The 42,936-nt window shown below is 61.3% G+C and carries 46 protein-coding genes and 1 riboswitch; of the genes, 27 read left to right on the forward strand and 19 right to left on the reverse strand.

The genetic code is table 11. From position 1 onward, the window contains the following. Positions 1-181 precede the first annotated feature (181 nt). From Q0J75_RS06590 to Q0J75_RS06640, 11 genes are all read right to left on the reverse strand, one after another. Entirely contained in the window at positions 182-466 is a 285-nt protein-coding gene (locus tag Q0J75_RS06590) for a hypothetical protein (protein WP_297198499.1), read from the reverse strand. Positions 467-559: 93 nt separating this feature from the next. After that, complete coding sequence (locus Q0J75_RS06595; RefSeq protein ID WP_297198502.1) at positions 560-2,317, reverse strand: NADH-dependent [FeFe] hydrogenase, group A6; 1,758 nt, start codon at positions 2,315-2,317, stop codon at positions 560-562. Positions 2,318-2,331: 14 nt separating this feature from the next. Further along, positions 2,332-4,134, reverse strand: coding sequence for an NADH-quinone oxidoreductase subunit NuoF (locus Q0J75_RS06600; RefSeq protein WP_297198505.1), 1,803 nt, complete (start codon positions 4,132-4,134; stop codon positions 2,332-2,334). Between the two features lie 14 nt (positions 4,135-4,148). After that, on the reverse strand, positions 4,149-4,517 hold the full coding sequence (locus tag Q0J75_RS06605; RefSeq protein WP_297198508.1) for a (2Fe-2S) ferredoxin domain-containing protein: 369 nt from the start codon (positions 4,515-4,517) through the stop codon (positions 4,149-4,151). Then, positions 4,514-5,071: an ATP-binding protein gene (locus tag Q0J75_RS06610; protein WP_297198511.1), complete on the reverse strand. Its 558-nt coding sequence runs from the start codon at positions 5,069-5,071 to the stop codon at positions 4,514-4,516. Before Q0J75_RS06610 ends, Q0J75_RS06605 begins: the two co-directional genes overlap by 4 nt. Positions 5,072-5,425: 354 nt before the next feature. Then, positions 5,426-5,920, reverse strand: a complete 495-nt coding sequence (nuoE, locus tag Q0J75_RS06615) for an NADH-quinone oxidoreductase subunit NuoE (protein WP_297198514.1) — start codon at positions 5,918-5,920, stop codon at positions 5,426-5,428. Between the two features lie 253 nt (positions 5,921-6,173). Then, positions 6,174-6,923: a PHP domain-containing protein gene (locus Q0J75_RS06620; protein ID WP_297198517.1), complete on the reverse strand. Its 750-nt coding sequence runs from the start codon at positions 6,921-6,923 to the stop codon at positions 6,174-6,176. 20 nt (positions 6,924-6,943) lie between these two features. Next, complete coding sequence (locus Q0J75_RS06625; RefSeq protein ID WP_297198519.1) at positions 6,944-7,282, reverse strand: DRTGG domain-containing protein; 339 nt, start codon at positions 7,280-7,282, stop codon at positions 6,944-6,946. Between the two features lie 83 nt (positions 7,283-7,365). Beyond that, positions 7,366-8,691, reverse strand: coding sequence for a [Fe-Fe] hydrogenase large subunit C-terminal domain-containing protein (locus Q0J75_RS06630; RefSeq protein WP_297198522.1), 1,326 nt, complete (start codon positions 8,689-8,691; stop codon positions 7,366-7,368). 35 nt (positions 8,692-8,726) lie between these two features. After that, positions 8,727-9,152: an ATP-binding protein gene (locus tag Q0J75_RS06635; protein ID WP_297198525.1), complete on the reverse strand. Its 426-nt coding sequence runs from the start codon at positions 9,150-9,152 to the stop codon at positions 8,727-8,729. Next, positions 9,139-9,495 carry a DRTGG domain-containing protein gene (locus tag Q0J75_RS06640; RefSeq protein ID WP_297198613.1) on the reverse strand — a complete coding sequence of 119 codons (357 nt, stop codon included), beginning with the start codon at positions 9,493-9,495 and terminating at the stop codon, positions 9,139-9,141. The genes Q0J75_RS06635 and Q0J75_RS06640 overlap by 14 nt, the downstream gene beginning before the upstream one ends. A 268-nt stretch (positions 9,496-9,763) precedes the next feature. Between Q0J75_RS06640 and serC the strand changes: the two genes are divergently transcribed. The 11 genes from serC to Q0J75_RS06695 all read left to right on the forward strand — a co-directional run bounded on the left by serC (position 9,764) and on the right by Q0J75_RS06695 (position 18,935). Beyond that, entirely contained in the window at positions 9,764-10,849 is a 1,086-nt protein-coding gene (gene serC, locus Q0J75_RS06645; protein ID WP_297198527.1) for a 3-phosphoserine/phosphohydroxythreonine transaminase, read from the forward strand. 17 nt (positions 10,850-10,866) lie between these two features. After that, positions 10,867-12,036 (forward strand): phosphoglycerate dehydrogenase, encoded by a 1,170-nt coding sequence (locus tag Q0J75_RS06650; protein WP_297198530.1) that lies wholly within the window; start codon positions 10,867-10,869, stop codon positions 12,034-12,036. Positions 12,037-12,067: 31 nt separating this feature from the next. Beyond that, a riboswitch (TPP riboswitch) is annotated at positions 12,068-12,174 on the forward strand. Positions 12,175-12,284: 110 nt separating this feature from the next. Next, a complete protein-coding gene (thiD, locus tag Q0J75_RS06655; protein WP_297198533.1) occupies positions 12,285-13,103 on the forward strand; it encodes a bifunctional hydroxymethylpyrimidine kinase/phosphomethylpyrimidine kinase in 819 nt (272 codons plus the stop codon). Next, positions 13,100-13,612 (forward strand): energy coupling factor transporter S component ThiW, encoded by a 513-nt coding sequence (gene thiW, locus Q0J75_RS06660; RefSeq protein ID WP_297198536.1) that lies wholly within the window; start codon positions 13,100-13,102, stop codon positions 13,610-13,612. Before thiD ends, thiW begins: the two co-directional genes overlap by 4 nt. 5 nt (positions 13,613-13,617) lie before the next feature. Beyond that, the gene (gene thiM, locus Q0J75_RS06665; protein WP_297198539.1) at positions 13,618-14,454 is read left to right on the forward strand and encodes a hydroxyethylthiazole kinase; all 837 of its coding nucleotides are present in this window, start codon (positions 13,618-13,620) and stop codon (positions 14,452-14,454) included. After that, positions 14,435-15,094: a thiamine phosphate synthase gene (gene thiE / locus Q0J75_RS06670; protein ID WP_297198542.1), complete on the forward strand. Its 660-nt coding sequence runs from the start codon at positions 14,435-14,437 to the stop codon at positions 15,092-15,094. The genes thiM and thiE overlap by 20 nt, the downstream gene beginning before the upstream one ends. After that, entirely contained in the window at positions 15,087-15,725 is a 639-nt protein-coding gene (locus tag Q0J75_RS06675) for an HAD family hydrolase (protein ID WP_297198545.1), read from the forward strand. The genes thiE and Q0J75_RS06675 overlap by 8 nt, the downstream gene beginning before the upstream one ends. Continuing rightward, positions 15,722-16,381: a thiaminase II gene (tenA, locus tag Q0J75_RS06680; protein WP_297198548.1), complete on the forward strand. Its 660-nt coding sequence runs from the start codon at positions 15,722-15,724 to the stop codon at positions 16,379-16,381. Before Q0J75_RS06675 ends, tenA begins: the two co-directional genes overlap by 4 nt. Then, positions 16,378-17,139, forward strand: coding sequence for an ABC transporter ATP-binding protein (locus tag Q0J75_RS06685; RefSeq protein ID WP_297198551.1), 762 nt, complete (start codon positions 16,378-16,380; stop codon positions 17,137-17,139). Before tenA ends, Q0J75_RS06685 begins: the two co-directional genes overlap by 4 nt. Before the next feature lie 53 nt (positions 17,140-17,192). Continuing rightward, positions 17,193-17,894, forward strand: coding sequence for an ABC transporter permease (locus tag Q0J75_RS06690; RefSeq protein ID WP_297198616.1), 702 nt, complete (start codon positions 17,193-17,195; stop codon positions 17,892-17,894). Between the two features lie 24 nt (positions 17,895-17,918). Then, entirely contained in the window at positions 17,919-18,935 is a 1,017-nt protein-coding gene (locus Q0J75_RS06695; protein ID WP_297198553.1) for an ABC transporter substrate-binding protein, read from the forward strand. A 62-nt stretch (positions 18,936-18,997) separates the two neighbouring features. On the opposite strand, the gene Q0J75_RS06700 is transcribed toward Q0J75_RS06695, so the two are convergent. From Q0J75_RS06700 to Q0J75_RS06710, 3 genes are all read right to left on the reverse strand, one after another. Beyond that, on the reverse strand, positions 18,998-20,254 hold the full coding sequence (locus Q0J75_RS06700) for a hypothetical protein (RefSeq protein WP_297198555.1): 1,257 nt from the start codon (positions 20,252-20,254) through the stop codon (positions 18,998-19,000). Further along, positions 20,251-20,805, reverse strand: a complete 555-nt coding sequence (locus Q0J75_RS06705) for a sigma-70 family RNA polymerase sigma factor (RefSeq protein WP_297198558.1) — start codon at positions 20,803-20,805, stop codon at positions 20,251-20,253. Before Q0J75_RS06705 ends, Q0J75_RS06700 begins: the two co-directional genes overlap by 4 nt. A 128-nt stretch (positions 20,806-20,933) precedes the next feature. After that, positions 20,934-22,346 (reverse strand): D-alanyl-D-alanine carboxypeptidase family protein, encoded by a 1,413-nt coding sequence (locus tag Q0J75_RS06710; protein ID WP_297198561.1) that lies wholly within the window; start codon positions 22,344-22,346, stop codon positions 20,934-20,936. A 99-nt stretch (positions 22,347-22,445) separates the two neighbouring features. Here Q0J75_RS06710 and Q0J75_RS06715 point away from each other — a divergent pair, with 99 nt between their 5' ends. From Q0J75_RS06715 to Q0J75_RS06750, 8 genes are all read left to right on the forward strand, one after another. Beyond that, positions 22,446-22,892, forward strand: a complete 447-nt coding sequence (locus Q0J75_RS06715; RefSeq protein WP_297198563.1) for a ComEA family DNA-binding protein — start codon at positions 22,446-22,448, stop codon at positions 22,890-22,892. 15 nt (positions 22,893-22,907) lie between these two features. Then, positions 22,908-23,594, forward strand: coding sequence for a response regulator transcription factor (locus tag Q0J75_RS06720; RefSeq protein ID WP_297198565.1), 687 nt, complete (start codon positions 22,908-22,910; stop codon positions 23,592-23,594). Then, positions 23,587-25,056 (forward strand): sensor histidine kinase, encoded by a 1,470-nt coding sequence (locus Q0J75_RS06725; RefSeq protein ID WP_297198567.1) that lies wholly within the window; start codon positions 23,587-23,589, stop codon positions 25,054-25,056. Before Q0J75_RS06720 ends, Q0J75_RS06725 begins: the two co-directional genes overlap by 8 nt. Then, complete coding sequence (locus Q0J75_RS06730) at positions 25,053-25,976, forward strand: GerMN domain-containing protein (protein WP_297198569.1); 924 nt, start codon at positions 25,053-25,055, stop codon at positions 25,974-25,976. Before Q0J75_RS06725 ends, Q0J75_RS06730 begins: the two co-directional genes overlap by 4 nt. Before the next feature lie 109 nt (positions 25,977-26,085). After that, positions 26,086-27,369 carry an O-acetylhomoserine aminocarboxypropyltransferase/cysteine synthase family protein gene (locus Q0J75_RS06735; protein WP_297198571.1) on the forward strand — a complete coding sequence of 428 codons (1,284 nt, stop codon included), beginning with the start codon at positions 26,086-26,088 and terminating at the stop codon, positions 27,367-27,369. A gap of 3 nt (positions 27,370-27,372) precedes the next feature. Beyond that, positions 27,373-27,930 carry a prolyl-tRNA synthetase associated domain-containing protein gene (locus Q0J75_RS06740; RefSeq protein ID WP_297198573.1) on the forward strand — a complete coding sequence of 186 codons (558 nt, stop codon included), beginning with the start codon at positions 27,373-27,375 and terminating at the stop codon, positions 27,928-27,930. A 12-nt stretch (positions 27,931-27,942) separates the two neighbouring features. Next, positions 27,943-28,983 (forward strand): alcohol dehydrogenase, encoded by a 1,041-nt coding sequence (locus Q0J75_RS06745; protein ID WP_297198575.1) that lies wholly within the window; start codon positions 27,943-27,945, stop codon positions 28,981-28,983. A gap of 162 nt (positions 28,984-29,145) precedes the next feature. Further along, a complete protein-coding gene (locus Q0J75_RS06750) occupies positions 29,146-30,951 on the forward strand; it encodes a substrate-binding domain-containing protein (protein ID WP_297198577.1) in 1,806 nt (601 codons plus the stop codon). A gap of 52 nt (positions 30,952-31,003) precedes the next feature. Here Q0J75_RS06750 and recR read toward each other — a convergent pair whose 3' ends face one another. From recR to ilvA, 3 genes are all read right to left on the reverse strand, one after another. Then, entirely contained in the window at positions 31,004-31,606 is a 603-nt protein-coding gene (recR, locus tag Q0J75_RS06755; protein ID WP_297198579.1) for a recombination mediator RecR, read from the reverse strand. 2 nt (positions 31,607-31,608) lie between these two features. Further along, the gene (gene rpe, locus Q0J75_RS06760; protein ID WP_297198581.1) at positions 31,609-32,256 is read right to left on the reverse strand and encodes a ribulose-phosphate 3-epimerase; all 648 of its coding nucleotides are present in this window, start codon (positions 32,254-32,256) and stop codon (positions 31,609-31,611) included. A 258-nt stretch (positions 32,257-32,514) separates the two neighbouring features. Continuing rightward, positions 32,515-33,735, reverse strand: a complete 1,221-nt coding sequence (gene ilvA, locus Q0J75_RS06765; protein WP_297198584.1) for a threonine ammonia-lyase — start codon at positions 33,733-33,735, stop codon at positions 32,515-32,517. A gap of 158 nt (positions 33,736-33,893) precedes the next feature. Here ilvA and Q0J75_RS06770 point away from each other — a divergent pair, with 158 nt between their 5' ends. From Q0J75_RS06770 to Q0J75_RS06780, 3 genes are all read left to right on the forward strand, one after another. After that, complete coding sequence (locus Q0J75_RS06770; RefSeq protein ID WP_297198587.1) at positions 33,894-35,048, forward strand: toxic anion resistance protein; 1,155 nt, start codon at positions 33,894-33,896, stop codon at positions 35,046-35,048. A gap of 258 nt (positions 35,049-35,306) precedes the next feature. Beyond that, positions 35,307-36,107 (forward strand): DUF975 family protein, encoded by an 801-nt coding sequence (locus Q0J75_RS06775; protein ID WP_297198590.1) that lies wholly within the window; start codon positions 35,307-35,309, stop codon positions 36,105-36,107. Positions 36,108-36,272: 165 nt separating this feature from the next. Beyond that, positions 36,273-36,608 (forward strand): hypothetical protein, encoded by a 336-nt coding sequence (locus Q0J75_RS06780; protein ID WP_297198593.1) that lies wholly within the window; start codon positions 36,273-36,275, stop codon positions 36,606-36,608. Positions 36,609-36,706: 98 nt separating this feature from the next. On the opposite strand, the gene Q0J75_RS06785 is transcribed toward Q0J75_RS06780, so the two are convergent. Next, a complete protein-coding gene (locus Q0J75_RS06785; RefSeq protein WP_297198596.1) occupies positions 36,707-36,961 on the reverse strand; it encodes an Ada metal-binding domain-containing protein in 255 nt (84 codons plus the stop codon). A 282-nt stretch (positions 36,962-37,243) separates the two neighbouring features. Between Q0J75_RS06785 and Q0J75_RS06790 the strand changes: the two genes are divergently transcribed. From Q0J75_RS06790 to Q0J75_RS06810, 5 genes are all read left to right on the forward strand, one after another. Beyond that, positions 37,244-37,540, forward strand: coding sequence for an STAS domain-containing protein (locus Q0J75_RS06790; protein WP_297198598.1), 297 nt, complete (start codon positions 37,244-37,246; stop codon positions 37,538-37,540). A 38-nt stretch (positions 37,541-37,578) separates the two neighbouring features. Then, the gene (locus Q0J75_RS06795) at positions 37,579-37,962 is read left to right on the forward strand and encodes a RidA family protein (RefSeq protein ID WP_297198601.1); all 384 of its coding nucleotides are present in this window, start codon (positions 37,579-37,581) and stop codon (positions 37,960-37,962) included. 166 nt (positions 37,963-38,128) lie between these two features. Beyond that, on the forward strand, positions 38,129-38,599 hold the full coding sequence (locus Q0J75_RS06800; RefSeq protein ID WP_297198604.1) for a MarR family winged helix-turn-helix transcriptional regulator: 471 nt from the start codon (positions 38,129-38,131) through the stop codon (positions 38,597-38,599). A gap of 12 nt (positions 38,600-38,611) precedes the next feature. Then, entirely contained in the window at positions 38,612-40,774 is a 2,163-nt protein-coding gene (locus tag Q0J75_RS06805; protein WP_297198607.1) for an ABC transporter ATP-binding protein, read from the forward strand. A gap of 35 nt (positions 40,775-40,809) precedes the next feature. Beyond that, positions 40,810-42,624 (forward strand): ABC transporter ATP-binding protein, encoded by a 1,815-nt coding sequence (locus Q0J75_RS06810; RefSeq protein ID WP_297198619.1) that lies wholly within the window; start codon positions 40,810-40,812, stop codon positions 42,622-42,624. A gap of 109 nt (positions 42,625-42,733) precedes the next feature. Here Q0J75_RS06810 and Q0J75_RS06815 read toward each other — a convergent pair. Continuing rightward, on the reverse strand, positions 42,734-42,936 hold a 203-nt coding region (locus Q0J75_RS06815; RefSeq protein ID WP_297198611.1), incomplete at its 5' end, for a DUF4368 domain-containing protein.

Genomic DNA, 42,936 nt, shown 5'->3' on the forward strand with positions numbered 1-42,936 from the left:
AACACGGAAGTTAAGCTCACCTGCGCCGAAAATACTTGTCTGGAGACGGACCGGGAAAATAGGTAATGCCAACACAAAAAGGACGAACTTTTTTAGAAGTTCGTCCTTTTTAGTTTTGCGTGGAAGATGCTGTTCCAAATAGCGGTACATGAAGTCGCCCCGAGATCGTCGGGGCGGCGGGTTACAGAAAGCAAATGGCTTTGATTATAGCGAACAGCAACACGCACCATACAATAATGATTGGAATTGAATAATACCATTTTTTAGGTTTTCCGTCTTCCCACAGCTCCTCCGCATTTCTTTTGCTTTTTATCCAGACTTCTTCTGGAATTAGTTTGATTGTTAATGCTACTAACGCAGGCAAAAGAATGATTTTTGCAATCAACGGAGTATCTTTCTCCTTTAATGCTATAAAAATGGCTGGGATATCGGATTTTAATTTTTTTGCTCGTTGTTTTATGTTCATTGACTAATTTCCTCTGTAAATTACAGTTAAGCTTTGCGCCCCACTTGCTACAACCAAGTGGGGCGCAGTTGTCATTCGGCAGGAAAGGAAGTCTTACACTCGGTAACGCTTCTGTTTGATATAGGAGCAGTGGAGGAGGGTGTGGGCCAAAGGACTGCCCGGCTCGCCCAAATAGTTGTGATACACGATCTGGACGACCGGATTTTTATGACTACGGCGGTACTCCATCTCCTCGTCCTGTTTATACAGCGCCGCCGCCCGTAGCCCCTTGATATCGGTGAAGTTGCGCACATCGGCATGCTGAATGGGTTGGCCGCCACCATTGATACAGCCGCCGGGGCAGGCCATGAACTCTACAAAATCGTAGTGCAGAGAGCCGTCCTTAATTCCGTCCAGCACCACCTTGACATTGTGCAGGCCGGAGGCGACGCACACCCGCACCGTGCGGCCGGGAAGCTCGTAGGTGGCCTCTTTGACACCCTCCATACCACGGACCTCATGGTATTCCAGAGGGGCCATACCATTGCCGGTGAGTTCCTCCACCACGGTACGCAGGGCAGCCTCCATCACGCCGCCGGAGGCGCCGAAAATGGTGGCGGCGCCGGTGGAGATGCCCAGCATCTCGTCAAACGCTCCATCAGGCAGGTGATCGAAGAGCAGGCCGGCCTGGGTAATCATGCGGCCCAGCTCCCGGGTGGTGAGGGATACGTCCACCGGCATACAACCGTTGGGCAGCCGCTGCTCTTCCCGGCGTACCTCGTACTTTTTGGCGGTACAGGGCATGATGGACACCACAAAAATGTCCTGGGGATCAATGCCCGCCTGCTCGGCGTAGAAGGTTTTGACCAGAGCGCCGAACATCTGCTGGGGAGAGCGGCAGGTGGATACATGGCGGATCATCTCGGGGGCGTGCTGCTCCATATAGCGGATCCAGCCGGGGGAGCAGGAGGTGATAAGGGGAAGCACACCATCGCCTTTCAGCCGGTGGAGGAACTCGGTGCCCTCCTCCATGATGGTGAAGTCGGCGGCGGTGTCCACATCAAACACCTTGTCAAAGCCCAGACGGCGCAGGGCAGTGACCATTTTACCCTCCACATTGGTACCGATGGGCATACCGAAGCACTCGCCCAGGGTGACCCGGATGGAGGGGGCGGGACCCACCACAACGTGCTTTTTGGGATCGGCCAGAGCGGCCAGAACCTGGGCGGTGTCATCCTTTTCAGAGAGCGCACCGGTGGGGCAGGCCACAATACACTGGCCGCAGGATACACAGTCCACCTCGGCCAGATCCCGGTCAAAGGCGCAGCCGATGTGGGTGTTGAAGCCCCGGTCGTTGGGACCAATGACCCCTACCTCCTGGGTAGCCCGGCACACGGCGGTGCAGCGGCGGCACAGGACGCACTTGGAGTTGTCCCGTACCAGATGGGGGGCGGAGTCCTCGATCTGAGGGGGCATGTTATCGTTGGCATAACGCACCGCATCAATGCCCAGGTCAGCGGCCAGCTGCCGCAGCTCACAGTGGCTGTTGCGGGGGCAGGTCAGGCAGTCCATCCGGTGGTTGGACAGGATGAGCTCCAGGGTGAGCTGGCGGGATTTGCGCACCCGCTCCGTGTTGGTGTATACCTCCATGCCCTCAGCCACGGGATACACGCAGGAGGCCACCAGACTCTTGGCTCCCTTGACCTCTACCACACAGATCCGGCAGGCGCCGATCTCATTGATATCCTTCAGGAAGCAGAGCGAAGGGATATTGAAGCCTGCGGAACGGGCTGCCTCCAGCACCGTGGTCCCGGCGGGAACGGTGACGGGAATATCGTTGATGTGCAGAGATACCATCTTTTTTTCTTCCATGTCCGTTCCCTCCCTTACTGCTTGCTGATGGCGCCAAAGCGGCAGTGCTCCATACAGGCGCCGCATTTGATGCACTTGGACTGGTTGATGATATGGGGAGCCCGCACCGCACCGGAAATCGCGCCGGTGGGACAGCCCTGGGCACAGCGGGTACAGCCCTTACACTTGGCCGGGTCTACCACATACTGGATCAGGGCCTTACATACCCCGGCAGGACAGCGCTTTTCGTAGATATGGGCCTCATACTCCGACCGGAAGTGCTTCAGGGTGGAGAGCACCGGGTTGGGAGCGGTCTGGCCCAGGCCGCACAGGGCGGACTGCTTGATGTGGTTGCACAGCTCCTCGATGGTGTCCAGGTCCTCCGGTTCGCCGTTGCCCTCGGTGATCTTGGTCAGCAGACCCAGCAGGCGCTTGGTACCGATCCGACAGGGGGCGCACTTGCCACAGGACTCGTCCACGATAAACTCCAGGTAGAACTTGGCGATATCCACCATGCAGTTGTCCTCGTCCATCACGATCAGGCCGCCGGAACCCATCATGGAGCCGATGGAGGCCAGGGACTCATAGTCAATGGGGGTGTCGATGAGGGAGGCGGGGATACAGCCGCCGGAGGGGCCGCCGGTCTGGGCGGCTTTAAATTGCTTGCCGCCGGGAACGCCGCCGCCAATGTCCTCCACCACCGTGCGCAGGGTGGTGCCCATGGGGACCTCTACCAGGCCGGTGTTGGTGATCTTGCCGCCCAGAGCAAAGACTTTGGTGCCCTTGCTCTTCTCGGTGCCGATGGCGGCGAAGGCCTCCGGGCCGTGATTAAAGATCCAGGTGATGTTGGCATAGGTCTCCACGTTGTTGAGGAGCGTGGGCCGGTCAAACAGACCCTTGACCGCAGGGAAGGGGGGACGGGTCTTGGGCTCGCCCCGGTAGCCCTCGATGGAGCGCATGAGGGCGGTCTCCTCGCCGCAGACAAAAGCGCCGGCGCCCAGCCGCAGCTCCAGGTCAAAGTCAAAGCCGGACTCAAAGATATTTTTGCCCAACAGGCCGTATTCCTTGGCCTGACCGATGGCGGTCTCCAGCCGCTTGACGGCGATGGGGTACTCTGCCCGGACGTAGATATAGCCCTGATGGGCACCCACGGCGTAGCCTGCAATGGTCATGGCCTCAATGATGGTGTGGGGGTCGCCCTCCAGCACAGACCGGTCCATGAAGGCGCCGGGGTCGCCCTCGTCGGCGTTACAGCAGACGTACTTGATGCCGTCAGAGCTTACCGCGTCGTGGGTGAACTGCCACTTCAGGCCGGTGGGGAAACCGGCGCCGCCCCGGCCCCGGAGACCGGAGGCCTTTACCACGTCGATGACCTTCTGGGGCGGGATCTGCTCAGTGAGGATCTTGCCCAGGGCGGCATAGCCGTCCACGCCGATGTACTCGTCGATGTTCTCCGGGTTGATGACGCCGCAGTTGCGCAGAGCGATGCGCTGCTGGTGCTTATAGAACTGGGTTTCGGTCAGAGAGGTGACCGCGCCCTCCTCGGCCACATTCCGGTTGAGCAGGCGTTTGACGATACGGCCCTTCACAATGTGCTCGGAGACGATCTCCTCCACATCGTCCACGGTAACATGGGTGTAGCAGGCCCCTTCCGGGTAGACCGTGACAATGGGACCCAGGGCACACAGGCCGAAACAGCCGGTGCGTACCACTCTGGCCTCCTTGTCCATACCTTGGGCCACCAGCTGCTTTTCAAATTCCGCAATGATCTGCTCACTGTTGGAAGAGGAGCAGCCGGTGCCGGTGCAGACCAGGATGTGGGAACGGATAAAACTCATCTCTTCACCCTCCCTTATTCCGCCGCGCCGATGGTGTACTCTTCCACCACCCGGCCGTTGACCAGATGCTCACTGACGATGGAGGCCACCTTTTCGGGCGTCATTTTCACATAGGTGACCTTCTCCTGGCCGGGCACATAGACCTCCACGATGGGCTCCAGACGGCACACGCCGATGCAGCCGGTCTGGGATACCGTCACATTCTTCAGATCCCGCTTGTTGACCTCCTCCAGCAAGGCGTTGAGGACCGGCCGGGCGCCGGCGGCAATGCCGCAGGTGGCCATGCCCACCACCACACGGATACGGTCGTCGCTGGCGTCCCGCAAATCGATCTGCTGGCGCATCTTGTCCCGGATGGCTTGCAGTTCCGCGAGAGTTTTCATGCTTTCATCCCCTTATGTTCTCGTAACAGCATTTCCTGTTCTTGTAAGTAATCTTTGAGCCAGAGGATAATCTCCGGCTCTGCCAGGGAGAGCTCCGGTCCCAGCTGGGCCCGGATTTCTTCGGTGGTCAGCTGGAAACAGGCCTCGTCCACAGTGTGGGTGTAGCGCAGCTCCAGCTGGGGGGCGCCCTGGATCAGCAGGGTGATGGTGTCCCCCATATCTCCCACCGGCGGACAGTCGATATGGGTAGGGTGGAACAGGGCGGTGACGGTAGTACCCACCCCTTCCGTGCTCTCAATGGTCAGGCTGCCGCCGGTCTGCTCCACCGCCATGCGCAGCAGCGGCAGACCCATCCCCATCTTGCGGGTGGTGCGGGTGGTGGTAAAGGGGTCGCTGACCCGGGCCAGCAGCTCAGGACTCATGCCCTTTCCGGTGTCCGCTAGGGTGAGGGTGATGGCCTCCGGTGTTTCCAACAGAGTCAGATCCAGCCGGGAGGCGTTGGCGGTAATGGAGTTTTGGGCAATGTCCAATGCGTAAAGGGCGATTTCTTTCATGGTGGTTCACCCCTGCTCCGCGGTTTAACGCTTTTTGTCACGCTATGCGCCCTCCGCAACGGCGTCCAAGCCCCTGCGACTGCACAAGCCGGCCTCCGGCCCCCAGTGGGGCCTGCGGTCCGTTTGTTTCGCTCCGGGTCTTAGCCGCCTGCTCCCGGGCGCTCCGCGCTTCTTAATTTGTCACGCTGCGGCGGCTGCTCCGCACGCCTTCGCGCTTCTTAACTTGTCACGCTGCGCACGCTTCGCGGTCGGGGATGCCTTCCCTCCGTCTCGGGCTGGTCTGCGGGTCGCCCTGCGGCCCTGCGCTCGCCCTCGCTCCGATCCAGGCACCCCTGCTCAGCGGCTTAACGCTTCTTATTTATACATATCCAGAATGGGCCCCACCTGGTCGGGGGTGAGGCGGCCATAGACGTCGTTGTTGATCATCATGACCGGAGCCAGACCGCAGGCGCCCACGCACCGGCAGGAGTCCAGGGAGAACTTGCCGTCGGCGGTGATGGAGCCGGGGACGATACCCAGCTTCTGCTGCACTGCGTTCAGAATGGCGGCCGCGCCCTTGACGTAACAGGCGGTGCCCAGGCAGACCGAAATCTGATACCGGCCCTTGGGGTTGAGGGTGAACTGGGCGTAAAAAGAGGCCACCCCGTACACCTCGGACAGGGGGATCTCCAGCCCTTCCGCCACGATGATCTGGACTTCCTCCGGCAGATAGCCGAAGATCTCCTGGGCGGCTTGGAGAACAGGCATGGTGGCCCCCGGCTGTCCCTTATGCTCGGCGATGACCTTCCGCAGGCGCTCTTCCTGCTCGGCAGTCCCACGATAGGGGACGACGGTCTTGCAGTTTGGCATGAGTGCGTCCTTCCTTTCTGAAATAATGAGTTTAGTTTTACTTTCTTAAGGCACTATTATAGCGAAAAAAAGCCATTTGTAAAGCGTTTCCATTGTTAAAAATATAAAACCAAACAGTTTAAATTAAAGTATTGCACAAAAATCATAGATGTAAAAAAGGGCCCTGTTGACACATCAGTACTTTTTCGCGGGATAAGAAAAGACGGATGGAACCAACAGGGCCAGTAGTTACTTTATGGAAAGTATAGCACATCTAATTTGGATTGTAAAGAAAGTTGTCTTGACCACTGTCCGGAGGGTGGCAGGCCAGCCTTTGGATCACAGCCTGGGGGGAACATTCCGGCAGGTCCAAGGTATGCTCCGCTCCCCAAACCTGGTCCAGGTAGTGAGCGTCAGAGTTGGTCAGCAGCTGGAGCCCTGCCAAATCAGGCCGCCGAGCCAATTCGGGGGGGCAGTGGTGGGACAGCTCGGCGGCGGTAAAGCCCAGGTCCGGGTCCCACAGGCCCAGTACCCCCAGTAGGGAAAAGGAGGGGCGGTCAATGTGAGAGGGGAAGGCGGCGCCTCCCCAGGCTGATACCAGACTTGGTACCTGAGCCAGGGGAATATCGGTGCTGCCCGCCAGGAAGGCGGATTCCTCCCCCAGAACACCGTCTTCATCATCCATCCGCAATTGCCGGCCAAAGCGGGTGGGATCGTTGCGAATGGGGGGGAGGTGCCGGGTGATTTCCCGGGAAAAGTCCTCCGCTTGTTCCGGATCGGGGAAGAGGCAGACCACATGGATTTCCTCCTGGGTACATAGCTCCATGCCCGACAGGACGGTGAGACCATGAAGCTGAGCGGCCCGGCAGAAGGAGGCACAGTTGCCGCAGGTGTTGTGGTCGGTGAGGGCCACGATCTGCAATCCGGCCAGAGCGCACATGGCGGCCAGATTGGCGGGGGTCATCTCATCGCTGCCGCAGGGCGATAAACAAGAATGGAGGTGCAAATCATAATAGAAATGCAAGGAGTAAAACCCCCTTTCCCTCACTGGGGGACGGACAGTACCTGCCCCAGCTGACAGGCGGCGGCGAAGGTGTCCGCCCCGATGCCCAGCAGATTGACCTCCTTCTCTTCCGCGCGTCGGAGCAGGTCGGCGTCTGGCTGGACCCCCTCGGTGAGGATCACACAGGCCACGTCGGCCATCAGGGCCACAGCGGCCACATTCTGATTGGACATGATGGTAAGCCAGGCGCTGTCCTGCCCCGCCCGGCCCATGACCCAGCTGAGCAGATCGCCCACATATCCGCCGGTCACCAGCCGCTCCGGCTGGGCCAGATGGAATACCTTCAGCTCCAGAGCGGAAATCAATTCCTGTACTGTCATGCTTATTACCTCCTCTGATTGCCCCTGATTGGTATGAAAAAAGGGCGCGCCGCAGAAGTTACGCTCTGCGGCGCGCCCAATGGCTACTGTTTGACCGGTTCGCTTTTGGGATGGCGGAAAGGCGGCGGCAGATAGTCGTCCGCCTCCTCCTTGCCGGCCATGGAGCGCATCCGCTCCCGCACCTTGAAGATACAGTCGTCCTCCGAGGCCCGGCCCAGGATCACATCCTCCGCGAAGGCGTGACAGGAGGGCGCACCGCAGGACCCGCAGTGCAGGCCGGGCAGATGAGACTCCAGCTCCTGAATCCGCAGCTGCTTGTTGAGGGCGGCTCCCAGGTCCTGATCCAGCACAAAGGTGGGTAAGTACTGCAGCTCCTTATCCCGGCGTACAATATCCCGATCCTTCCCCTCAAACTGGAACCGGTTGCGGGACACGGGCTGTCCTTTCATCAGGCTCTTCAGCCGCATCTTGGCCGCATAGGGATTTTCCACCGTGAAGCAGCCGCCCACACACCCCTGGGTGCAGGCGGACAGCTCCAGAAAGTCGGCCTCCGGCAGGCGGCCGTCCTCGATCTCCTCCAGCATACGGATCACATTGCCAACGCCGTCCACCGACACGCACCGATCCCCCAGCCGGGCGGCGCTCTCGCCGCCGCAGGAGGCCCAGCCCATGCCGATGATACCGGAGGAGGCCATGGGCTCCACGTTTTCCAGGTGCTTCATAGGGCTTAAAAGCCGCAGGTAGATGTCCCGGATGGCAAAGGCTCCATCCAGCACCGGATGGCTCAGGCCTTCGGAGACACGGGCGGCGGTGACCTTGGAGGAGCAGGGCACGATGGCGAACACGCCGATCTTCTCCGGGGGCAGGCCGGTTTCCTGTTCCGCCTCCCGGCGGGCCAGGATGGCCGCCAGCTCCATGGGGAGAATGGTACAGGCCACATGACCCATCAGCTTGGGAAAGCGCATCCGAATCAGCCGGAGCACCGTGGGACAGGAGGAGGAGATCTGAGGGGTCACTGAGGAAGCGCCGGAACGGATGCACTGCCGCTCAAAGTCGGAAAGCATCTCGGCGGCCTTGGATACCTCATAGACCTTGTGAAAGCCGATTTGTAAAAACGCGTTGAGGATAATATCTATGTTGTCCAGATTGTGGAACTGCCCGTAAAGGGCGGGCTCCGGCAGGGCAACGCAGTACTCATACCGGGTCAGCACGTCCAGCTCGTCGCCCACCGATTTGATGGCCTTGTGGGGACAGACCCGAATACAGGAACCGCAGTCGATACAGCGGTCGGGCAGAATGGTGGCCTTGCGGCCACGCACCCGGATGGCCTCGGTGGGACAGCACTTGATGCAGGAGGTACAGCCTCTGCACCGGCGGTTGTCCAGTACCACGGAATGCCTCATAGCCATGGGACTGCCTTACCTCCCTTCGCCAGAGACAGGATTCACTGCGGAATCTTGATCTTGATGGTGACGGTGGTGCCCTTGCCCACCTCGGTGTCGATGATCATCTCATCGGAGTAACGCTTCATGTTGGGCAGACCCATGCCTGCGCCAAAGCCCAGCTCCCGCGCGGTGGAGCCAGCGGTGGAGTAGCCCTCCTGCATGGCCTGCTCCACGTCGGGGATGCCCGGGCCGGTGTCGGCCATGCGGATGACGATCTGCTCAGGCTCCACTTCCACCTCGGCCTGTCCGCCGTCGGCGTGAATGACCATGTTGATTTCGCCCTCATACATACAGATGGAGGCCCTGCGGATCACATCCTGAGGCAGACCCAGCTTTTTCAGGGTGAGCTTCATCTTGCTGGAGGCTTCGCCGGCCTCAATCAGGTCGCCGCCCTCCACGGGGTATACAAGTCTAATCGTTTCCATCGCAATTCCCTCGCAATCCATTGTAGTAAAGCAGACCACAGGCCTCGTACATGCGCTTGGGGCAGGTCATGACCACGATATCCCGCTCGGCGGCCAGATCGAGAATGTCCTGTCCCGGTACCTTGCCCCGGACAAAGACGATACAGTTGATCTCCACCATGTCCGCTGTGCGCACTACCTGAGGGTTGACCAGTCCGGTGAGCAGCAGAGCCTGATTTTTGACATAAGCCAGTACATCGCTCATGAAATCACTGCCGCAGGCGGAGTCCACCTCCCAGTCCAGGTGGTCCTCCCCACATAGTACGGTGGCCTTCAGGATTTCCTTGATGTCGGAAAGCAGCATTGCCATCTCCCCTTCCGTGGAAAAACTAAACTCTCAGTTTATGGGCATTGTACCACAAAACCACGCGGAGTGCAAAGGGTTCGTTGAAATATTCACAAAGTTTTTCCCGCCGCAAATTTGGTTTTGGTCATTCCGGGCTATTGACATTCCGGGAAGGGGGCGGCTATAATATGCTTTATCAAGATAAAGCGGTCAAGTGTTTACCGAGCTGAACGTCCGCTGTCTTGGGTATTTGTATGAAAAATAGGAATCAAGGAGGCCATCTATCATGGGTAACGAGCGAGTCTACAATTTCTCCGCAGGCCCGTCCATGCTCCCCCTGGAAGTGCTGGAGCGTGCTGGAGCCGAGATCACCAACTATCAGGGTTCCGGCATGTCAGTTATGGAGATGAGCCACCGATCTAAGGTGTTCCAGAAGATTTTTGACGACACCCAGGCCAAGCTGCGCAAGCTGATGAACATGCCGGAGGGATACAAGATTCTGTTTCTCCAGGGCGGCGCCTCTTCCCAGTTCTCCATGGCGCCCCTGAACCTGATCGGCAAGACCGGAAAGGCCGACTACGCCGTCACCGGCAACTTCTCCAACATCGCCTATAAAGAGGCCCAGAAGTACGGCCAGATCAACCTGGCCGCCTCTTCCGCCGATAAGAACCACACCTACATCCCCGCCCAGGACCAGTTGAAGCTGGACCCTGAGGCCAGCTACTTCTACTACTGCGCCAACAACACCATCTACGGCACCGAGTGGCAGTATATCCCCGAGACCAACGGCGTGCCCATCGTGTGCGATATGTCCTCCGACATTCTCTCCCGCCCGGTGGACGTGAGCAAGTACGGCATCATCTTTGCCGGCGCCCAGAAGAACATGGCCCCCGCCGGTCTGACGGTGGTTATCATCAAGGAGGAGCTGGCCGGCCACGAGCTGCCCTATACCCCCCTGATGATGAACTATAAGACCATGATCGACAAGGATTCCATGTACAACACTCCGCCCTGCTGGTGCATCTATATGCTGGGTCTGGTGCTGGACTGGCTGGAGGAGCAGGGGGGCATCCCCGGCATGGAGGCCATCAAGCACGGCAAGGCCCAGATGCTGTACGACGTCATTGATTCCTCCAAGTTGTTTACCTGCGCCGTGGAGCCCGGTTCCCGGTCCGATATGAACGTGGTGTTCCGCACCGGCAGCGACGAGCTGGACGCCAAGTTTGTCAAGGAGAGCGTGGAGGCCGGTTTTACCAACCTGAAGGGCCACCGCTCCGTGGGCGGTATGCGCGCGTCCATCTACAACGCCATGCCCACCGAAGGCGTGGAAAAACTTTGCGACTTCATCAAGGCGTTTGACAAGAACAACTGACAGGAGGTAGCGTCGTCATGTTTCGCATCAAAACATTGAATAAAATTTCCCCCGCCGGACTTTCCGTCCTGGATCAGACCCGCTTCTCCGTCAGCGAGGACGTGGAGAACGAGGACGGCATTCTGGTCCGCTCCGCCGATATGCACGAGTATCCCTTCCCGGACTCCCTGCGGGCCATTGCCCGAGCGGGGGCGGGTACCAACAATATCCCCATCGACCGCTGTTCTGAGGCGGGCGTGGTGGTCTTCAATACCCCCGGCGCCAATGCCAACGCCGTAAAGGAGCTGGCGGTGTGCGGCCTGCTGCTGGCCTCCCGGAAGATCACCGCCGGGTCTGAGTGGATCAAAGCTCAGGCCGCCGACGGCGCCGACGTGGAGAAGGTGGTGGAGAAGGGCAAGAGCCAGTTTGTGGGCCCTGAGCTGTCCGGTAAGATGCTGGGCGTCATCGGTCTGGGGGCCATCGGCGTGCAGGTGGCCAACATCGCCACCAAGCTGGGTATGACCGTCTTTGGCTATGACCCCTTCCTCAGCGTGGATGCCGCCCTGTCCCTGTCCAGGCTGGTCCACCGGGCCATGGACCTGGAGACTATCTACAAAAACTGCGATTACATCACCCTCCATGTGCCCCAGACCCCCGAGACCCGGGGCATGATTAACGAGGACGCCTTTCACATGATGAAGGGCGGCGTGCGCATCCTCAACCTGGCCCGGGGCGGCCTGGTGAACGACGATGATATGCTGGCGGCGCTGGACTCCGGCAAGGTGGCCGCCTACGTCACCGACTTCCCCAACAACAAGATCCTTCAGGGCAAAAATGTCATTGCCATTCCCCACCTGGGAGCCTCCACCCCTGAGAGTGAGGAGAATTGCGCTGTCATGGCCGCCCAGGAGCTGAAGGACTACCTGGAAAACGGCAACATCAAAAACTCCGTCAACCTGCCCACCCTGGTGCAGGAGTGGAGCGGTGTGTCCCGGCTGTGCATCATCCACCGGAACGTCCCCGGCGCCATCGCCAACATTACCGGCCTGCTGTCTAAGGAAGGGGTCAACGTGGAGAACATGACCAACAAGTCCAAGAAGGACTACGCCTATACCGTGGTGGACATGGGCAGCCGTATCAGCGAGGCGGTGGTTGACGAGATCCGGGGCCTGGACGGCGTGTGCCGGGTGCGGGTGCTCAATCATTGAGGATTGACAAGCCTGTCAAAACAAGTTAAAATTGAGCGTGCAAGGGAGCTTCCGCGAGGAGGCTGAGAGGAGGGGAGAGTCCCTCGACCTGACCTGATTTGGGTAATGCCAACGTAGGGACGCAGCATATCTTCCGTGCGAAGCCTCCTTTTGGGGAGGCGTATCAAGACGTACAGAATCGCGGCAGGTCCCGTTGGGGCCTGCCGCTTTTTGCGCCCTGACCCATCAAGAGAAAGAAGGAATGGACCATGAAATGCGTATTGACCATCGCCGGCAGCGACTCCAGCGGCGGGGCCGGTATTCAGGCTGATCTGAAGACCATGACCTGCCTGGGGGTGTACGGCATGAGCGCCATCACCGCCCTTACCGCCCAGAACACTACCGGCGTTCGGGACGTGCTGGAGGCCACCCCGGAGTTTGTGGGAGAGCAGCTGGACTGTATTTTTGAGGACATCCGGCCCCAGGCCGTCAAGATCGGCATGGTGTCCTCTGCCCCCATCATCCGGGTGATTGGACAGAAGCTGCGGCAGTACGGGGCGGAAAACATTGTGGTGGACCCGGTGATGGTGTCCACCAGCGGCTCCGCCCTCATGCAGGACAGCGCCCTTACCGCCCTGATGGAGGAGCTTTTCCCCCTGGCCAGCGTCATCACCCCCAACATCCCCGAGGCCCAGCGGCTGTGCGGCTTTGCTATCGAGACAGAGGAGGATATGCTGCGGGCCGCCCCGGCCATCGGGGCCACCCTCAGCGGGGCGGTGCTGGTAAAAGGGGGGCACCTGAGCGCTGCCGCCGACGATCTGCTGTGGCAGAGGGGAGAGGAGCGTTGGTTCAAGGCGCCCCGGGTGGATAACCCCAACAACCACGGCTCGGGCTGTACCCTGTCCTCCGCCATCGCCTCCTTCCTGGCTTTGGGGGAGGATCTGCCCGGCGCAGTGGGGAAGGCCAAGCAGTATATCACCGCCGCCATGGAGGCCAGGCTGGACCTGGGCCGGGGCAGCGGTCCTCTGTGGCACAACTACGCCATCCCCCAGGGGGGCGCGGTGGAGATGGGGAGGGCAGAGCGGTGAGAGAGCGCACTGCCGCCAAGAAGCTGACCATTGCCAGCCTCCTCACCGCCGTGGCGGTGGTGGGCAGCCTCTTTTCCTTTCCGATTCTGGGCTCCCGATGCGCCCCGGTGCAGCATATGGTAAACCTTCTGTGCGCCGTCTTTCTGGGGCCGGGCTACGGGCTGGCTACCGCCTTTGCCGCCAGTTTTTTACGCAATCTGCTGGGCCTGGGCACTCCGCTGGCTTTCCCCGGCAGTATGGTGGGGGCCCTGGTGTGCGGCCTGACCTATGCCAAGACCCACAACCTGGGGGCCACCTGTGTGGGTGAAGTCTTTGGCACCGGCATTTTGGGGGGCCTGGCCGCCTGGCCCATCGCTACCCTGATTCTGGGTCAGACCGCGGCGGTGTATGCCTACATGGGTCCCTTCCTGGTGTCCACCGTGGGCGGCTCTATCATTGCCGGGGTGGTGCTCTTTGCCCTGAAACGCTCCGGCGGTCTGGGGGTCATGCAGACCCTGGTCAGGCGGTGAGGGCCATGGAGCGAAGCGAATTTGCCGCCCTGTTGGAGGCAGTGCGGGAGAAAGCCCCCCTGGTCCAGTGTATTACCAACATCGTCACCGTCAACGACTGCGCCAACATTCTGCTGGCGGCGGGGGCTTCCGCCACCATGGCCCACCATCCTCTGGAGGTGGCCGACGCGGTGGCGGGCGTTCAGGCCCTGGTGCTCAACCTGGGGGCGGTGGGGGACCGGGAGGCCATGTTCATCGCCGGAAAAGAGGCCAACAAGCTGGGAGTGCCGGTGGTCTTTGACCCGGTGGCCGCCGGGTTTACCGGCCTGCGGCGGGAGACCGCCCGCAGGCTGCTGGAAGAAGTGCACTTTGCCGTTATCCGGGGCAACGCCTCGGAGATCCGGGCCCTCACCGAGGACAAGGAGGGGGGCAGCGGAGTGGATGTGGCCGCCGCCGACGCCGTCACCGAGTCGGGCCTGCCCCAGGCGGCGGCTCTGGCCCGCACCCTGTCCAAGCGGACCGGGGCGGCGGTGACCCTCTCCGGGGCGGTGGATATCATCGCCCAGGGGGACCGGGTCCTCTTTCTCCGCAACGGCAGCCCCACCATGGCCCGCATTACCGGCAGCGGCTGTATGCTGTCCGCCCTCACCGGGGCCTTCTGCGGGGCAAGGCCGGACCAGCCCTTTGAGGCGGCGGCCGCCGCGGCGGTGTCCATCGCCCTGGCGGGCGAGCGGGCAGAAGGGCTGCGGCTGCAAAAGGGGACGGGCAACGCCACCTTCCGCATAGATCTGATCGACAGCGTGTTTAACCTGACGGGGGAGCAGCTGATACAAGGAGTGCGTTATGAAATTTACCGAGGATGACATTCGGCGGGGGATGACCCTATACGCCGTCACCGACCGCAGCTGGCTGGGGGAGCGCACCCTGGTCCAGGTGGTGGAGCAGGTGCTGCGGGGGGGAGCCACCTTTCTCCAGCTCCGGGAAAAGGAGCTGGACCGTGCCGCTTTTCTGGCGGAGGCCAGGGAGCTGAAGGGACTGACTGCCAAATATCGAGTACCATTTGTAATAAATGATGATATTGATATCGCTTTGGAATCGGATGCGGACGGGGTACACCTGGGCCAGACCGATCTGATGGGCCGAGACGCGCGGACCCTCATTGGCCCGGACAAGATCCTGGGCATCACCGCCAACACGGTGGAGCTGGCGGTGGCGGCGGAAAAAGCTGGGGCGGATTACATCGGCGCCGGGGCGGTGTTCGGCACCACCACCAAGCAAAACGCCAAGAACCTGAGCCTGGATATTCTGCGGGACATTTGCCAGGCGGTGACCATCCCGGTGGTGGCCATTGGGGGTATCAACGGGGACAACCTGCCCCGGCTGGCTGGAACGGGGGCGGCGGGGGCCGCCGTGGTGTCCGCTCTCTTTGCCCAGAAAGACCCGGAGGAAGCCGCCCGCCGTCTGCGGGCTTTGGCAGAGAAAATGGTGACTGCCCATGGATAAGCGGTTTTGTATTTTCGATATGGACGGCACCCTGGTGGACTCCATGCCCATCTGGAAATCCCTGAGCAGAGATTACCTGCAGGCCAGAGGACGCCACCCTACCCAGGCCCAGCTGGACGCCATGGGCCCCATGACCATGCTGGAGGGGGCCGCCTTTCTGATGGATACCTTTGGCGTGGAGGGCCCGCCTGAGCGGATCATTCAAGAGATGCACGCCGTCATGGAGGCCCACTACCGCACGGATATTCCCCTGAAGCCGGGCGTCAGAGCGTATTTGGAACGTTTGAGGGGAGAAGGGGCCAAGCTGTGCGTGGCCACCGCCACGGCGGAGCCTCTGGCCCAGGCCTGCCTGGAGCGGCTGGAGGTGGCCGGGTATTTTGACTTTATCCTTAGCTGTGAGACGGTGGGGGCGGGCAAGACCAAGCCCGACGTATATCTGGAGGCCGCCCGCCGCCTGGGGGCCAGCCCGACGGATACCGCCGTCTTTGAGGACGCCCTGTATGCCGCCCAGACCGCCAGAGAGGCGGGGTTTTATGTGGTGGGCATCCCGGAGGCAGCATATCAAGACGACTGGCCCGCTCTGGAGGAGTTGGCGGACGAGACCATATTGGATTGGAGGAAGGCTCTATGACGGTAAGCCGGCGGCTCTATGAGGCGGCAAAGCCCATCTGGCAGGCCTGCCATGACCACCCCTTTGTGCGGGGCATCGGGGACGGCAGCCTGGACCGGGACAAGTTCCGGTATTTTCTGCTGCAGGACTATCTCTACCTCTTTGACTACGCCAAGGTGTTTGCCTGGGGAGTGGTGAAGGCGGACGACCCAGAGCTGATGCGGTTTTTCTCCGCCAATGTGGACGCCATCCTGGGGGGCGAGATGAAGACCCACCGGGCCTATATGGCCCGCATGGGGATTACCGAGGAGCAGGTGTTCCAGGTCAAGCCCGCCCTGGCCAACCTGTCCTATACCCATTACATGCTGGCGGCTGCTGCGGCGGGCGGTCCGGCGGAGATTGTGGCCTCCATTCTGGCCTGCTCCTGGAGCTATGCCGAGATCGGTGCCCGGCTGGCCCAGGCGCCCGGCGCGGCGGACCACCCCTTCTATGGCGAATGGGTGAGGGGTTATGCCAGCCAGGAGTACCAGGATACCAACGACGCTCTGGTGGCCCGGCTGGACGCTCTGGCTGAGGGCTGTACGGAGGAGCAGTACCGGCGGCTGGAGGATATCTTCGTAGCATGCAGCCGGTATGAGCTGGGCTTCTGGGAGATGGCCTGGAGGTTGGAGCAGTGAGTGCCCTGGAGTTTCGCTCGGTGTCCTACCAGTACCCCTCGGAGGACTTTGACATTGTGGACAAGCTGTCCTTTCAGGTGGAGCCCGGCTCCTTCCACTGTATCTTGGGGGTGAGCGGCTGCGGCAAGAGCACCATTTTCCGCATGACCAACGGCCTGCTCCCGCCCAAGGGTGGGGAGATCCTGGTGGACGGGGCTCCCATCCAGGGACGAAAGCGGTACTGCGGCTATATGCCCCAAAAGGATCTGCTTTTCCCCTGGCGGACGGTGGGGGAGAATGTGGCCCTCCCATTGGAGATCGCCGGAGGGCTGTCCAAGGGCCAAAGGCGGAAGAAGGTGGAGGCGGCCCTGGCCGACGTGGGCCTGGAGGGCTGCTGTGACAAGCTGCCGGGGGAGCTGTCCGGCGGTATGCGGCAGCGGGCGGCCTTTGCCCGCACCATGCTGACGGGGAGCGACCTGCTGCTGCTGGACGAGCCCTTTTCCGCCCTGGATTTTCTCACCCGCATCTCCATGCAGGAGTGGCTGCTGGACCAGTGGCAGCGGCACAAAAAGACCATTTTGTTCATCACCCACGATGTGGAGGAGGCGGTGTTTCTCTCCTCCAGCGTGCTGGTGGTGGAGTCTACCCCCATCCGGGCCCTGACCGAGGTGCCGGTGCCCGCCGGATTTCCCCGGGACCGGTCCTGCCTGAAGGACCCGTCGTTGGTGGAGCTGAAGGAACAGCTTATTGCGTTGCTGAGAAAGCAGGTGAGCCTGTGAGAAGCGCCTGTAAAGCTAATTTACCTGCCCTCATTTTCCTGCTGGCTCTGGTGATGCTGTGGCAGGTGGGGGCCATGGGGATGAACGCCGCCTATATCCTGCCCACCCCGGTACAGATTTTCCAGCGGATGTGGGAGCTGCGGGGGCCTCTGTTCACTGTCCACCTGCCCGCCACTATGGGGGTGACTGCCATCGGCTTGGTCCTCTCCCTGGTGCTGGGGCTGGCCCTGGCGGTGGGGATGGACGCCAGCGATATGGTACGTAAGATGCTCTATCCCGTGGTGGTGGTGTCCCAGACCATCCCCACCACCGCCATTGCCCCCCTCTTTGTGCTGTGGTTTGGCTACGGTATCTGGAGCAAGGTGCTGGTGACGGTGCTCATCACCTTTTTCCCCATCACCATCACGGTGTACGACGGCCTGCGCTCGGCCAAGACCGAGATGGCCGAGCTGCTTCAGACCTACGGCGCCACCCGCCGGGAGATTTTTTGGAAGATCAAGGCCCCCTGCGCCTTGCCTTACTTTTTCTCAGCCATCAAAATGGCGGTGCCCATGAGCATCATCGGGGCGGCCATCGGGGAGTGGCTGGGGGCCCAGAGCGGCCTGGGCTACTTCTCCCGCCGCATGATGACCCAGCTGGACGGGGCGGGGGTGTTTGCCCCCATTGTGCTCCTCTCAGCGGTGGCCATGGTCGCCGTAGGAATTGTGGCCCTGCTGGAGCGGAAATTTGTCCGCTGGCGGGGCGAATCTTCCTGAATCAGACAGAAAGGAACGATGGATATGAAACGAATTGGAATCCTTGCCCTGGCCGGGGCCCTGCTGCTGGCCGGGTGCTCCGCTCCTGCCGCCAACGACAGCCAGGAGACCGGCAGCGGCGGCCAAGAGCTGCGGGAGATCAACGTGGTACTGGACTGGTACCCCAACGCCCTCCACGCCTTCCTCTATGACGCCATCGAGAAGGGCTATTTTGAGGAGGAGGGGCTGAAGGTCAACATCCAGTTCCCCTCCAACGCCAACGACGCCATCTCCCTGGTGGCCGCCGGTCAGGCGGAGATCGGCCTGTATTACCAGCAGGACGTAATCATCGCCCGGGCCGGTCAGGATGTGCCGGTAAAGTCCATCGGCGCGGTGGTCCAGGGGCCGCTGAACATCGTCCTTTCTCTGAAGGAAAAGGACATCACCTCTCCCGAGGACCTGGTGGGCAAGACCATCGGCTACGCCGGCACCGAGCTGTCCGAGGCCCTGATCCGCTCCATCATGGCCTATGTGGGGGCCGATTCCAGCGACGTGACCATGATCGACGTGGGCTTTGACCTGATGAGTTCCATGACCACCGGAAATGTGGACGCCACCATCGGCTGCCTGGTGAACCATGAGGTGCCCCAGCTGGAGGAGGAGGGGTTTGAAGTCAACTACTTCGACTTGGACGACTACGGCGTGCCCACCTACTACGAAGGGGTGTTTCTGGCCAACGACACCATGATCGCCGAGGAGCCGGAGGTACTGAAAGGTTTCCTGCGGGCCTGCCAGAAGGGCTTTGACGACATGCAGGCCGACCCGGATGGGGTGCTCCAGATTCTGCTGGACAACCAGAACGAGGAGAATTTCCCCCTGTCCCAGACGGTGGAGCAAAAGAGCATGGCCACCCTGCTGCCCATGATGGAGACGGCGGACGCCCCCTTCCTGTCCCAGACGGCGGAGTGCTGGCAGGAAAATGTGGACTGGCTGCTGAGCCAGGGGCTCATCGACGAGGCTCCCGCTCTGGACGAGCTGTATGTGGACCTGATGAACGGATAAAACCAAAGATGGAGCGCCCGGGACCCTGTACAGGGTCCCGGGCGCTCCATCTGTTTTTCATTTTACTGGCCGGACGCTGTGCCGGGGAGCGAGAAAGACCCGGCTTTGATGCACGCCTGGAAATAGGCATAGATTTGCTCCACCCGTGCCCAAACCTGGTCGTCATAGTAGATATCCGTCCGCTGACGGATCACGCTTTCCACATGCTGGCGCAGGTCGGTATAAAACAGATGAGTCACATCATAGCACACAAACTGTTCATCCTGATAGACCTTGTAGGGCTCCAGCTGCGCAAAGGTCAGCAGCTGTCCATGGATCAGAGTATAGTCCTGGGGGCTTTTCAGGTCGGCGGTTTCGTATGTCATCAGATAGAGCAGGGGAACCGGAGCGCCGCCGTCAGATTGGCCCTTGTACTGCGGAAGATGGGCGTTCAGGACCAGCGCCCGCTCCCCCTCCGCCCCGCCCACCGGGATGCCGTATGCGTCCAGGGTGGAGATATCAGCGCCGATCAACGAAAGCTGATATTCTGCCGGTACGCTCTCGTCAAAGGGAACGTCCGGGTCTGGCAGCTCTGGAAGCAGGGGAAGAGACGCCGGGGATACCAGCCGGTCCCCCAGCGGATAAAGCAGCGCCTGGCAATCGGCGTAATAGGCCTGAATTTTGTCCCGGCGGGCGTCGGGATCAGTAATATAAGTATCAAAATAGGGCTGGAGTTCCTCGGCTGTCCGGCTGGCCAAGGCAGCGTCGGCCTCAGATGGAGACAGAGGCTGGGGCTCCTCCTGAACGGATTTTGGCGATGGAGCAAATTCCACAGAACACATCCAGTCCTGCCCGAAGAGAAAGTTGTTGTTGGTCAGGACAAAATAGTAGTGATCGTTGGTAAGGGGCTGTTCCAGCAGGGACAGGTCATAGGCGCTGGAGAGGTCTACCGTCATGGTGCCGCTGGTATGGGCTTCAATGGTGGTCCCCTCAAAGAGGACCGTGTCCGAAAGGGGCTGGATTTCCTGACTGGTGGACCATTGCATCAGCTTCAGCTTGGGCTGGAAACACAGCACCTTGTCGGAGCGGTTTTCCACCTGGATGGATACCAGACCATTCCCCTGATAGGTGGCGCTCAGGCTCAGCTCGTCGCCGGACAGAGAGGAAAAGAGGCTGACGGCAAACGCGCTCAGGGTCAGGCAGCAGGTCAGGACCGCCGCCAGCAGGAGTACCCGACGGACGGTGGGGCGGGCAGAGGACCGGCGGGGAGGCTGGACCCCGGTCCGGTCTGTAAAAATGGTTCGGATGGCCTGAAGATGGCCTTTGTGAAAGAAACTCATGGATACGCCTCCTTGCAATGGGTCAGCAGGTCCCGCAGCTTCCGCTTGGCGCGGTACAGGCGGTTGTTGACCTGCTTGACGCTCAGACCCAGGGCCAGGGCGATCTCCCTGGGCTTCTGTCCGTACTCATATCGGCGGATGAGGATCTGGCGGTCGGGCTCCTCCAGCGTGGAGACGGCCTCCAGCAGCTCCTGACGGGCATCCCGGGCCAGCAGACCGTCCAGCAGGCCTGTCTGCTCTGCCCAGACGCCCTCCTCCAGCGGCACGGTGCTGTTTCTGGCCAAGGCCCGGCAGCGGTCGGTGGATTTGCTCCTTGCCACGATGGAGAGCCATGTTTTCAGAGAGCCCCGCCGGGGATCATATTTTTCCGGGTTCTCCCACAGGTAAATGAAGGTGTCCGCCACGCACTCCTCCATATCCTGCTCTGATCCCACGGTTTGCAAGACAGCCTCGGCAATACGCCAAAGCAGCTTGGAATACTTGGTGATGACTGCGTGGATGACCCGCTCGTCGCCGTTTTGAATGGCCTGGCTTACCGCTTCATCCTTCAAAAGCGTCACCTCTTTTCACTGGGTTTGACCGGTCATATATAGTACGTCTGAAACAGCAAAAACACTCGATACAATCTGTAAATCATGCAATAAAAATGTCCTGCTGCTATAGCAACAGGACATTTTTATTATCTTCTTCTGCGGCGTCCGCTGTAGCGGGAACTGCCGCCGCTGTAGGAGTAACCTCCTCTGCGGCCGCCCCGACGGCCCCCAAAGAGGACCCGGCGAAGGATAAGCGCCACAATGCCCACCAGCGCCGCAGCCAGCACGATCTTCACCCACAGCTGGGAGAAAAACTTCTGGATCCGGTCCACATAGTAGAGCAGTTGGTCTACCTCCACGTCAATGCTGGCAACCAGGGGAAGAGAGCCATATTCCTTGCCATTGAAGGAGGCGGTGATGGTGCCCAGTACCTGGCCCTTTTCCACCGGAGCCTCCACCGAGTCGGCGTTGCGGGTATACGTAAAGGTAAAGTCCTCAGTGGAAATGTCGTTGGGCAGCAGGGCGGAGATCTCTCCCTGGGGCTCCAGGGTCACATAATTGGTGTTCTTGCCCAAGGTGACCGCAATCTCCGGGATGTCCCGCTTGGTGGAGTCCAGAATGGTCTGGGTGGAAAAATTGTTGAAGCCCCACTCCAGCAGACGCTTGGACTCGCTGAAGTAAGTAAAGCCGTCGCTGCCGCTGGTGCCGGGCTCCCGCTCACAGCCCATGACCACCGAGATCAGGCTGCGGTCCTCCTTGGTGGCGGAGGCGGCCAGGCAGTAGCCCGCCTCCGGGGTGTGGCCGGTCTTGATGCCGGTGGCGTAGGAGTACAGGTAACCGGTTACATTCCAGTTGGAGATCAGCGCGTTGGTGGAGTGGACGGTGCGGGGTTCCGTGTGCAGGTTGGTGGCGGGCAGGTCATAGCTTTTGGAGGAGACGATGGCCCGGAAGGTCTCATGCTTCATGGCCTCCTGGCACATCAGGTAGATATCGTAGGCGCTGGTGTAGTGGTTGTCGTCGTGGTAGCCGTGGGTATTGGCAAAGTGGGTGTCGGACATGCCCAGCTCGGCGGCCCGCTGGTTCATCAGCTCCACAAAGGAGGCCACATCGCCGCTGACCGCCTCGGCCATAACGTTGCAGGCCTCGTTGGCGGAGGGGATGAGGGCGGCGTACAGCAGATCAATGACCCGAATCTGCTCCCCCTCCTTGATATCGGCGGTGGAGGCATTTTCCCCGATGCCGGTATGGATACTCGCCCCGGCGGTGATTACCTGGTCCAGGGTGAGCTTGCCCGCGTCCACCGCCTCCAGGGTGAGCAGGCAGGTCATGACCTTGGTGATGGAGGCGGGATACATCTTATCGTGGGCGTTCTTCTCATAGAGGACCTCATTGGTGTTGGGGTCCACCAGAACGGCGGCCTTGGCATCCACGTCCATTTCATCCAGAATGGCGCTGCCGCTGCCGGTACTGTCGCCGCTGCTGGCGGCGGCGAAGGTGGTGAGCAGTCCCGTTATCAGGACCAGGGAGAGAAACAGAGAAAGCAGTCTTGATTTTTTCATAGGAAACTCCATTTGTGTATGATATAATACGTACAGTGTTATCTCCCTCATTATAACAAACCCACGACCCAGACGCAACGGGAAGGCGGTTACAAAAAAATGAAGATTTCCAAATTGGAGCTGATTTCTCTGCTGCTGGCGGCCGCGTTCGCCGCCTTCGCGGCGGGCTGGTTCCTCCGGGGCGCGGCCAGTGCCCAGCCGGTGCGGGTGGAGACCGCTGATCTGCTGGCCCAGAGCACTGCCCTGGTGCTCTCCGCCCCGCCCCAGATGTCGGAGGGAACAGAACCTCAGACGCCGGAGCCCTCTGTCGCTCAGCCCACCCCCGCCGGGACCATTCCCACCGCCTCGGGGGGACTGGTGGACCTGAACACCGCTTCAGTGGAGGAGCTGATGACCCTGCCGGGCATTGGGGAAAAGCGGGCGGCCGACATCATCGCCGACCGGGAGGCCAACGGTCCCTTCCGCACCCCGGAGGATCTGACCAGGGTGAGCGGCATCGGCGAGGGCATTTTGGCGGGGTTGATCGACCTGGTAACGGTTTCGTGACAAAGGAGGATTATCTTGAAAATATTGGTAGTCGATGACGAAAAGGTGCTGGTCAAGGGCATCAAATTCAACCTGGAGAGCGAGGGCTATCAGGTGGAGGCGGGCTATGATGGGGAGGAGGCGGTGGAGCTGGCCCGGGGCGGCAGCTTCGATCTCATCATTCTGGACCTGATGATGCCCAAAATCGACGGGCTCCAGGCCTGTATGCGCATCCGGGAGTTCTCCAACGTGCCCATCATCATGCTCACCGCCCGCAGCGAGGACACCGACAAGATCATCGGCTTTGAGTGCGGGGCGGACGACTATATCACCAAGCCCTTTAATATTTTGGAGCTGAAAGCCCGGGTACGGGCCCTGCTCCGCCGGGCGGGCATGGCGGCCCAGCAGCGGGGGGGCGGGGGCAAGCTGACCATCGGCCATATCACGCTGGACCCGGACGCCCGGGCGGCCTGGAAGGACGGCAAGAGCGTGGATTTGACCGCCAAGGAATTTGACCTGATGGAGCTGCTCATGCGCAACCCGGGCCGGGTGTACAGCCGGGAAAATCTGCTCAACGTGGTGTGGGGCTACGAGTACGCCGGGGACTACCGAACGGTGGACGTCCACGTCCGCCGGTTAAGGGAAAAGCTGGAGCTGGACCCGGCCAACCCGGCCTATATCCTCACCAAATGGGGCGTGGGGTACTATTTGAAGAATGGATAAGAGACGGAAGGAGGAGGGGGCTCGGCGGGTACCCTTCTGGCGGTCCCTCCAGACCAAGTACGCCATGACCTATTTGGTCATTGTGGCGGCGGTGATGGTGCTCCTCAACACCTATCCCCTCCAGGTGTCCCAGATCCTGGCCTACCAGTCCAAGCAGAATTCCCTGCAAAACCAGGCTTCCGTGCTGGCCTCCACCCTGGCCACTGGGCCGGAGGCGCTGACCCAGGAGGGGGCCACCCGGACGGTAAGCCTGCTGCTGGGCAGCCTGGGGGTCACCCGGGTGGTGGTCACCGATCCCAACGGCATGGTGCTGTGCGACTTCCAGGAGGGCAGCCAGCGCACCGACACGGTGGGCCAGTTTGCCATGCTGTGGGAGATCGTCACCGCCCTGCGGGGCAACGATGTGTTCCGCTCGGAGTATGACAGCGGGGCTTTGTGCAGCCGGGCGGCGGTGCCCATCACCTACCGCTCCATGACCCAGGGGGCGGTCTATCTCTATGAGTACGATGCCGAGCAGGGGGCGCTGCTCCAGGGCATCCAGACCAACCTGCGTACCATCTCCATCGTTATCTGCCTGGTGACGGCGGCCATGGGCGTGGTGTTCTCCAAGGCCCTTACCCGGCGGATCGCCCAGCTGCTGGGAGGCATCCACACGGTGCGCCAGGGCGAGTACAGCCACCGGGTCACCGTTAGGGGCGGGGACGAGCTCAGCCGCCTGGCCGACGAGTTCAACGAGCTCACCGGCCGGCTCCAGACCACCGAGGAGGTGCGCCGCCGCTTTGTGTCCGACGCCTCCCACGAATTGAAAACCCCCCTGGCCTCCATCCGGCTGCTGACCGACTCCATCCTCCAGGCCGACCACATGGACGACGAGACCGCCCGAGAGTTTTTGACCGACATCGGGGACGAGGCGGAACGGCTCACCCGCATCACCGAAAAGCTGCTCACCCTCACCCGGCTGGACACCGCCCATGTACTCCATCCCGTTCCCGTGGACGTGGGGGCGGTGGTGGAGCGGGTGGAGCACATGCTCACCCCGCTGGCCCGGGCGGCGGAGGTCAGGCTGGAGCTCTCTCTCCAGCCCGGATGCGTCATCCTGGCCACCGAGGACGATCTGTACCAGGTCGCCTTTAACCTGATGGAAAATGCGGTGAAGTACAACCTGCCCGGCGGAACGGTGTACGTCACCTTGAAGCAGCTGGGGGTCCAGGTGCTCCTGCTGGTGGAGGACACCGGCGTGGGCATCCCGGAGGACGATCTGCCCAAGATTTTTGACCGGTTTTACCGGGTGGACAAGGCCCGCTCCCGGGCCGCCGGCGGTACCGGGCTGGGGCTGTCCATCGTGCGGGACACGGTGCGCCAGCACGGCGGCACCGTCACCGCCCGGCGGCGGGAGCCGGAGGGCACCTGCTTTGAGGTGCGGTTTCCGCTATGGGATGAGAAGGGAGGGGAGGCGCCATGAAAAGGAAAGGCACTGTACTGCTGCTGTGCGCCGCCCTGATGGCGGCGGTGGGATGTGCCGCCCGGCAGGATTCCGCCGGTAAGGGGGGCGGGACGGAGTATCTCGTTTACTACTCCGCCCTGTCTGACCAGCGGGGGGAGTCGGCGGTGGAAGGAGAACGCCACACCCTTCCCCAGGGCCAGGACCCGGTCCCCAGCCTGATGGAGGTACTGCTGGAGGGACCGGACTCCGCCCGGCTGACCTCCCCCTTTCCTGACGGCCTTCAGTTGCTGGACTGGCAGCTGGAGGAGGGGCGGCTCCACCTGGACCTGTCCGAGCAGTATTACAGCCTGTCCGGGGTGGATCTGACTTTGGCCGACGCCTGCCTGACCCTGACCTTCTGCCAGCTGGAGGAGGTGGAGTCGGTGTATGTGACGGTGGAGGGCCGGGAGCTGTCCTACCGGGCCGTCCAGCAGCTGTCCGCCGGGGATATCCTGCTCTCCGGCGGCGCCGACGAGCCCCTGGCCATGGGGGTGGAGTTGTGGTACCTGCGGCCGGACGGACAGGCTCTGGAGGTGGAGCGGCGGCAGATTGTCAAGACGGTGGACCAGACCCTGGTGCAGGCCGTACTGGCCGCCTGGGCCGAGGGGCCGGAGGACGGCCTGACGCCCTGCCTGCCGGAGGGCAGCCAGATCCGGGATGTGACCCTTCAGGACGGGGTGTGTACCGTGGACCTGTCTCCCGAGTATATCCAAGGCCTGCCCCAGGACGAGACGGCCGCCGCCCTTATGGTGTACGCCATGGTAAATACCCTGTGTGAGGTGGACGGGGTGGAGGCGGTCCAGCTTTACATTGAGGGGGAGCCCGCCCCCGCTGTGGGGGGGCTGCCTCTGGACCGGGCCCTCATCCCAGACCTGTCTCTGGCGGAGGGCAGCTATTGACAAGGAAACGTCTCTGGTGTAACATACCACATATTGTTCGGACTTTATAACGTTAACGCGATACAGGCAACCCCTGCAAACCCCACGCGAAGAAAGGAAGAATCAGCCCATGAGCCAGCACCGCATCGCAACCCAGTGTATCCACGCCGGTTATACTCCCGGCAACGGAGAGCCCCGCAACATTCCCATCATTCAGTCCACCACCTTCCGCTACGCCACCGGCGAGCAGATGGGGGCCCTCTTTGACCTGGAGGCCAGCGGCTATTTCTATACCCGGCTCCAAAACCCCACCAACGACCATGTGGCCGCCAAGATCTGCGCCCTGGAGGGGGGGAGCGCCGCCATGCTCACCTCTTCCGGTCAGGCGGCCTCCTTCTATGCCATCTTCAACATCGTCTCCTGCGGAGAGCATGTGGTGTGCTCCTCCTCCATCTATGGGGGAACCTACAATCTGTTTGCCGTCACCATGAAGCGGATGGGCATCGACTTCACCTTTGTGGACCCCGACTGTACTGAGGAAGAGCTGGAGGCCGCCTTCCGGCCTGAGACCCGGGCGGTGTTCGGCGAGACCATCGCCAACCCGGCCCTCACCGTGCTGGACATTGAGAAGTTTGCCAAGGCGGCCCACGCCCATGGGGTGCCCCTCATTGTGGACAACACCTTTGCTACCCCGGTGAACTGTAACCCCTTCCAGTGGGGGGCGGATATCATCACCCACTCCACCACCAAGTACATGGACGGCCACGCCAACGCTGTGGGCGGCGCTATCGTGGACTCGGGCAAGTTCGACTGGACTGCCCACGCCGACAAGTTCCCCGGCCTCACCACCCCCGACGAGAGCTACCACGGCATCACCTACACCGAGAAATTCGGCCTGGAGGGGGCCTACATCACCAAGGCAACCGCCCAGCTCATGCGGGACCTGGGGGCCATTCCCTCCCCCCAGAACTGCTATTATCTGAACATCGGCCTGGAGACCCTCCCCCTGCGGGTGGCAAAGCACTGTGAAAACGCCCTGGCGGTGGCCAAGTTCCTGAAGGACCACCCCAAGGTGGCCTGGGTGCGCTACCCCGGTCTGGAGGGAGATCCCTACTACGAGCGGGCCAAGAAGTACCTGCCCAACGGCTCCTGCGGCGTGGTGTCCTTCGGTGTGAAGGGTGGCCGGGCGGCGGCCTCCAAGTTCATGGCCGGGCTGGAGCTGGCCTCCATCGCCACCCACGTGGCCGACGCCAAGACCTGCACCCTCCACCCCGCCTCCACCACCCACCGGCAGATGACCGACGAGGAGCTTCACGCCGCCGGAGTATCCCCCGACCTGGTGCGCCTCAGCGTAGGCATTGAGGACGTCAACGACATCTTGGAGGACGTGGAAAAGGCCCTGGGGCAGATGTAAGCCATGTGGGTAGACCAGACTGTTTACAGCGGCCCCCCGGCGGAGGAGCGGGATCCCAACGAGATGGCGGTATACGCCTTTCTGGATGAGCTTGGCATCCCCTATACCCGGTGTGACCACGAATATGCCAACACCATGGAGGACTGCAAGGCGGTAGAGGCGGTGCTGGGGGCCCCGATCTGTAAAAACTTGCTTCTGACCAACCGGAAGCAGACCGACTTTTACCTGCTGATGATGCCGGGAGACAAGCCCTTCAAGACCAAGGACGTTACCGCCCAGCTGGGCTGCGCCCGGCTGTCCTTCGCTACCCGGGAGCACATGAAAGAGCTTTTGGGGGCCGCCCCCGGTTCGGCCAGCGCCTTTGAGCTGATGCACGACAAGGAGGGCAAGGTCCAGCTGGTGATGGACAGAGAGCTGCTGGAGGGGGAATCCATCAGCGGACACCCCTGCTTTTCCACCTCCACCCTGAGGCTGAAGCGCACAGATTTTCTGGACCGTTTTCTGCCTGCGGTGGGCCACCAGCCTGTGTTTGTGGATCTGCCCTGGCCGGAACAAGAGTAAGGAGGGAGGGCCATGCTGGCCTATACCTATCTCCGGCAGGGGGAATTTGCCCTGCTGGACAAGCCCAAGCCCCAACTGCAAGGGGATGGGGACGCCATCGTCCGGGTCACCCTGTCCAGCATCTGCACCAGCGACCTGCACATCAAGCACGGCTCGGTGCCCCGGGCGGTGCCCGGCATCACTGTGGGCCATGAGATGGTGGGTGTGGTGGAGGAGGTGGGAGCCGGAGTGTCCACCGTACAGCCCGGCGACCGGGTGACAGTCAACGTGGAGACCTTCTGCGGACAGTGCTTCTTCTGCCGGCACGGCTGGGTGAACAACTGCACCAACCCCAACGGAGGCTGGGCACTGGGCTGCCGTATCGACGGCGGCCAGGCGGAGTATGTCCGGGTGCCCTACGCCGACCAGGGACTGAACAAGATCCCGGAGGGGGTCACCGACCGGCAGGCCCTCTTTGTGGGGGATATTCTGGCCACCGGCTACTGGGCGGCAGACATCTCCCGCATCGGTCGGGCGGATACGGTACTGATTATCGGCGGCGGTCCCACCGGACTGTGTACCCTCCAATGCGTCCAGCTCCATGAGCCCGCACAGATCATCCTGTGCGAGAAGGACCCCCAGCGCCGGGCCTTTGTGGAGGCCCATTACCCCGGTGTGCGGACAGTAGGACCGGAGGAGGCGGAGGCCTTTGTGCTGGCCCACAGCGCCCACGGCGGGGCCGACGTGGTGCTGGAGGTGGCGGGGGGCGGGGACACCTTCCAGCTGGCCTGGAAATGCGCCCGGCCCAACGCCCTGGTGACGGTGGTGGCCCTGTACGATGCCCCCCAGATGTTGCCCCTGCCCCAGATGTACGGCAAGAACCTGACCTTCCAGACCGGCGGGGTGGATGGGTGCCGCTGCGGGGACATTCTGGCCCTCATCGCCCAGGGAAAGCTGGACACCACACCCCTCATCACCCATACTTATCCCCTCAGCCGCATCGGGGAGGCCTATGACCTGTTCGAGCACCGGCGGGACGGGGTGGTCAAGGTGGCCATTGAGGGACCGCAATAGAACGCAGCAAGCGCATGGAGAAGGGAACCAACTTCTCCATGCGCTTTTTGTTACCAATGCAATTCTTTTGTGATAAAACTGTCACGTTTTCCGGGGAGAGATTTGGTATAATAGGGGTACACAACGGAAGGCGACAACGTCTTTGGAAAGGAAGTGTGGAGGATGAAACGCCTGCTTGCTCTGGGGCTGTGTCTGGCCCTGCTGTGTCCCGCCGCTCTGGCGGCGGAAGAGACGGAGCTATGGAAACGGACCGAGCCGGGGGGAAACTATGTGACGGTTCGCCTGCCCTACCCGGCGGGGGAGGAGATGGACTGGACCGATACCCAGCGCCTGCTGGTGCGGTACGCCGACACTGGGGAGCCGGTGGCCCTCACCAGCGACTACCAGCGGGGCTGGCTCTTTGCCACCCTGCCCGCCAAGGAAGCCGAACGGCCCTTGGAGGTCTATGTGGGGGAGGAGCACCGCTTCCCCGACTGTGTGGAGGTGTGGCAGGACCATTCCTATTATTATCCTCCCGGCGGCACGGAGGCGCTGTATCTCCGTGGGGTGGTGACGGGAGACGGGGCGGGAAACCTGAACCCGGACCAGCCCATCACCCGGGCGGAGGCCGTTACCCTGATCTGCCGGTTGATGAGCCTGGAACCCGCCGGAGACCCCGGTTATGCCGACGTATCCCCGGAGGACTGGTACTATGAGGCCGTCTCCGCCGCCCGGGCGGCAGGGATCGCCGCGGCGGATACCAGCTTCAACCCCACAGACCTGGTGACCCGGGGAGAGATCACCGTCCTGCTGGCCCGGGCTATAGAATATGTGGGCTGGGTCACCATCCCGGAGGAGGGAGACCGGGCCGGCCTCTCTCTGGCGGATGCCGGTCAGATTCCCGACTGGGCTTTGGGGGCCTATCTGGCCTTTGCCTCAGACAGAGCCTTGGGCATCTTCACCACTCAGGACACCGGGGAAGAGGACCCGATCTATGGCGGTATGGGCACCGAGTGGCTGGCCCAGTGGGATCAGGCGGCTACCCGGGGGGAGGTCATCACCTTTATGGACAACGCCCGTCAATATCTGCCCTGGTATCCCACCCAGACCGCCATTGACCTGGGCTTTGACCAGACCATGCCAGTGGTGGACGGCTCCACCTCCACCTATCCCTACACCACCACCCTGTATGGCGCACTGTTCTACAACTACGAACAGCATCCCCAGTTCCCGGACAGCCACTCCAAGAGCCATGAGTCCTATGAGCGGCTGATCAGCGGGGAGGTGGATGCCCTCTTCGCCGCCACCCTGCCCTCGGAGGATCTGAAAGCCCAGGCGGAGGCGGCGGGGGTGGAGCTGACCTGTATCCCCATCGCCTACGACGCCATGGTCTTCTTTACCAACGCCCAAAACCCCATCGAGGGCCTGACCCGGCAGCAGATCCAGGACATCTATGTGTGGGGCAAGTACGATAACTGGAGCCAGGTGGGCGGGCCGGACGCTGGGCTGCTTCCTTACCGCCGCAACGCGGACAGCGGCTCCCACGCCCTGATGGAGCAGTATTTCCTGGAGGGAGGCAAGCTGTCCCTCAGTCCCGATGTAAACAATGTGCTTACCTCCTATGCCATGTCCTCCGCCCTCACCGATGTGGCCGAGGCCATGACCACCGATCCCCTGGCCTACGCCATGGGCTACAGTGTGTATTACTATTATGTCAACAGCTACTGGCTGCTGGGGGATTCCTCCGGCGGCGACCTGAAGCTGTTGGCGGTGGACGGGGTGACGCCGTCGGAGGCCACCATTGCCGACGGCAGTTATCCTTTGGCTGGATACAACTATCTGGTATTCCGGTCCGATGAATTGGAGGATTCCCCCGCCCGGAGACTGGCCGCCTACCTGCTCACCGAAGAGGGCCAGGCCCTGGTGACCAACGCCGGGTTCGGGGCTTTGAGTCAGGCCGATGTGGCGGCGGCCAAGGGGCTGCTGTGAACTCGTGGAAGAAAAATGGAGTGCCGCCCCGGCACTCCATTTTTTGATATGCTCAGATTTCCCTGCGGCCCTCCAGGGCCCGCATAAGGGTGGCGTCGTCGGCGTACTCCAGGTGGCTGCCCACCGGAATGCCGTAGGCCAGCCGGGTGACCTTTACCCCGAAGGGATGCAGGATACGGGAGAGGTACATGGCGGTGGCCTCCCCCTCGGTGTCCGGGTTGGTGGCCATGATGACCTCGGTAATGTCACCGGCGGCCACCCGGCTCACCAGCTCCTTTACCCGCAGCTCGTCGGGGCCCACATGGTTCATGGGGGAGATCACCCCATGGAGCACATGGTACACCCCGGGGTACTCCCGGGAACGCTCCATGGCGGCCACGTCCTTGGGGTCGGCCACCACGCACACCAGGGAGGGGTCCCGCTTGGGGTCCTGGCAGATGGGGCACAGCCCGTCCCCCTGGGAGAAATTCTGACACACCGGGCAGCAGTGGATGGCCTCCTTGGCCTGAGTGATGGCCTGGGCAAAGGCGGCGGCGTCCTCCTCCGGCAGAGAGAGGACGTAAAAGGCCAGCCGCTGGGCGCTCTTGCGGCCAATGCCCGGCAGGCGGGCAAACTGCTCCACCAGCGTTTCCAGCGCGGGGGGGAAGTACTGCATCCTTACCCCTCCCGCAGCGCGGCAATGGCTGCCGCCGGGTCGGCCGCGCCATAGACCGCAGAGCCCGCTACCAACGTGTCGGCTCCGGCGGCGATGACCTTACCGGCGGTCTTGGGGCTGACGCCTCCGTCCACCTCCAGCCGGCAGGCGGGGTTATAGCGGTTGATAAGGGCGCGGACCTGGCTGATGGTGTCCAGCTGGTGCTCCATAAAGGCCTGTCCACCAAAGCCGGGCTCGACCGTCATGACCAGCACCATATCCAGCTCCTCCAGATAGGGCAGGATGGCGCTGGCGGCGGTGATGGGCCGCAGGGCCACCGCTTTCTTCACCCCGCACTGCTCCATGAGCCGCAGGGCCTCGGCGATGCGGGTGGGGTGGTCGGCCTCCAGATGGACCGACAGCAGGTCGGCCCCCGCCTTGGCGAAGGCCTCAATGTAGCGCACCGGCTTGTCGATCATCAGGTGGACGTCCAGGAACATATCGGTGCACTTGCGGATGGACTGGACCACCGGCACCCCGATGGTGATGTTGGGGACAAAGCAGCCGTCCATCACATCCACGTGGAGCCAGTCGGCGGAGGACACCCGCTTGATGTCCCGCTCCAGGTTTACAAAATCAGCAGAGAGGATAGAAGGGGCAATTTTAATCATCTTTTACCACTCCATAGTCAAAAAGATCGGGCAGATTGGCGGAACAGCCCGTCCGGGGACAGGCGGGGGGCCGGGTCAAAGGAGGCGGGAGCCACATAAGATACAGCAAGCGGATGCCGCCCAGGGCCCCCGCCGCTCCCCCTGCGCGCCCACGGGCTGCCGGCCCGGCGGGCCATGCCCTGGAATCGCGGGCCGCATCATATAGTGTCCGGGGGAGCCTTGGCTCTCCCGGACACAATTGGTTTTTGGGAGCCTTTCTTAGTTATAGAAATCGTTGGTGTGGCACTCCCGGGCCTTGTAGCCGGCGGCGCGCATGGCGTCCAGAATGGCCCGCTTGTGGGTGTGGCCGAAGGCCTCCAGGGTGACCCGCAGCTCCACGCCGCTCTGGCGGTTGATGTTGACAAACTGGTTGTGCTCCAGCTTGATGATGTTGCCGTTGGCCTCGGCCACGATCTGGGCCACCCGCAGCAGCTCGCCGGGGCGGTCGGGCAGCTGCACCGAGAAGGTGAACACCCGGCCCCGGTTGATAAGGCCGTGCTGCACCAGGCTGGCCACGGTGATGACGTCCATGTTGCCGCCGGAGAGGACAGGCACCACGTTCTTTCCCTTGCACTTCAGATGGCTCAGGGCGGCGATGGGCAGCAGGCCGGCGTTCTCCACGATCATCTTGTGCTTTTCCATCATGTCCAGGAAGGCGTCCACCAGCTCGTCGTCGTCGATGGTGATGATGTCGTCGATGTTCTTCTGGATGTAGGGGAAGATCTGGTCGCCGGGGGTTTTGACCGCCACGCCGTCGGCGATGGTCTCCACCTTGTCCAGGGTGACCACATGGCCCGCGTCCAGGCTGGCCTTCATGGAGGCCGCCCCGGTGGGCTCCACCCCGATGACGGTGACGTTGGGGTTGAGCAGCTTGGCCAGGGTGGACACGCCGGTGGCCAGTCCGCCGCCGCCGATGGGCACCAGGATCACGTCCACGTCGGGCAGGTCCTGGAAGATCTCATAGGAGATGGTGCCCTGACCGGTGGCAATGGCCGGGTCGTTGAAGGGGTGGACGTAGGTCAGGCCCTCCTCGGCTGACAGCTTGGCGGCCAGCTCGGCGGCGTCGTCGAAGGTCTCGCCGTGGAGCACCACCTTGGCCCCGTAGTCCTTGGTGTTGTTTACTTTTACCAGGGGGGTGGTGGTGGGCATAATGATGGTGGCGGACACGCCGGCCTGCTGGGCGGCGTAGGCCACGCCCTGGGCGTGGTTGCCGGCGGAGGCGGTGACCAGGCCCTTGGCCTTCTCTTCCTCCGACAGGGTGCTGATCTTATAATAGGCGCCCCGGATCTTGTAGGCGCCGGTGACCTGCATATTCTCCGGCTTGATGTAGACATGGTTGCCGGTTGCCTTGGAAAAGGCGGGGCTGTAAACCAGACTGGTGCTGCGGATCACGCCGGACAGCACGCTGCGGGCCTCTTTAAATTCTTTCAGGGTGAGCATGGGGACAGACTTCCTCTCTACAAATCGGAATATGTCCTTAATGATACTGACTTTTTGGGGGAAAGTCAACGTGTTCTTGACACTGGAAGAGGGGAACGGTACAATGACGGGGAGAACAGCACCGATTTTATTGGTATGAAATACGGAGGGATGTAGGCATGGCTGACAAGATGGAGTTTACCCCGGAGCTGACCCTGACCCCGGATCTGAGCGCGCCCGTGGTGGAGACCGCCCCCAAGACCGAACTGGCCGCCGCAGATGAAGAGGCCCAGGCGATCCAGTTGGACGAGAGCAGGCTGACCGAGGCCGAGCGGAAGATGGTGGACGATTTTGTCCAGAAGATCGACCTGACCGACACCAACCTGGTGCTCCAGTACGGCGCGGCAGCCCAGAAGAATATCGCCGGATTTTCCGAAAACACCCTCAACGCGGTGCGCACCAAGGACCTGGGTGAAGTGGGGGAGGCGTTGGCCTCTCTGGTGGTGGAGCTGAAGGGCTTTGGAGGCGAGGAGGAGGAGAAGGGCCTCTTTGGCTTTTTCAAGAAAAAGCGCAATCAGCTGGAGGCCATGAAGACCGCCTACGCCAAGGCCGAGACCAACGTCAACCAGATCGTGACGGTGCTGGAGAACCATCAGGTGACCCTGATGAAGGACATCGCCATGCTGGACCAGATGTATGAGCTCAACACCAAATATTATAAAGAGCTGACCATGTATATCCTGGCGGGCAAGAAGCGGCTGAACCAGGTGCGCGCCGGGGAGCTGGAGACCCTGCGGCAGCGGGCGGCCCAGAGCGGTGCCCAGGAGGACGCCCAGGCCTACAACGACCTGGCCAACATGTGCGGCCGGTTTGAGAAGAAGATCCACGATCTGGAGCTGACCCGGATGATCTCCATTCAGATGGGTCCCCAGACCCGTCTGCTCCAGAACAATGATACCCTGATGCTGGAGAAGATCCAGTCCTCCCTGGTAAATACTATCCCCCTGTGGAAGAGCCAGATGGTGTTGGCACTGGGGCTGGAGCACTCCCGCCAGGCCACCGCCGCCCAGAGCGCGGTGACCAACATGACCAATGAACTGCTGAAAAAGAACGCCGACCTGCTGAAGATGGGCACTCTGGACACCGCTCGGGAGGCCGAACGGTCTGTGGTGGATATGGAGACCCTCCAGCACACCAACCAGCAGCTCATCTCCACCCTGGACGAGGTGATGCACATCCAGCAGGAGGGGGCGCAGAAGCGCCGGGAGGCCGAGGCCGAGCTGGGAAGAATCGAAGGCGAGCTGAAGCAGAAGCTGCTGGAGCTGCGGGGCTGAGTTGAATGGAACAAGGGGCTGTTGCAAAATCGCGCAACAGCCCCTTTTGTCATCAAACGGACACAACTTTCTGTTATCCTGTCTGTGAAAGGAGGAGAGGGACATGGCCGACCACATTCTGGTGGTGGAGGATGAGAGCCGCTGCTGGGCGGTCAACCGCACCGGCGGGGTCAGCTTTACGGTCCTGCTGCCCGGCTTGCAATCTGAAAGGTGATGTGGTATCATTTCCTCAACTCAAACGAATCAGGAGGGAATGAGATGGGATATAACCGTCCGCAGTCCAAGTGGCTGGCTCGGGACGCGATGCGGGGGGCCTACCCCCACCCCATGCTGGTATCGCTGGTCTATCTGCTGCTGACCAGCGTGCTGGGCAACGTGGTGATGAGCTTTGTATCCAACCCCTTTGACGCTGCCTATTATTATCTGACCCAGACCAACTATCCCGTGGATGAGATTATGAGCGCCATCTTTACCCCCAGCCGAATGGCGGTGCTCCTGTTGATGGAGCTGCTGCTCAACCTGTACTTTTGGGTGATGAGATACGGCTACACCTCCTACTGCCTCCGATTGACCCGGCGGGAGGGCCCCAGCTACCGCAATCTGCTGGACGGCTTCTATTCCATGGGCCGGGCGCTGGGGGTGAACTTCCTGGTGGCGCTGTTCCAGTTCCTGTGGGGGCTCATCGGCGTTGCCGTCTACGTGGTCTTTGTACTTGTGGGCGTATTTCTGGGCAGCGGGCTGGCTGTTCTTATGGGGATTGTGTCCCTGGTGGTGTGGAATATCTATATTTCCTACCGCTACCGGCTGGCGGTTTACTTCCTGCTGGACCACCCGGAGATGGGGGTACTGGAGGCCATCCGCTCCAGCCGGGAGACCATGCGGGGGGTCACCGGGGCGCTGTTTGTACAGGACATGTCCTTCCTGGGTTGGTCGATCCTGTCCATTTTTACCCTGGGTATTCTGAACCTGTGGCTGGCCCCTTACGTTGGGTGTGCCGAGGCCAATTTCTACCACTGGGAGGTATACGGCTCCTACCCGGAGCGGCCCAGCGTGTTATAAACATAATATGGTAGAATAGGAAAAAGGCCGCCGGAAGGCGGCCTTTTTCCAGTCTGCCGAAAAAGATCTGGAGATCTTTTTCGGCAGGACCGACAACTATTTGTGATCCTCCGGAGTCAAATAACAGGAACAGTCCATCACCAAACAACGAAAGGAAGAACCCAAATGAAACGACTGGTATGTATGGCGATGACTCTGGTGCTGGCGGCCCTGTGCCTGACGGCCTGCGGCGGCACAGGGGGCGGCAGCGCCGCCGACAAACCCGCCGCCTCCGGCGCCGCTCAGCAAGAGGAGAACAAGGTGGTCCACGGTATCATCAACCGTATTGGCAACCATCTGGTGCTGCTCACCGACGACGGCGAGTATCAGATCATGGACTATACCGACAAAGCCATCCTGGACGGCTTTGCCGAGGGGGACAGCGTCGATGTGACCTACACTGGGGAGCTGGGCGTGGAGGACTCCACGCCGGTGATCGTCTCCATTGAAAAGGCTGACTGAAGCGGTTTGTCTCTGGCTGGGCCCGCTGCGGGTCTGGGGCTGTTATTCTGCCCCGGACCTGCGGCTCTTTTCATGTATTGACGATGTTTAACCAAGGCCTAAGGACCACACCGCAGGCAGGGGGAATACCCCCGGGCCAGCAGGTCCTCCCGGCTGCCGGTAAAAGCCAGCTTATTGGAGTCCTTCATCTGGCTTACACTGGGGCAGGCGGGGAGGTGGAATTTCCCGGTGCTGAGATTGAGGATATAGGTGGTCTGCTGGGCGGTCTGGACCGGGGGAGCGGCAAATGTGCCGCACCCCGCCGTCAGGGCCAGGACCAGGGCCAGCAGTCCGGCGGAAAGGGCCTGCCGCATCCAAACACCTCCTGACAAAGTGACGTGGGAGATGTCTCTATCATAGCCAGGGAGTGGGACGAAGCGGGGCGAACGGTGTCGATTTGGGAATTGAGGCCTTTTAAACTGTAAGAAACAATGCAAATATACCTTATTTTTACAAAAAAGACCCATGAAATAGAGAAGTTTACCTGTAGGAGCCCGGCCCATGCTTGCGGGAACGGCCCGAATACGGTACAATAGAAGAAAGTTCGGCAGCCGGGCCCCGGTGGCCCGGAGCATAGAAACAGGAGGAAATCGAGAATGACCATTACCAAGCGCAACGAAGGGAATAAGCTGACCATTGAGCTGGAGGGCCGCTTGGACACCACCACCGCGCCGGAGCTGGAGGCGGTGCTGAAGGAAAGCCTGAACGGGGTGAGCGACCTGACTCTGGATATGGAGCAGCTGTGCTATCTCTCTTCCGCGGGCCTGCGGGTGGTGCTCGCCGCCCAGAAGCAGATGAACAAGCAGGGCCACATGACGGTCACACATGTGTGCGAGGCCATTATGGAGGTCTTTGAGATTACTGGCTTTGTGGACATTCTGGACATTCAGTAAGGATTGCGGGCAAACCGTCCGGAAAGGGGATAGAGAGGATGGAGCAGGAATACATTCGTTTTACGGACGACCAGGAGGCGCCCTATTCCGACCTGGTGGTGTCGGAGGGGAAATATCTGTTTTTCTCCGGCCTGGTGTCCGAGGACCTGGAAACCCAGGAGCTGGCCTATGGCAGCGTTGCCTTTGAGACCAATCAAGTGCTCACCAACCTGAAGACGCTGCTGGAGCGTTACGGCTCCGACATGGACCATGTGCTGCGGGTAGACGTACTGCTGCGGGATTTTGACCAGCGGGATGAGATGAACGCCGAGTATGTGCGCCACTTCAAGCCGGAGCGTATGCCTGCCCGGTTATGCTACGGCAATGTGGGGCTGGCCGACCAGTGCAAGATCGAGATCGCGGTGACCGCCGTCAAGCGGTGACCGGCCCCAATGGAAAGAAACCAATAATCCCAAAGGCCGCCCTTTATGGGCGGCCTTTTTCCATGTTTTGGCGGGTCTCAAATTTCCCTTGACTTTTGAGGCAGAGGGTCGTATGATAATTGTCACGTTAATAGATAACTAGGTTAATAATTAAAGGGGTGATGAAATGAAGGAAGCAGAGCGCCAAGGGGACGACCTGGTGGAGCAGCTCAATGGAGCCCTGCGGCGGCTGGCACAGATCCGACACAGCCTGCCTATGGGCGGGCTGCCCATGGGGGAGTTCTGGATGCTGCGGCTGATTCGGGATCGGGAGGAAACGCCGGAGGGCGGAGTATATGTCTCACAGCTTACCCAGTGTACCCATGCCTCTCCTCCGGCGGTATCCCGCACCCTGCGGAAGCTGGAGGAAAAGGGACTGGCCAGGCGGGAGACCAACCCCCACGACCGGCGCACCACCTATGTGGTGCTGACCCAGGCCGGGCGGGACCTGCTGGACGCCAACCAGCGGCAGATGGAGGAGCTGGCCCGGCGGGTGGTGGCCCGGATGGGAGAAGATGCCCTGCAAGCCTTGATGGCCCAGCTGGACCGCCTTACCAAGACCGTTCTGGAGGAACGGGAAACCATGTCTGTGGAATAAGGAGAAAACGACATGCTGAATATCCTGCGATATTTGAAAAAGCACGTGGGGATGGTGGCGCTCATCCTGGCTCTGCTGTGCGTGCAGGCCTATTGTGACCTGACTCTGCCCAAGTATACGTCGGACATTGTGGACGTGGGCATCCAGCAGAGCGGTGTGGAGCGTGTGACCCCCAACCAGATGCGGGATACCACCCTGGAGGCCCTCACCCTCTTTTTAAGCAACGAGGACGAGGCTCTGCTCCGGAGGGCCTACGCCATAGAGGACGGTACCGCCCGGCTGACCGTGTCGGACAGTGCCACCCTGGACCGGCTGGACCAGGCGCTGAGTATGCCTATGGTGGCCCTCTATCAGATGGGTCAGCAGGGGATGGAGCCCTCTGTCCTGATCCAGCAATCGGAGCAGGTGGGGGTGGACCGTGAGACCTTCAAGATCCAGCTCCGCACCCAGATGGAAACCATGACCGATCAGTACGGCGCCGCGGCCGACACTATGACCAGTCAGATGGCTATTCTCTTTGTCCGGCAGGAGTATCAGGCCCTGGGGGTGGATCTGGACGCCCTCCAGCAGACCTATCTGCTCACAACCGGCGGGAAAATGCTGGCCCTTACTCTGCTGATGGTGGCCGCCGCCATCACGGCGGGTATGCTGGCCTCCCGGGTGGCGGCCAGCGTGGGCATGGAGCTGCGGAGCCAGGTATTCCGCAAGGTGGTGTCCTTCGGGAGTGCCGAAATCGACCGCTTCTCCACCGCCTCCCTCATTACCCGGTCCACCAACGACATTCAACAGATCCAGATGGTGGTGGTCATGCTGCTGCGGCTGGTGCTCTACGCCCCCATCATCGGCATTGGCGGCATTGTGCGGGTGGCTACCACGCGCACCGGTATGGGCTGGATCATCGGCGTGGCGGTGGGAGTGCTGCTGGCCCTCATTGTGGTGCTGATGACGGTAGCTATGCCCAAGTTCAAGAAGATGCAGACCCTCATCGACCGGGTGAATCTGGTGTCCCGGGAGATCCTCACCGGCCTGAATGTCATCCGGGCCTTCAGCCGGGAGGAATACGAGGAAAAGCGATTTGACAAGGCCAACCGGGATCTGATGGGCACCCAGTTGTTCACCAACCGCACCATGTCCATGATGATGCCCGCCATGATGCTCATTATGAACGGCATCTCGGTGCTCATCGTGTGGGCGGGGGCCCACGGGGTGGATCTGGGCACCATGCAGGTGGGCGACATGATCGCCTTTATCACCTATACCATGCAGATCGTCATGGCCTTCCTGATGATCTCGGTGGTGTCCATCATGCTGCCCCGGGCGGGCGTGTCCGCCAAGCGCATCCAGGAGGTGCTGGACACCCCGGTGTCCATCCACGACCCCGCCCCCGACAAAAACCGGGACGAGAGCAAGGGGGACTGGCGGGGCGAGGTGTGCTTTGAGGACGTGTCCTTCCGCTACCCCGACGCCCAGGCCGACGTGCTGGAGCACATTTCCTTTACCGCCCGGCCGGGGGAGACCACCGCTATCATCGGCTCCACCGGCAGCGGCAAGTCCACGCTGCTCAACCTGATCCCCCGGTTTTTCGATGTGAGCTACGGCCGCATCACCATCGACGGGGTGGATATCCGGGACCTGTCCCTCCACAAGCTCCATGATCTGCTGGGGTATGTGCCCCAGAAGGGGGTGCTCTTCTCGGGCACCATTGAGAGCAACCTGAAATTCGGCGGGGCGGATATCACCGATGCGGCCATGACCCAAGCCGCCGCCATCGCCCAGGCCGACGACTTCATCCAGGCCAAGCCTGAGGGTTATCAGTCCCCCATCGCCCAGGGGGGCTCCAATGTGTCGGGGGGCCAGAAACAGCGGCTTTCCATCGCCCGGGCCATTGCAAAGCAGCCCAGGGTCTATCTGTTTGACGACTCCTTCTCCGCCCTGGACTACAAGACCGACGCCGCCCTGCGCCGGGCCCTCAGCCAGCAGGTGAAGGACGCTACCGTCATCATCGTGGCTCAGCGTATCTCCACCATTCTCCATGCCCAACAGATTGTGGTGCTGGATGAGGGAAAGGTGGCGGGCATCGGTACCCATGAGGAGCTGATGGCCAGCTGCCCCACCTATCAGGAGATTGCCCGGAGCCAGCTTTCAGACGCGGAATTGGGAGGTGCAGGCGCGTGAGTGAACATCAAACTTCAGCCCGTCCCCGGGGCCCCATGGGCCATCGGGGACCGGGAGTGCCCGGCGAAAAGGCCAAAGACTTCAAGGGCACGGTAAAGAAGCTGCTCTCCCACATGGGGCGCTTCAAGCTTCAGCTGGGGCTGGTGGGTATCTTTGCCGTGTGCTCCACCATCTTCAATATTGTGGGGCCCAAGGTGCTCTCTCAGGCCACCACCGAGATCTTTAACGGCCTGGTGTCCAAGGTCCAGGGGAGCGGCGGCATTGACTTCGGCAAGATCGGCCAGATTCTGGCCCTGCTGCTGGTGCTCTACCTCATCAGTGCCGGATTTTCCCTGCTTCAGGGGTGGATCATGAGCGGCGTGACCCAAAAGACCTGCTATGGACTGCGGCGGGATATCTCGGAAAAAATTCACCGGATGCCTATGCGGTACTTTGAGTCCCGCACTGTGGGCGAGGTGCTCTCCCGCATCACCAACGATGTGGATACTTTGGGCCAGAGCTTAAACCAGTCGGTGACCACCCTCATCACCTCGGTGACCACCCTCATCGGCGTGCTGGTGATGATGCTTACCATCTCCCCGCTGATGACCCTCATCGCCCTGGTGATCCTGCCGGTGTCGGCGGGGCTGGTGATGCTGGTGGTGAAGCACAGCCAGAAATACTTTGTGGCCCAGCAGAAATATCTGGGCAAGATCAACGGCCAGGTGGAGGAGACCTACTCCGGCCACAGCGTGGTGCGGGCCTTCAACCGGGAGGAGGAAGTGGTCAGGGAGTTTGACCAGACCAACGCCGTCCTCTTCAAGTCTGCCTGGCTCAGCCAGTTTCTCTCCGGTATGATGCAGCCCATTATGACCTTTGTGGGCAATCTGGGCTATGTGGCGGTGGCGGTGGCGGGCTCCATGCTGGCGGTGGCCGGGGCCATCACCGTGGGCGACATCCAGGCATTCATCCAATATCTGCGGCAGTTCACCCAGCCGGTGACCCAGATCGCCCAGGTGTCCAACATGCTCCAGTCCATGGCCGCCGCCGCCGAGCGGGTCTTTGAATTCTTGGCCGAAGAGGAGGAGCAGCAGCTCGACGCCTGCCCGGTGCCCGCCGATCAGCTCACTGGCGCGGTGGAGTTTAACCACGTGAAGTTCGGCTATGTGCCGGAAAAGACCATCATCCACGACTTTTCCGCCAAGGTGGAGCCGGGCCAGATGGTGGCCATCGTGGGCCCCACCGGCGCGGGCAAGACCACCATAGTCAAGCTGCTCATGCGGTTTTACGATGTGGATTCGGGGGCCATCCTGGTGGACGGCCATGATGTGCGCTCCTTCAACCGCACCAAGCTGCGGGAGGCCTTCGGCATGGTACTTCAAGATACCTGGCTGTTCAAGGGTACCATCATGGAGAACATCCGCTATGGACGGCTGGACGCCACCGATGAGGAGGTCATTGCCGCCGCCAAGGCCGCCCACGTCCACCACTTTATCCAGACCCTGCCCGGCGGGTATCAGATGGAGCTCAACGAGGACGCCTCCAACGTGTCCCAGGGGCAGAAGCAGCTGCTCACCATCGCCCGGGCCATTCTGGCAGACAACCGGATCTTGATTCTGGACGAGGCCACCTCCTCGGTGGACACCCGGACGGAGCACCTGATCCAGGCCGCTATGAGCAACCTGATGAAGGGGCGCACCTCCTTTGTCATCGCCCACCGGCTGTCCACCATCAAGGAGGCCGACCTGATCCTGGTGATGAAGGACGGCGACATCGTGGAGCAGGGCACCCACCAGCAGCTGCTGGACAAGGGGGGCTTCTACGCCGGACTGTATAACGCCCAGTTCGAGGAGACTGGGGAGTCTGAATAATACAAGAAGTGGCCGCCTTTTGGTGCCCCCTGACAGGGGTAACTTTGCAGGTGTCTGAACCCCCGGCAGATATTGCTACAGCAGTATCTGCCGGGGACTTCTTTTTGTCTCACGAACCCTTGGTGGTGGACTGACCTTCCGGCTGGGTGAGTTCCACACAGCCAATGTCATTGTAGTGGATCTCCACTGTTTGCTGGGCGTGCTTGCTCCACTTTACGTCCTTTTCGTGTACCACGATCTTTCGGATGAACAGCCGCAGCAGCTCCGGTGTCAGCTCCTGGATGTCTGTGTACCGCTTTGCCAGGGAGATAA

It is taken from the genome of uncultured Flavonifractor sp. (assembly GCF_944385615.1).
Classification (GTDB): domain Bacteria; phylum Bacillota; class Clostridia; order Oscillospirales; family Oscillospiraceae; genus Flavonifractor.

Coding starts and splice junctions, on each gene's coding strand:
- Q0J75_RS06590 (WP_297198499.1), bottom strand. CDS start 466: ATGAACATAAAACAACGAGCAAAAAAATTAAAATCCGATATCCCAGCC.
- Q0J75_RS06595 (WP_297198502.1), bottom strand. CDS start 2,317: ATGGAAGAAAAAAAGATGGTATCTCTGCACATCAACGATATTCCCGTC.
- Q0J75_RS06600 (WP_297198505.1), bottom strand. CDS start 4,134: ATGAGTTTTATCCGTTCCCACATCCTGGTCTGCACCGGCACCGGCTGC.
- Q0J75_RS06605 (WP_297198508.1), bottom strand. CDS start 4,517: ATGAAAACTCTCGCGGAACTGCAAGCCATCCGGGACAAGATGCGCCAG.
- Q0J75_RS06610 (WP_297198511.1), bottom strand. CDS start 5,071: ATGAAAGAAATCGCCCTTTACGCATTGGACATTGCCCAAAACTCCATT.
- nuoE (WP_297198514.1), bottom strand. CDS start 5,920: ATGCCAAACTGCAAGACCGTCGTCCCCTATCGTGGGACTGCCGAGCAG.
- Q0J75_RS06625 (WP_297198519.1), bottom strand. CDS start 7,282: ATGACAGTACAGGAATTGATTTCCGCTCTGGAGCTGAAGGTATTCCAT.
- Q0J75_RS06630 (WP_297198522.1), bottom strand. CDS start 8,691: ATGGCTATGAGGCATTCCGTGGTACTGGACAACCGCCGGTGCAGAGGC.
- Q0J75_RS06635 (WP_297198525.1), bottom strand. CDS start 9,152: ATGGAAACGATTAGACTTGTATACCCCGTGGAGGGCGGCGACCTGATT.
- Q0J75_RS06640 (WP_297198613.1), bottom strand. CDS start 9,495: ATGCTGCTTTCCGACATCAAGGAAATCCTGAAGGCCACCGTACTATGT.
- serC (WP_297198527.1), top strand. CDS start 9,764: ATGGGTAACGAGCGAGTCTACAATTTCTCCGCAGGCCCGTCCATGCTC.
- Q0J75_RS06650 (WP_297198530.1), top strand. CDS start 10,867: ATGTTTCGCATCAAAACATTGAATAAAATTTCCCCCGCCGGACTTTCC.
- thiD (WP_297198533.1), top strand. CDS start 12,285: ATGAAATGCGTATTGACCATCGCCGGCAGCGACTCCAGCGGCGGGGCC.
- thiM (WP_297198539.1), top strand. CDS start 13,618: ATGGAGCGAAGCGAATTTGCCGCCCTGTTGGAGGCAGTGCGGGAGAAA.
- thiE (WP_297198542.1), top strand. CDS start 14,435: ATGAAATTTACCGAGGATGACATTCGGCGGGGGATGACCCTATACGCC.
- Q0J75_RS06675 (WP_297198545.1), top strand. CDS start 15,087: ATGGATAAGCGGTTTTGTATTTTCGATATGGACGGCACCCTGGTGGAC.
- tenA (WP_297198548.1), top strand. CDS start 15,722: ATGACGGTAAGCCGGCGGCTCTATGAGGCGGCAAAGCCCATCTGGCAG.
- Q0J75_RS06690 (WP_297198616.1), top strand. CDS start 17,193: ATGCTGTGGCAGGTGGGGGCCATGGGGATGAACGCCGCCTATATCCTG.
- Q0J75_RS06695 (WP_297198553.1), top strand. CDS start 17,919: ATGAAACGAATTGGAATCCTTGCCCTGGCCGGGGCCCTGCTGCTGGCC.
- Q0J75_RS06700 (WP_297198555.1), bottom strand. CDS start 20,254: ATGAGTTTCTTTCACAAAGGCCATCTTCAGGCCATCCGAACCATTTTT.
- Q0J75_RS06710 (WP_297198561.1), bottom strand. CDS start 22,346: ATGAAAAAATCAAGACTGCTTTCTCTGTTTCTCTCCCTGGTCCTGATA.
- Q0J75_RS06715 (WP_297198563.1), top strand. CDS start 22,446: ATGAAGATTTCCAAATTGGAGCTGATTTCTCTGCTGCTGGCGGCCGCG.
- Q0J75_RS06725 (WP_297198567.1), top strand. CDS start 23,587: ATGGATAAGAGACGGAAGGAGGAGGGGGCTCGGCGGGTACCCTTCTGG.
- Q0J75_RS06730 (WP_297198569.1), top strand. CDS start 25,053: ATGAAAAGGAAAGGCACTGTACTGCTGCTGTGCGCCGCCCTGATGGCG.
- Q0J75_RS06735 (WP_297198571.1), top strand. CDS start 26,086: ATGAGCCAGCACCGCATCGCAACCCAGTGTATCCACGCCGGTTATACT.
- Q0J75_RS06740 (WP_297198573.1), top strand. CDS start 27,373: ATGTGGGTAGACCAGACTGTTTACAGCGGCCCCCCGGCGGAGGAGCGG.
- Q0J75_RS06745 (WP_297198575.1), top strand. CDS start 27,943: ATGCTGGCCTATACCTATCTCCGGCAGGGGGAATTTGCCCTGCTGGAC.
- Q0J75_RS06750 (WP_297198577.1), top strand. CDS start 29,146: ATGAAACGCCTGCTTGCTCTGGGGCTGTGTCTGGCCCTGCTGTGTCCC.
- recR (WP_297198579.1), bottom strand. CDS start 31,606: ATGCAGTACTTCCCCCCCGCGCTGGAAACGCTGGTGGAGCAGTTTGCC.
- rpe (WP_297198581.1), bottom strand. CDS start 32,256: ATGATTAAAATTGCCCCTTCTATCCTCTCTGCTGATTTTGTAAACCTG.
- ilvA (WP_297198584.1), bottom strand. CDS start 33,735: ATGCTCACCCTGAAAGAATTTAAAGAGGCCCGCAGCGTGCTGTCCGGC.
- Q0J75_RS06770 (WP_297198587.1), top strand. CDS start 33,894: ATGGCTGACAAGATGGAGTTTACCCCGGAGCTGACCCTGACCCCGGAT.
- Q0J75_RS06775 (WP_297198590.1), top strand. CDS start 35,307: ATGGGATATAACCGTCCGCAGTCCAAGTGGCTGGCTCGGGACGCGATG.
- Q0J75_RS06780 (WP_297198593.1), top strand. CDS start 36,273: ATGAAACGACTGGTATGTATGGCGATGACTCTGGTGCTGGCGGCCCTG.
- Q0J75_RS06785 (WP_297198596.1), bottom strand. CDS start 36,961: ATGCGGCAGGCCCTTTCCGCCGGACTGCTGGCCCTGGTCCTGGCCCTG.
- Q0J75_RS06790 (WP_297198598.1), top strand. CDS start 37,244: ATGACCATTACCAAGCGCAACGAAGGGAATAAGCTGACCATTGAGCTG.
- Q0J75_RS06795 (WP_297198601.1), top strand. CDS start 37,579: ATGGAGCAGGAATACATTCGTTTTACGGACGACCAGGAGGCGCCCTAT.
- Q0J75_RS06800 (WP_297198604.1), top strand. CDS start 38,129: ATGAAGGAAGCAGAGCGCCAAGGGGACGACCTGGTGGAGCAGCTCAAT.
- Q0J75_RS06805 (WP_297198607.1), top strand. CDS start 38,612: ATGCTGAATATCCTGCGATATTTGAAAAAGCACGTGGGGATGGTGGCG.
- Q0J75_RS06810 (WP_297198619.1), top strand. CDS start 40,810: ATGGGCCATCGGGGACCGGGAGTGCCCGGCGAAAAGGCCAAAGACTTC.